The sequence below is a fragment of the Asticcacaulis sp. P4_H10 genome, from assembly GCF_056400965.1.
Map to the genome: position 1 here is coordinate 570,549 of NZ_JBFUKH010000001.1, position 57,671 is coordinate 628,219.

45 protein-coding genes (2 of these 45 cut by a window edge) are annotated in these 57,671 nt (G+C 62.3%); 27 read left to right on the forward strand and 18 right to left on the reverse strand.

What is annotated here, in order from left to right:
• On the forward strand, positions 1-1,040 hold the 3' portion of the coding sequence (locus AC1DON_RS02580) for a helix-turn-helix domain-containing protein (protein WP_476933159.1). Its footprint begins 373 nt before the window's first position; only the last 1,040 of its 1,413 coding nucleotides appear in the window; the start codon falls outside the window, past its left edge; it ends in the stop codon at positions 1,038-1,040.
• Here AC1DON_RS02580 and AC1DON_RS02585 read toward each other — a convergent pair.
• Positions 1,037-2,419, reverse strand: a complete 1,383-nt coding sequence (locus AC1DON_RS02585; RefSeq protein WP_476933160.1) for an aminotransferase-like domain-containing protein — start codon at positions 2,417-2,419, stop codon at positions 1,037-1,039. The two genes, AC1DON_RS02580 and AC1DON_RS02585, sit on opposite strands and share 4 nt — an antisense overlap.
• Positions 2,420-2,531: 112 nt before the next feature.
• On the opposite strand from AC1DON_RS02585, the gene AC1DON_RS02590 reads away from it, so the two are divergent.
• Complete coding sequence (locus AC1DON_RS02590; protein ID WP_476933161.1) at positions 2,532-3,434, forward strand: DMT family transporter; 903 nt, start codon at positions 2,532-2,534, stop codon at positions 3,432-3,434.
• Here the strand turns inward: AC1DON_RS02590 and AC1DON_RS02595 are convergent.
• Positions 3,406-3,756 carry a hypothetical protein gene (locus AC1DON_RS02595; protein WP_476933162.1) on the reverse strand — a complete coding sequence of 117 codons (351 nt, stop codon included), beginning with the start codon at positions 3,754-3,756 and terminating at the stop codon, positions 3,406-3,408. The genes AC1DON_RS02590 and AC1DON_RS02595 overlap by 29 nt on opposite strands.
• Complete coding sequence (locus AC1DON_RS02600) at positions 3,702-3,992, reverse strand: hypothetical protein (RefSeq protein ID WP_476933163.1); 291 nt, start codon at positions 3,990-3,992, stop codon at positions 3,702-3,704. Before AC1DON_RS02600 ends, AC1DON_RS02595 begins: the two co-directional genes overlap by 55 nt.
• Positions 3,993-4,163: 171 nt before the next feature.
• Here AC1DON_RS02600 and AC1DON_RS02605 point away from each other — a divergent pair, with 171 nt between their 5' ends.
• The 5 genes from AC1DON_RS02605 (at position 4,164) to AC1DON_RS02625 (ending at position 10,770) form a co-directional block, all read left to right on the forward strand.
• Positions 4,164-4,502: a hypothetical protein gene (locus AC1DON_RS02605; RefSeq protein ID WP_476933164.1), complete on the forward strand. Its 339-nt coding sequence runs from the start codon at positions 4,164-4,166 to the stop codon at positions 4,500-4,502.
• A gap of 309 nt (positions 4,503-4,811) precedes the next feature.
• Complete coding sequence (locus AC1DON_RS02610; RefSeq protein ID WP_476933165.1) at positions 4,812-7,922, forward strand: TonB-dependent receptor; 3,111 nt, start codon at positions 4,812-4,814, stop codon at positions 7,920-7,922.
• Positions 7,923-8,171: 249 nt separating this feature from the next.
• On the forward strand, positions 8,172-8,936 hold the full coding sequence (locus AC1DON_RS02615; protein WP_476933166.1) for a FadR/GntR family transcriptional regulator: 765 nt from the start codon (positions 8,172-8,174) through the stop codon (positions 8,934-8,936).
• 143 nt (positions 8,937-9,079) lie between these two features.
• Complete coding sequence (locus tag AC1DON_RS02620) at positions 9,080-10,012, forward strand: ABC transporter ATP-binding protein (protein ID WP_476933167.1); 933 nt, start codon at positions 9,080-9,082, stop codon at positions 10,010-10,012.
• The gene (locus AC1DON_RS02625; protein WP_476933168.1) at positions 10,009-10,770 is read left to right on the forward strand and encodes an ABC transporter permease; all 762 of its coding nucleotides are present in this window, start codon (positions 10,009-10,011) and stop codon (positions 10,768-10,770) included. Before AC1DON_RS02620 ends, AC1DON_RS02625 begins: the two co-directional genes overlap by 4 nt.
• A 37-nt stretch (positions 10,771-10,807) precedes the next feature.
• On the opposite strand, the gene AC1DON_RS02630 is transcribed toward AC1DON_RS02625, so the two are convergent.
• Positions 10,808-11,449: a response regulator gene (locus tag AC1DON_RS02630; protein ID WP_476933169.1), complete on the reverse strand. Its 642-nt coding sequence runs from the start codon at positions 11,447-11,449 to the stop codon at positions 10,808-10,810.
• Positions 11,446-12,663, reverse strand: coding sequence for a TadE/TadG family type IV pilus assembly protein (locus AC1DON_RS02635; protein ID WP_476933170.1), 1,218 nt, complete (start codon positions 12,661-12,663; stop codon positions 11,446-11,448). The genes AC1DON_RS02630 and AC1DON_RS02635 overlap by 4 nt, the downstream gene beginning before the upstream one ends.
• Before the next feature lie 152 nt (positions 12,664-12,815).
• On the opposite strand from AC1DON_RS02635, the gene AC1DON_RS02640 reads away from it, so the two are divergent.
• Both AC1DON_RS02640 and AC1DON_RS02645 read left to right on the forward strand, forming a co-directional pair.
• A complete protein-coding gene (locus AC1DON_RS02640; RefSeq protein WP_476933171.1) occupies positions 12,816-16,346 on the forward strand; it encodes an EAL domain-containing protein in 3,531 nt (1,176 codons plus the stop codon).
• A gap of 103 nt (positions 16,347-16,449) precedes the next feature.
• Positions 16,450-17,712 carry a flavin monoamine oxidase family protein gene (locus tag AC1DON_RS02645; RefSeq protein WP_476933172.1) on the forward strand — a complete coding sequence of 421 codons (1,263 nt, stop codon included), beginning with the start codon at positions 16,450-16,452 and terminating at the stop codon, positions 17,710-17,712.
• 8 nt (positions 17,713-17,720) lie between these two features.
• Here the strand turns inward: AC1DON_RS02645 and AC1DON_RS02650 are convergent, their stop codons facing one another.
• From AC1DON_RS02650 to AC1DON_RS02660, 3 genes are all read right to left on the reverse strand, one after another.
• The gene (locus AC1DON_RS02650) at positions 17,721-18,143 is read right to left on the reverse strand and encodes a GlcG/HbpS family heme-binding protein (RefSeq protein ID WP_476933173.1); all 423 of its coding nucleotides are present in this window, start codon (positions 18,141-18,143) and stop codon (positions 17,721-17,723) included.
• Positions 18,144-18,265: 122 nt separating this feature from the next.
• A complete protein-coding gene (locus AC1DON_RS02655) occupies positions 18,266-18,796 on the reverse strand; it encodes an inorganic diphosphatase (protein WP_476933174.1) in 531 nt (176 codons plus the stop codon).
• The gene (locus AC1DON_RS02660; protein ID WP_476933175.1) at positions 18,796-19,038 is read right to left on the reverse strand and encodes a hypothetical protein; all 243 of its coding nucleotides are present in this window, start codon (positions 19,036-19,038) and stop codon (positions 18,796-18,798) included. The genes AC1DON_RS02655 and AC1DON_RS02660 overlap by 1 nt, the downstream gene beginning before the upstream one ends.
• A gap of 225 nt (positions 19,039-19,263) precedes the next feature.
• On the opposite strand from AC1DON_RS02660, the gene AC1DON_RS02665 reads away from it, so the two are divergent.
• The 3 genes from AC1DON_RS02665 to AC1DON_RS02675 are packed head-to-tail and all read left to right on the forward strand — an operon-like array spanning position 19,264 to position 21,556.
• Positions 19,264-19,515 (forward strand): FeoA family protein, encoded by a 252-nt coding sequence (locus tag AC1DON_RS02665; protein ID WP_476933176.1) that lies wholly within the window; start codon positions 19,264-19,266, stop codon positions 19,513-19,515.
• A complete protein-coding gene (gene feoB, locus AC1DON_RS02670) occupies positions 19,515-21,347 on the forward strand; it encodes a ferrous iron transporter B (RefSeq protein ID WP_476933177.1) in 1,833 nt (610 codons plus the stop codon). Before AC1DON_RS02665 ends, feoB begins: the two co-directional genes overlap by 1 nt.
• Positions 21,335-21,556 (forward strand): DUF6587 family protein, encoded by a 222-nt coding sequence (locus AC1DON_RS02675; protein WP_476933178.1) that lies wholly within the window; start codon positions 21,335-21,337, stop codon positions 21,554-21,556. The genes feoB and AC1DON_RS02675 overlap by 13 nt, the downstream gene beginning before the upstream one ends.
• Here the strand turns inward: AC1DON_RS02675 and AC1DON_RS02680 are convergent.
• The gene (locus AC1DON_RS02680; RefSeq protein WP_476933179.1) at positions 21,543-22,178 is read right to left on the reverse strand and encodes an SDR family oxidoreductase; all 636 of its coding nucleotides are present in this window, start codon (positions 22,176-22,178) and stop codon (positions 21,543-21,545) included. The two genes, AC1DON_RS02675 and AC1DON_RS02680, sit on opposite strands and share 14 nt — an antisense overlap.
• Before the next feature lie 416 nt (positions 22,179-22,594).
• On the opposite strand from AC1DON_RS02680, the gene AC1DON_RS02685 reads away from it, so the two are divergent.
• The 4 genes from AC1DON_RS02685 to AC1DON_RS02700 are packed head-to-tail and all read left to right on the forward strand — an operon-like array spanning position 22,595 to position 29,175.
• Positions 22,595-26,065 (forward strand): response regulator, encoded by a 3,471-nt coding sequence (locus AC1DON_RS02685; RefSeq protein WP_476933180.1) that lies wholly within the window; start codon positions 22,595-22,597, stop codon positions 26,063-26,065.
• A gap of 16 nt (positions 26,066-26,081) precedes the next feature.
• A complete protein-coding gene (locus tag AC1DON_RS02690; protein ID WP_476933181.1) occupies positions 26,082-26,930 on the forward strand; it encodes a CheR family methyltransferase in 849 nt (282 codons plus the stop codon).
• Positions 26,927-27,547 carry a chemotaxis protein CheB gene (locus AC1DON_RS02695; protein ID WP_476933182.1) on the forward strand — a complete coding sequence of 207 codons (621 nt, stop codon included), beginning with the start codon at positions 26,927-26,929 and terminating at the stop codon, positions 27,545-27,547. Before AC1DON_RS02690 ends, AC1DON_RS02695 begins: the two co-directional genes overlap by 4 nt.
• Entirely contained in the window at positions 27,544-29,175 is a 1,632-nt protein-coding gene (locus AC1DON_RS02700) for a response regulator (protein ID WP_476933183.1), read from the forward strand. Before AC1DON_RS02695 ends, AC1DON_RS02700 begins: the two co-directional genes overlap by 4 nt.
• A gap of 205 nt (positions 29,176-29,380) precedes the next feature.
• Here the strand turns inward: AC1DON_RS02700 and AC1DON_RS02705 are convergent, their stop codons facing one another.
• The 6 genes from AC1DON_RS02705 to AC1DON_RS02730 form a co-directional block, all read right to left on the reverse strand.
• Positions 29,381-30,172, reverse strand: a complete 792-nt coding sequence (locus AC1DON_RS02705) for a DUF72 domain-containing protein (protein WP_476933184.1) — start codon at positions 30,170-30,172, stop codon at positions 29,381-29,383.
• 53 nt (positions 30,173-30,225) lie between these two features.
• Positions 30,226-31,896 carry a thiamine pyrophosphate-binding protein gene (locus AC1DON_RS02710; protein ID WP_476933185.1) on the reverse strand — a complete coding sequence of 557 codons (1,671 nt, stop codon included), beginning with the start codon at positions 31,894-31,896 and terminating at the stop codon, positions 30,226-30,228.
• A complete protein-coding gene (locus AC1DON_RS02715; RefSeq protein WP_476933186.1) occupies positions 31,878-33,032 on the reverse strand; it encodes a CaiB/BaiF CoA transferase family protein in 1,155 nt (384 codons plus the stop codon). Before AC1DON_RS02715 ends, AC1DON_RS02710 begins: the two co-directional genes overlap by 19 nt.
• A gap of 115 nt (positions 33,033-33,147) precedes the next feature.
• Positions 33,148-34,317, reverse strand: coding sequence for an acyl-CoA dehydrogenase (locus tag AC1DON_RS02720; RefSeq protein ID WP_476933187.1), 1,170 nt, complete (start codon positions 34,315-34,317; stop codon positions 33,148-33,150).
• Positions 34,310-35,845 (reverse strand): L-piperidine-6-carboxylate dehydrogenase, encoded by a 1,536-nt coding sequence (amaB, locus tag AC1DON_RS02725; RefSeq protein ID WP_476933188.1) that lies wholly within the window; start codon positions 35,843-35,845, stop codon positions 34,310-34,312. Before amaB ends, AC1DON_RS02720 begins: the two co-directional genes overlap by 8 nt.
• A gap of 11 nt (positions 35,846-35,856) precedes the next feature.
• Positions 35,857-37,104 (reverse strand): NAD(P)/FAD-dependent oxidoreductase, encoded by a 1,248-nt coding sequence (locus AC1DON_RS02730; RefSeq protein WP_476933189.1) that lies wholly within the window; start codon positions 37,102-37,104, stop codon positions 35,857-35,859.
• 128 nt (positions 37,105-37,232) lie between these two features.
• Between AC1DON_RS02730 and AC1DON_RS02735 the strand changes: the two genes are divergently transcribed.
• The 4 genes from AC1DON_RS02735 to AC1DON_RS02750 all read left to right on the forward strand — a co-directional run bounded on the left by AC1DON_RS02735 (position 37,233) and on the right by AC1DON_RS02750 (position 43,079).
• The gene (locus AC1DON_RS02735) at positions 37,233-38,132 is read left to right on the forward strand and encodes a LysR family transcriptional regulator (protein ID WP_476933190.1); all 900 of its coding nucleotides are present in this window, start codon (positions 37,233-37,235) and stop codon (positions 38,130-38,132) included.
• Between the two features lie 17 nt (positions 38,133-38,149).
• Entirely contained in the window at positions 38,150-39,058 is a 909-nt protein-coding gene (gene lhpI, locus AC1DON_RS02740; protein WP_476933191.1) for a bifunctional Delta(1)-pyrroline-2-carboxylate/Delta(1)-piperideine-2-carboxylate reductase, read from the forward strand.
• A gap of 400 nt (positions 39,059-39,458) precedes the next feature.
• Positions 39,459-41,594: an exonuclease domain-containing protein gene (locus tag AC1DON_RS02745; protein ID WP_476933192.1), complete on the forward strand. Its 2,136-nt coding sequence runs from the start codon at positions 39,459-39,461 to the stop codon at positions 41,592-41,594.
• A 324-nt stretch (positions 41,595-41,918) separates the two neighbouring features.
• Complete coding sequence (locus tag AC1DON_RS02750; protein WP_476933193.1) at positions 41,919-43,079, forward strand: thiolase domain-containing protein; 1,161 nt, start codon at positions 41,919-41,921, stop codon at positions 43,077-43,079.
• 49 nt (positions 43,080-43,128) lie between these two features.
• Here the strand turns inward: AC1DON_RS02750 and AC1DON_RS02755 are convergent, their stop codons facing one another.
• Both AC1DON_RS02755 and AC1DON_RS02760 read right to left on the reverse strand, forming a co-directional pair.
• A complete protein-coding gene (locus AC1DON_RS02755) occupies positions 43,129-47,406 on the reverse strand; it encodes a translocation/assembly module TamB domain-containing protein (protein ID WP_476933194.1) in 4,278 nt (1,425 codons plus the stop codon).
• Entirely contained in the window at positions 47,406-49,604 is a 2,199-nt protein-coding gene (locus AC1DON_RS02760; protein WP_476933195.1) for an autotransporter assembly complex protein TamA, read from the reverse strand. The genes AC1DON_RS02755 and AC1DON_RS02760 overlap by 1 nt, the downstream gene beginning before the upstream one ends.
• Positions 49,605-49,886: 282 nt before the next feature.
• Here AC1DON_RS02760 and ada point away from each other — a divergent pair, with 282 nt between their 5' ends.
• The 3 genes from ada to alkB are packed head-to-tail and all read left to right on the forward strand — an operon-like array spanning position 49,887 to position 52,271.
• A complete protein-coding gene (gene ada / locus AC1DON_RS02765) occupies positions 49,887-50,957 on the forward strand; it encodes a bifunctional DNA-binding transcriptional regulator/O6-methylguanine-DNA methyltransferase Ada (protein ID WP_476933196.1) in 1,071 nt (356 codons plus the stop codon).
• Positions 50,954-51,646, forward strand: a complete 693-nt coding sequence (locus tag AC1DON_RS02770; RefSeq protein WP_476933197.1) for a 2OG-Fe(II) oxygenase — start codon at positions 50,954-50,956, stop codon at positions 51,644-51,646. Before ada ends, AC1DON_RS02770 begins: the two co-directional genes overlap by 4 nt.
• The gene (gene alkB, locus AC1DON_RS02775; protein ID WP_476933198.1) at positions 51,636-52,271 is read left to right on the forward strand and encodes a DNA oxidative demethylase AlkB; all 636 of its coding nucleotides are present in this window, start codon (positions 51,636-51,638) and stop codon (positions 52,269-52,271) included. The genes AC1DON_RS02770 and alkB overlap by 11 nt, the downstream gene beginning before the upstream one ends.
• A 23-nt stretch (positions 52,272-52,294) precedes the next feature.
• Here alkB and AC1DON_RS02780 read toward each other — a convergent pair whose 3' ends face one another.
• The gene (locus AC1DON_RS02780) at positions 52,295-52,768 is read right to left on the reverse strand and encodes a response regulator (protein ID WP_476933199.1); all 474 of its coding nucleotides are present in this window, start codon (positions 52,766-52,768) and stop codon (positions 52,295-52,297) included.
• Between the two features lie 246 nt (positions 52,769-53,014).
• On the opposite strand from AC1DON_RS02780, the gene AC1DON_RS02785 reads away from it, so the two are divergent.
• The 4 genes from AC1DON_RS02785 to AC1DON_RS02800 form a co-directional block, all read left to right on the forward strand.
• Positions 53,015-54,568: a sensor histidine kinase gene (locus AC1DON_RS02785; RefSeq protein WP_476933200.1), complete on the forward strand. Its 1,554-nt coding sequence runs from the start codon at positions 53,015-53,017 to the stop codon at positions 54,566-54,568.
• A 75-nt stretch (positions 54,569-54,643) separates the two neighbouring features.
• Complete coding sequence (locus tag AC1DON_RS02790; RefSeq protein WP_476933201.1) at positions 54,644-55,096, forward strand: response regulator; 453 nt, start codon at positions 54,644-54,646, stop codon at positions 55,094-55,096.
• Between the two features lie 141 nt (positions 55,097-55,237).
• On the forward strand, positions 55,238-55,681 hold the full coding sequence (locus AC1DON_RS02795; RefSeq protein ID WP_476933202.1) for an SRPBCC family protein: 444 nt from the start codon (positions 55,238-55,240) through the stop codon (positions 55,679-55,681).
• 152 nt (positions 55,682-55,833) lie between these two features.
• Positions 55,834-57,671 carry the 5' portion of a dipeptidyl-peptidase 5 gene (locus AC1DON_RS02800; RefSeq protein WP_476933203.1) on the forward strand. Its footprint extends 241 nt past the window's final position, so the window shows 1,838 of its 2,079 coding nt (coding positions 1-1,838); its start codon is at positions 55,834-55,836; its stop codon lies off the right edge, out of view.

The following is a 57,671-nucleotide window of genomic DNA, read 5'->3' on the forward strand; positions in this document are numbered from 1 at the left end:
AACGCGACGCCATCGAAGCGCGTCCGCCCGAAGACGATCTCGACCAGTCGCCGGCGGACTGGGTGCGCGACCAGATCCAGGCGCACCACAACTTCTTCCCGGAGCTGGATGAACTCGGCGAAAAGCTGTTCGAGGCTCTGGGCGGCGATCCGCATACGTTGGAACAGGCCGCAACGCGACGTCTGGAAACGCAATACGGCATAAGCATACGACTGATGCCGGCGCAGGTCATGATGATGTATCAGCGGCGCTACGATCCGCACCGGCGCAGGCTGATGATTTCCGAGACGCTGGGTGCGTCATCACGGCGCTTTGCCGTGCTCTATCAACTGGCGTGGTCGGAGCACGTCGCCGACATCAAGGCGATTGCTGAGCGCGTAAGGGCGCCCGACCTGGCTTCGGAGCGGCTCTACAAGATCGCCCTGATCAACTATCTGGCGGCAGCGACCCTGATGCCCTACGCCCGGTTCGTGGAGACGGCCGAGCAGAACGCCTACGACATGGAGCTTTTGCGCGCGCCCTATCGCGTCTCTTACGAGCAGGCGGCGCAGCGGCTGACCACCCTGTCGCGGCCGGGCAGCCGCGGCGTGCCGTTCTTTTTGATGCGCATCGACAGCGCCGGGAATGTGTCGAAGCGCTTCTCGGCCGGAAATTTCCCGTTTTCCCGATATGGCGGCGCGTGTCCGCGCTGGAACATCCATCAGGCCTTCCAATCTCCGGGACGCATTATGCCGCAAGTGATTGAGACCCCGGGCGGGCAAAGATATTTCACGTTTTCCAGAACTCTGGATCGTGGTCTGCGGCCCTATGCCGATGGCGCGTGGTCGGAACAGGCCGTGGGGCTGGGGTGCGAACTAAAGCACGCAGGGCGGCTGATCTATGCGCGCGGCCTGGACCTCGCCAATCCCAATGCGGTCGAGACCGGGCCGATGTGCCGGCTGTGCGAGCGCCCCAATTGCCGGGAACGCGCCGCACCGCCGGCTGTCAAGGCGCTCCAGGTCGACGAATGGATCAAGGGGATAACGGCGTTTCCGTTCTAGCGTCGGGCCGTAAGCTCTCTTTTCAGGAAGGCATAGAGTCGCTCGTCCTGCGACTGCGCGATATTGAAGCGCAGGAATCGCGGCGCGTTCTGGCTGACGGAAAAGGCGTTGCCGGGCGCCAGCACGATGCGTTCGGTCAGCGCCTTTTGCGCCAGATGCGAAGCGTCCATGCCTTCCGGCAGTTCGCACCACAGGAACATGCCCGCCTGCGGCCGAAACCAGACCTTGACGCCGAGCGTCTCCAGCCGCTCGGCCGTCTGGCCGCGCACGACCGCGAGCTTTTGCCGCACGGTGTCGAGGTGACGGCGGAAATGGCCGTCGCTCAGGACCTGGCAGACCAGTTCGGCGGCAAAGGTCTGGGTTGAGAAGAGGGTGGCGATCTTGAGGTCGGTCAGGGGTTCGATCCAGTCGGCGCGGGCGGCGATATAGCCAAGGCGGATCGAGGCCGAAAGTGCCTTGGAGAAGCCGCCGACATAGACGACGCGCTCAAAGCCGTCGAAGGCCGACAGGCGCGCGCCGGACTCAAGTTCGAAATCACTGTAGATATCGTCTTCGATAATGGTCAGGTCATGCGCCTCGGCCAGGCGCAGCAGGCGGTGGGCATTGAGCGGCGACAGGGTGGCGCCGGTCGGATTGTGCATGGCGGTGTTGGTCAGGTAGAGGCGCGGAAGGTGCGTCTCCAGCGCCGTCGTCAGCGCGGCCATGTCCGGCCCGGTCGGCGTGTAGGGGACGCCGATAACCCTGACGTGGTGGGCGCGCAGCTTGGCCAGGAAGTTGAAATAGCAGGGGTCGTCGACCAGCACTGTGTCGCCGGGCTTGAGTAAAAAACGGCATAGAAGCTCGATCGCCTGGGTGGCGGAATCCATCAGGATGATCTGCGCAGGCGAGGCTTCGATATCGCGCTCGATCAGCCGCCGCGAGAGCAATTGACGCAGGCGGGAATGCCCTGACGGCGTCGAATAGTCGAACAGGTCGGCATTCGGGTTGCGTGCCAATGACCTCAAGGCGCGGCGGATTTCGTCGTCGGGCATCCACGACGGCGGCAGCCAGCCGCAGCCGGGTTTGAGATAGTCGCGCGTCTCCAGCGACTGACGGGACACCCACAAAGGATCGACGGCGCGGTCGAGGCTGGGTCCGATCTCGGCCAGCGACAGGGGAGCATGGGCCGAGGAGACGAAATAACCCGAACCGCGTCTGGACGTAATGACGCCTTCGGCGGTCAGCCGGTCGTAGGCTTCGACGACGGTCGATTTCGACACGTCCTGCGCCTCGGCGGTGGCGCGGATCGACGGCAGGCGTGCCCCGGCCGACAATTGCCGGCGCGCAATCTGGTCACGGATGCGCGCCATGATCTGCTGGGTCAGGGTTTGATCGGGCATGTGAGTGTTCAACTGTTCTGCCTTTTGTACCGGTACAGTTCAATATGATTTTACTGGAATGTATCTGTCGATGCCAGAGGCTTCCTGCGATTAGGCGTGCAGGAGGTATCCCATGTCCGTCACGTCATCCGCACACCCATCCGTCACTCAGTCTTCCGTCCGCACACAGGCCTGGGTCAGCGCCGCCATCGCCGTGCTGATCTTTGGCGGTTCGTTGCCGGCCACCAAGCTGGCCGTGCTCGACATGTCGCCGTTTTTCCTGACGGCAGCGCGGGCGGTGATCGCAGCAGTACTGGGCGCGGCGTGCCTGTGGACGATGCGTGCGCCGCTGCCGAAAAAGACAGACATTGTGCCGCTGATGGTCGTGGCTGGTGGAGGCGTAATCGGCTTTCCACTCCTGACTGCCGTTGCGCTGCAAAGCATCCCTTCGGTCCATTCTATCGTCTTCACCGGCCTGCTGCCGCTGGTTACGGTAGTCTTCGCCACACAGCTGGGTGAAAAGCGCCCGAGGCGTCTGTTCTGGCTGTTCTCAGGACTCGGCGCCGCCTGCATCGTCGTCTATGCGATCGGCCATGGCTTTGCTGTCTCGCCCATGGGTGATCTGCTGATGCTCCTGGCGATCATCGTCTGTGGCTGGGGCTATGCCGAAGGGGCGCGCGTCGGTCGGAGGCTGGGCGGCTGGCAGGTCATCTGCTGGGCGTTGCTGATCGCCTTGCCGGTGACCCTGCCGCTGCTGCGGCTGACCTGGCCGGAAAATGTTGCCGCCATCTCGCTTCCAGCCTGGCTTGGCCTTGGCTATGTCGGCATCTTCTCGATGCTGATCGGCTTTTTCTTTTGGTATCGTGGCCTATCCCTGGGGGGAGTCGCCGCTGTCGGGCAGCTGCAGTTGCTTCAACCCTTCCTGGGGCTGGTTCTGGCGGCGTGGCTGCTGAAAGAGCAGGTCGGATTGCCCGTCCTGATCGTCATGGCCGCCATTGTTGGCTGCGTTATCGGTGCGCGGCGTTTCGCGACCTGAGGCGGCCGGCAGCGGCGTTTAACAGGGCGACCGAATAGAGCCGGTGCATGCCGATCAGCTGATTGAAGCCGGAGCCAAGATCGACGGAGCCGTCTGGCCGGATACGCGCCGGCACGACGGCGCTGCCGAAGTAGAGCCGCGTCGCGCAGTCCAGCGGCGTGCGCATCAGCCAAGAACTGGTCTTTGACTGATAGTCGCGCATGACGACCTGGTCTGCTGTGCGCGACTCAACCGTCCAGGCGGCGAACCGCTTTTGCTCACCTTTCGCTAGGGCAAGCGCCTGCGCATCGCTTGACGGCTTCGCGACCAGCGTGGCCAGCACCAGGCGTTCAGCTTGAACAGCCAGGTCGTGTAAAAGGCGTCTATATAGTCGGCCAGACTAACCGCACCCGGCAGGTCGATGTGAAAACAGTCTGTATAGGCGCGGCGGTCGCGATAGGCGTGCAGGAGAGACGTGGCAGGCAATGCGTTGTCGGCAATCACGGGCATGGCGCGGTCTTTCAGCCGGTGGCGATAGGTTACGGCTCGCACGAATCCAGCCGGCGGGTAAGCGGACATGATGTCGCGCTGTGCCGGATTCCAGAGTGCAGGCAAGACCTGACGGCCCCGCCCGCTGCTTTGGTCAGGACAATTCTGGCTTATCGTTTTTTAGCCGGTTCGCGACCCTCGCGCGCAGACGACTTACAGCGGCTGCGATATGTTCACGCCTGAACCGGAAGGACGAGGCACATGAAGCGGCGAAGCAAGGCGGGCATGGCGTCCTGGAGCCAGTTGGCATGGCTGACCGGTGAGATGCTGCTGGCTTCGGCCAGCGTCATCCAGCACAGGACAGGGCGTATGGCGAGAGCGGGATACCCCTTGTCCGCTAAGGATCAGAAAGAATTTACCCGCATGGTCCAGGAAAAGATCGATGCCGGTCGCGAGGCTGCCAGCGCCCTGGCACTCGCCAGCCTTGATCCGGCCTTTATGAGAACCAATGCCTCGGCGCTCAGTGTAGGCGAGGCGATGATCAAGCCTTTTCACAAGCGGGCAAAAGTCAATGCCCACAGGTTGAAGGCGAAATTATAGGGCCTTCGGCAACAGTCCGATATTGGTCAGACAATTAAAGCCCAGTTAGGACGCATATTCGCTAGCTTGATAGACGGCTTTAGCGCAAAATTTGCCGTTTCGCCCCTTAAAGGTCCTACAATTAGAGCCTCACCTGTGGCTATTTGCCAACAGAGGTAAAGCAATGTTCGGCATTATTGGTCTAACCTTATTGACACTATAACGCTGACCAATTACCCCTTTTGCATGTGACCGCTACCACGGCGCGACAAGCAGCCAGGCCACAGCAGAACAAGTGCAAGCAATGCACAGCATCGGGAGAGAAACATCATGTCGTTAGTGCGCGGGACGTCCCGTCATACCCTTAAGCTTGCCCTGATGGGCGCGACCGTTCTGGCGGGCGCCTTCGGCGTCGCCAACGCTCAGGAAACAGCATCCGCTGGCCAGGACACCGACGTCGTCGTTGTCACCGGCTATCGCGGATCGCTGCAAAGCTCGACGACCGCCAAGCAGCGTGCGGTCGGCTTCCAGGACGCGATTTTTGCCGAAGACATCGGCAAGTTTCCTGACAATAACATCGCTGAATCCTTCAACCGCATTCCGGGCGTCAATATTTCGCGCGAAATCACCGGCGACGGCGTCAACATCGCCATCCGCGGCCTTGGCACCAACTTCACACGCGTCCTGCTGAACGGCGCCGCCGTAGCCGTTGCCTCGACCGGCTCGACGGATTCGCAGAACACCAACCGCGAAGTCGATCTTGACCTGTTCCCGACCGAACTGTTCACGCAGCTGACCGTCGACAAGAGCCCGCAGGCCAGCATGGTTGAAGGCGGCGCCGCCGGCACCGTCAACATGCGCCAGGCGCGTCCGTTCGACCGCAAGGGCAACCGCCTCTACGCCACGGTCACGGGCGTCAAGAACTCCGAAGCCGATGACTATGGCTACAAGGCTTCGGTTCTCGGCAGCGCGGTGTTCGACAGTTTCGGCATCCTGGGTGGCGTCTCGCTGTCCAAGACCCGGATCGCCGCCTCGGGCTTTGAAACCATCGGCTGGACCAATGCCAACCTCAGCGCCACCCAACGCACGACCGGCACGCGCAACGGCACCGGCGGCGGCAACTGGACGATTCCGGGCACCGTGCCTGCCAATGCCGGTAACGGCCTGACGACGGGCGCGACCATAGACCAGGCCTTTCTGCTGGCGCAGAATCCGGGCCTGACAATTGATCAGATCGATAACGCCATCATCCCGCGCCTTGGCCGCCCGATGAACGAGTACGGCGATCGCGATCGCGTCAGCGGTATCTTCGGCATGGAATGGCGCCCAAGTGATGGCTTCCGCGCCTATCTCGACACCATGTATGCCCATAAGAAGACGGACGTCGAGCGTACCGACATGAACTGGGTCGGCCGTAACGGCGCCGCCATCCCATTGAATATGAAGGTCGACCGTAGTGACTGCGCCAATGGCTGCGTGGTTACCGAAGGCACCTTCGCCAACGCGCAGTTCTTCCTCGAATACCGACCCTATACCGAAGAGACGGATTTCCGATCGGTCAATCCGGGCTTCGAATGGGACCTCACCGACCGCCTCAAGCTGTCGGCCAGCGCCAACTGGACCAAGTCCGAATTCCATCGCGAATCGCCGACCTTCCTGGTCATCACGCCGGGCTCGTCGGGCCTGACGGTGAAGTATACCAATGACGGCGGCATTCCGGTCATGTCATCGAATGTTGACCTGAACAATCCGGCCAGCTTCGTCTGGAACGGCGGCCGCGTGAATATCCAGGACGAAAAGCGCATTACCGAAACCAAGGGGGCGCGGGCAGACCTGAAGTGGGGCGACAGCGCATTCAACATCCAGTTCGGCGCCTCCTATGACGACACGATGCGCAGCATCAATGCCTACGACAACAGCCAGGCGTGGCAGAACGCGGTGTGCGGCAACAATCCGAACGTCTTCCTGCCGGGACCGAACACCCAGCCGGCCTGTAAGGGCGAAGTCATCACCAACACCGCCGCAGCTATCGCAGCCGGCTATCCGGCCTATGCCGGCCTGGGCACCGGCTATTCGTCGGGTACGCCCGCGCTTGCCTATGGCGGCTCGCTGGTTCCACAATCCGCCCTGGCCAGCTATCTGTCGGCCGGCCCGTATGGCTACATCACGGTCGACTGGGACAAGTTCAAGACGGCGTCGCAATACGACAAGTTCCACGACTCGGCGCCCGAAGCCGGCAGCGCCAATACCGGCGCCAGCGGTGGCCTGGTGCAGGAAAAGGTTCAGGGTGCCTATATCCAGGTCAACGGCGATCGCGACATCTTCGGTTCGCACCGCCTGCGCTATAATTTCGGCATCCGCGCGATTACGACCGAACAGACGATCGGCGGCCGTGTCTCGATCCCCGATCCGCGCAACTCGCAGGATCCGGACGGCGCGGGGCCCCTGCCGAACGCCTGCCCAGGTACCGGCAACGTACGCGACGGCGCCTGCTACCCGAACCTCGTGACCTTCGCGACGACGACCACGATCTACAAGAACTACCTGCCGTCGGCCAGTTTCGCGCTGAACATCACCGACAAGCTGATCGGCCGTCTGTCATCGTCGACGACCATGACGCGAGCGAACCCGAACACCATGTTGCCGGGCCTGAATTTCTCCTCGCCGTCGGCGGATACGGGCAGTGTTGGCAATGGCGGCCTGAAGCCGTTCATCTCTGACAACCTGGACGTCGGCTTCGAATACTACACCGGCCGCGAAGGCTATTTCGGCGTGACGGCGTTCAACAAGAAGATCACCGGTTTCACGACCAACGGCAATTCGACTGTGCCTTTCTCGGCGCTGGCGGCCTATGGCGTGACCTATGATACGCTGAGCCCAACCCAGCAGACCGCCATTACTTCGCGTGGCGGGCCGGCAGCTGCGACGGTTGTCCTGACCCAACAGGTCAATGCGACCGGTCTTTTGACGGTCAACGGCACCGAGTTCAACTGGGTGCAGCCGCTGGGTCAATGGTTCGAAGCGCTGGATGGCTTCGGCTTCAGCACCAACTACACCCACATCAAGCAGACGGGCACGGGCGCTGCGCCGGCCATCGCGATCGGCGTGCCGGAAAACACCTATAACTTCACGGCATTCTACGAAGCCAATGGCCTGATGGTCCGCCTGTCGGGCAACCACGTCGATGGCACGCAGTCGTCGGGCACCAACCAGAACGGCATCACGGCTGCGGCCTTCTATTCCGAAGCCCGCGACCAGCTGGACCTGTCGTCGAGCCTGGAGCTGTCAAAGTTCAATGTGCCGGGCAACCTTCAACTGACGCTGGATGTTATCAACCTGACCGATGCGGAACTGCGGACGAACTTCCAGTTCAGCAACGCTGCCTTTACGGTCTACAAGCCGGGGACGACCGTCATGGTTGGTCTGCGCGGCCAGTTCTAGGTCTTGCCTATCTCAATCCGGTCGCGGCGACGCGGCCGGACAGGAGGGGCCCGCCAAACCGGGGAGGGCCCCTCCATCTCCTGCCTGCAAGCCGGGCGATGACTTCACTGCCTGTTTTGACTTCCACGCGGCGGCATCGTCACTGGCAATGCCGCCGTTCTTTTCCCTCAGGACGGGCAGGTTTTTTTAGGGTTGAAACCCTTTTCGGGAAAGGTCATACAATCTGTGTCCATTCACGACGCGTCGCAGATGTCCGAAACCAAAAAGCTTTATCGCCAGATCGCTGATTCTATTGCCGCCGAAATTGAGTCGGGGCGATACACGCCCGGCGACCGGCTGCCGACGGAACGTGACCTGGCGGTGCATTTCGGCGTCAGTCGCCCGACTTTGCGTGAAGCCCTGATTGCGCTCGAAATCCTCGGCTATATCGAAGCCAAGCACGGTCACGGCATCCTGGTCACCGAGCGCCATGCCCCGGCCATGCCAATCACCGACAGCGAAATCGGCGCCTTCGAGTTAATCGAGGCGCGGCGCCTGTTCGAAGGTGAAGTCGCAGCTATGGCGGCAACTCAGGCCAATAATGAGCAGGTCGAGGCGTTGGACAAGCTGCTGAAGGCCATGGCCGACAAGGATCCGGTCATCGCCGAAAAGGCCGACCGTGAGTTCCACCTGATGCTGGCGCACATTACCGGCAACGGGGCTCTTATCGCTACGGTCGAAAACCTGTGGGACTGGCGCTATCGCTCGCCCTTGGCACGCAATATCCTGTCGCGGGCGGCCGATCTCGGCATGGCGGCGCGGATCGGAGAGCACACCGCGATTGTTGACGCGCTGCGCAACCACTCGCCCGCCGCGGCGCGCCAGGCGATGCACGACCATATGGACCGGGTGATCGAGCACCTGCTCAATGCAACCGAGGACTTTGCGGTCGAAACCGCCAAAAAGGCCTCGACCGAACGCCGCAAGGCCCTGGCCAAGAAGTTCCAGGCGCTGGCGATTTCGCTGGAAGCGTAAGAGCCGGCTCGGTTGGGGCCATCGCTGTCGTCCTCCAAAAACTGAGTCGCTCACAGCTTTATTCTGCTGACATTATCCGTCGCGACTCGCGTTATGCCCAAGGCGCACCTATCTGACCACAGGCGGGCGCAAGAAGGGCAAACATGGATAGCATCATCTCGATCAAAGGTCTGCGAAAGACCTATAAGGGCGGTCACCAGGCGCTGAAAGGCGTCGATCTCGATATCCGGCGCGGCGAAATTTTCGCGCTTCTTGGGCCCAATGGCGCCGGCAAGACGACACTGATCGGCGCGGTTTGCGGGCTGGTGCGCATTACCGAAGGCACGGTCATCGCCGACGGCCACGACGTCGTGAAGGACTTCCGCAAGGCGCGCGAAAAGATCGGCCTGGTCCCTCAGGAACTGGCGACCGACATGTTCGTGAAGGTGTGGGACACGGTCGAGTTCTCGCGCGGCCTGTTCAACAAGACGCCCAATAAAAAGCACCTTGAGCAGGTGCTGCGCGACCTGTCGCTGTGGGACAAGAAGGATAACAAGATCGCCACCCTGTCGGGCGGTATGAAGCGCCGCGTGCTGATCGCCAAGGCCCTGGCGCACGAGCCTGACATCCTGTTCCTCGATGAACCGACTGCGGGCGTCGATGTCGAGCTGCGGCGCGACATGTGGGAAATGGTCCGCAAACTGCGCGAGCGCGGCGTGACCATCATCCTGACAACCCACTATATCGAAGAGGCCGAGGAAATGGCCGACCGGATCGGGGTCATCGACAAGGGCCAGATCATCCTGGTCGAGGAAAAGCGCGCCCTGATGAAGAAGCTGGGCCAGACCGAGATGAAGATCGAACTGAAGGCGCCACTCGACGGCATGCCACCGGAACTGAGCGGATGGCCGGTCACCCTGTCCGAGGACGGCCTGGTGCTGACCCTGACGCTGAAAGGCGAAGACAGCGAAGAGGACACTTCGGCGGCCGATTTCATCAAGAAGCTGGCGGCTGAAAACATAGACTTCAAGTCGATCGATATGCACCGCTCCTCGCTCGAGGACATCTTCGTCAGCCTGGTAGGGAAAACGCAATGAACTGGCATGCTATCCGCGAAATCTATGCGTTCGAACTGGGCCGGTCGATCCGCACCCTGTTCCAGAGCCTGGCGGCGCCGGTCATTTCGACCTCGCTTTATTTCATCGTCTTCGGCTCGGCGATCGGCGGCCGCATGGCGGAAATCGATGGCGTGGCCTATGGCGCCTTCATCGTGCCAGGCCTGATCATGCTGACCGTCCTGACCGAAAGCACGTCGAATGCCTCCTTCGGCATCTATCTGCCGAGGTTTACCGGGACGATTTACGAAGTCCTGTCCGCGCCGATATCCGTGACGGAAATCCTGATCGGCTATGTCGGGGCTGCGGCGACCAAGTCGGTTGTCCTCGGTTGTGTTATCATGGCGACGGCGCGGCTGTTCGTGCCCTATGAGATCGTTCATCCGGTGTGGACGGCGATGTTCCTGATCCTGACCTCGGTGACCTTCTGCCTGTTCGGCTTTATCCTTGGGGTCTGGGCGGACGGCTTCGAAAAGCTGCAGGTCGTGCCAATGCTGATCCTGTCGCCGCTGGCCTTCCTGGGTGGCACCTTCTACTCGATCAAGATGCTGGCCGAACCCTGGCAGACTGTGGCCCTGTTCAATCCGATCGCCTACCTGGTCAACGGCTTCCGCTGGGCCTTCTACGGTACCGCGGACATATCGGTGTGGGTAAGCTTAGGCATGACCTTCGTTTTCATGGCGGTGTGCCTGGTGATCATCACCTGGATATTCCGTACGGGATATCGGTTGAGGACGTGATTCCCGCTCCCCGCTCGCGAGGAGAAGAAAAAGGAACCTAACCCTCGGCCAGCAGCTTCGCCGCCTGGCTGATATTGTCCTGAAGCGTGCGCAGGCCCGAGGCGTGGTCGCGGATTTCCGTGGCCGCGGAACGCACGCCCGGCTCATGAGAACTGCACAGCGTGCCGGCGCGTTCATAGATGGCGTTGGCCGGCCGCGTCAGATTGGTGCTGCACAGCTTGAGCAATTCTGCCGAGGCGGCATTCATGCCCTGAAGCTCATAGAGCTGGCGGCGGAGACCGGCCTCGTCGCGGGCATTGCGCAGCACATAGGCCAGCTGGTGCGACAGGACGCGCCAGTTGAGCGGCTTCACCACGAAAGATGTTGCGCCCAATGCATAGGCGCGGTCGACGGCCGCCATGTCTTCGCGGCCCGTGGCGACGACGATCGGCAGGTGACGCAGCCCGTCGCTCGCGCGCACCCGTTCGATCAGCTCGAAACCATCCATGTTCGGCATTTCAAGGTCGATCAGGGCGATGTCGATCCCGCCCTGCTGCAGGCGCGCAAGCGCGACCACGCCGTCCTCAGCGACCTCGACCTCGACGTCCGGTGTAGCGAGATGGACGGTGGCGAACTCGCGCAGGATGGGGTCGTCATCGGCCACCAGCAGGCGGGCCGCTTCAAAGCTTACAAAACTCATTCTTTTAACACAGTGCCGTTTGATGGGCCGACGCCGGCCGGAACGGGGACGCCCGATCCGACATAGCGGTTGTTGATGACCAGGGTGGGGCCGTTCTTGAGCTGGATGTCGCGCGCCACGATGACGCTCCAGTCGGAGTCCTGCGCGACACTGCCCTTGGCGGTGACTTCCAGGGTGGCGCTGGGCATGTAGATGGTGCCAAGCAACTGGCCTGCATTGCCGGACGCGATCTTGAAGGTGTTGTGGTTCTGCCGCGTCGTCGCGATCAGGAAGCCGGCGAACGGGCCGGATTTGCGCGCCGTCAGGCGGACAGTGGCCTTGTCCGCGAAATTGAAGATGTTGAGCGGGCCGAAGATCAGCGCGACATCGTCCCCCGTCAGGACTGAGTCCTGGGTCATGATCACCCCGCCCATGAAGTAGTGATCACCAGGCAGGAGGCGCAGGCGCGCCTTGCCGGCAACCAGGACCGGCAGGCAATGTACGCCGGCGGGCAGGCTGGAATCGTTAAGCAGGGGCGTGAGGCCGACACTCAGGCCGAGATTCAGATTGCACAGGGTCTTTGGGTCGAGGTTCATGCCGTCGAACGGGTCAGGAATAACCATGGCGCCTGAATTGCCTTGCGGGTAGGTCGTCCCGGTGACCGTGCCGGCCGCCTGGACGCGTTCGGCGGTAATCGATGAGGATTTGCCGACCGTGATGTTTTCGTTGGCGTGGATCAGGCAGCCGGGTGCGCGGATCTGCGAATTGTTCGTCACCTGAATGCCGCCGCCGGACGTTTGCAGCACGCACAAGGGTGTCTTTTGCAGGGCTTCAGCCGTGGCGGTCGCCTTGATGGTCTTGTCGCCGATGCCGGTGATCGCCGCCAGCGACTTGTGGTCGGCGGTGCCGTTCACTGTGACGGTGCCGTCGGCCTCATTGACAACGACCTGAAAATGAAAGACGCCGGGATCGGGCGCTGCGGCGACGTTTCTTCGCGCTGTGACCGTCGCGGTGGTCGTGACTTCGCCGACAGCGTCGTAGCTGGCGATCGCCAGCTTGCCTGCACCGGCCAGGGCGCCGGTGTCGACGGCCTCCTGAAGCAGAGACCGCGTGTTTGAAATCATAAAGAATTCAAGGGCGCCCATGACGGCCATGACGATGGGCACGGCGGTGAGGGCGAAGGTCATGGCAACATTGCCGCGCCGGTCTGCACCGTGCGCGGAGACAATTTTCAACAGACGCCTTGCCCATATAAACACCCGGAGAGCCTACCGGAAAAGGCTTAAAATCCAGCTTAGGGATATCGTAAACGCCGGTAAGGGAATTATGGTTAACGAGATGGTAACGGCCTTCGGCTACCCGTAGGACGGGTGGGCCGGACGAGTAGATGCAGAAGACACCGAAATCAAAGCCGGCGAAGGCGAGGCCAGGCAGGACAGGGCACAAGAGTTCGATCCGCAGGCGGCTGATGTGGCTCAGCCTGGGGTCGGTGCTGCTGTCGACCCTGCCGGTCGCCGGCCTGTTCGTCGCGCACGAAGCGTCGCGCCAGGCCCAGGCGCGCTGGACGGTCATGACCTCCGCCGCCGAAGTGCTGGCGTCGAGCGCGGTCGAAGCCGTCGAGACCCACGACCAGCCGCACGCCTTCGCCGCCATCCGCGCTGTGTCGCGCACGCCGGGCATCATCTATGGCCGTGTCGAAGACAGCAATCGCGCCGTCCTGGCGGAGACCGGCACGGGCGCGCGCCTGCGCAACGACGTCAAGCTCAATGCCGATTTCGCCAGCCCTGGTATCCTGCCGCTGCTGATGACGCGCAGCATCGAGGTCGAGGCGCCCGTGCGTTCGGGGAACCGCACGATCGGACGCGTCGTTGTTGTCCATACGGCTGAGGGCATGGCCGGCTCACTCCTCCAGGCCCTGGCCGGGATGCTGGCGATCGCGGCCCTGACGCTGCTGGTGGCGCTGATGGTCACGCGCCGGCTGCAGGCCGCCATGACCCGGCCGCTGCGCGAGCTGTCGGAGTCGATGGCGGCGATTTCGCAGGGCGATTTCAGCCGGCGCGTTGCCGTCGCCGGGCAGGACGAACTTGGCGGACTGGTCGAAGGCTATAACGCCATGCTCGACGCCATCCGCGAGCGCGACGAACAGATCGCCGGACAGATGCGTGGGCTGGAGGCGGAAGTCGCCGCGCGCACAAGTGACTATGTCGCCGCCCGCGACGAAGCCGTGGCCGCCAATGCTGCCAAATCCGACTTCCTGGCGACGATGAGCCATGAAATCCGCACGCCGATGAACGGTGTCATGGTGATGGCCGAAATGCTGGCCGGTGAAAGCCTGCCGGCCAAGGCGCGGCGCTATGCCGCCACCATCGTCAAATCGGGCAAGGGGCTTCTGGCTGTCATCAACGACATTCTCGATTTTTCCAAGATCGAGGCCGGCAAGCTCGAGATCGAAACAGCCGACGTCGATATCGTCGATACGGTCGATGAGACCCTGGCCCTGTTCAGCGCCGCTGCGCGCGACAAGGGGCTGGAGCTGGTGGCGGCCGTCAGCCCCGATGCGCCGCGCATGGTGCGAGGGGACGCCGTGCGGCTGGGCCAGGTGGTGTCGAACCTGGTATCCAATGCCCTGAAATTCACCGAAAGCGGTCACGTCCGCGTTCGCGTCGAGGCCGACCCTAAGCCGGATTTCCTGCGCGTGGTCGTCGAAGATACCGGTATTGGCATCGCCAGGGACAAGATCGGCAAGCTGTTTTCCGCCTTCACCCAGGAAGACCAGACAACGACGCGCCGGTTTGGCGGCACAGGGCTGGGCCTGTCGATCGCCAAACGCCTGGCGGAAGCCATGGGTGGCCGTATCGCCGTGACGAGCGAGCAGGGCGTCGGCACCGAGTTTCACGTCCGTCTGCCGGTTGCGGGCACGGAGACTGCGGCGCCGCCTCAGGTTGATGGGGCGCTGCCGGTTCAGGTCCTCGTAGCCGCTCCGATCGAGCGCAATGCGCTGGTGCTGCGGCTGTCGGCCGCCGGCGCCGATGTTGCTGGCACCGAACCAAGGTTGACCATTGCCGACCGCGCCTGCCGTGATCATGTCACCTGCGCGCCCGAAACGCTCGTCCTGCTGGCGGATGCGGGCGACAACGAAGCTGAGGACTGGGTCCTGGACGGGCGCGCCGCCTGTGTCCTGGCCCGGCCGCTGCGCCACCGCGATTTCGACCGCCTGATCGCCGCCGTGCGCGATGGCCGCCCGTTGGTGGCGCACGAGCCGGCGCCGGACGCCGAGGTGATCGACGTCGTCTATCCGCGCGCCCGGGTGCTGGTGGTCGATGACGGCGAGGTTAACCGCGAAGTCGCCTGTGAGGCCCTGTCGCGCTTCGGCATTACCGCGCACACCGCCGCCGATGGCCAGGAAGCGCTCGATATCCTGGACAGTGAGGCCTACGACCTGGTGCTGATGGACGGCTCTATGCCTGTCCTCGACGGTTTCGAAGCGACGCGGCAACTGCGCGCGCGCGGCCAGGAAGTGCCTGTCGTGGCGCTGACGGCGCATGTGGTGGGCGCTGCCGCCGAAGCGTGGCGCGAGGCCGGCATGGATGGCGTCCTGCATAAGCCGTTTACGCTCGAGGCGCTGGGCAGTGTCCTGCACGACTGGCTGGCCGCCAAGGCGCGCCACGTCGATGAGGTTGCGACCGTCGAGGTTCAGGTTCCAGTCGTCGTCGAAGCCGCGCCGGTGCCCGCCCAGGCCAGTATCGATATGTCCTTGTTCGATGCAGATACGCTGAAGCCGATCCTGGCGGGCCTGAAGAATGGCCGCAGCGATTTCGTCACCCGTGTCGTCGGTCTCTACCGCAGTCACGCCCCCGAAGCCGTTGGCCGCATGGCGGCGGCGTGCCGCAGCCGCGACGCCGCCGAAATGACGTCGGCCGCCCATGCACTGAAATCGATGAGCCTGAACTTGGGCGCCAAGGCCGTCGCCACCGTTGCCGGTGAGATCGAAAAGGCCGCGCGCGACGAAGGACGCGTCGTGCCGGCCGACGTCATCGAAGGCATTGCGGCCCTGGCTGATCGGACGATTGTCGAGTTGGGACGCATCGTCGATACGCCGGCGGCCGTTCCGACCGCAGCCGGTCAGGTCGATCCGGATGTGGCGTTGATGGCTGAGCTGGAGGCCGACATCGATGCCGGCCGTCTCGAGATGCTGTATCAGCCGATTTACGACCGCCACGGCCAGAAGGTGATCTCGGCCGAGGCGCTGGTGCGCTGGGCGCGCAACGGCAAGCCGGTCGGACCAGCGGTCTTCATTCCGTTGGCGGAGCGGACCGGGCTGATCACGAAGATCGGCGCCTTTGCCCGCCGCCGCGTACTGCAACAAGCGGCCGCCTGGGGGCTGCCGGTCGCGATCAATGTCTCACCGATCGAACTCGACCGGCCGGGCTTCCTCGACGGCGTTCGCGCGCTGCTGAAGGAGACGGGCTATGATGCCAAGTGCATGATTCTGGAGGTCACCGAGACGGCGTTCCTTGGCGAGCCGTCGCGCACGCGTTTGCTGTTCGAAGAACTGCGCAGCCTCGGTATCCGGCTGGCTCTGGATGATTTCGGCGTGGGTTATTCGTCGCTGACGGCGCTGCATCGTTTCCCGTTCGACAAGATCAAGATCGACCGCGAATTCGTCACCGCACTCGACGGCGAGTCGCGTAGCGCGCTCGAAGCCCTGGCCATCGTCCAGGCGGTTACGGGCATTGGCCGCGCCTTCGGCATGCAGGTGATCGCCGAAGGGATTGAGACTGTCACTCAGCACCAGCACCTGAAGGCGGCGGGGATCCACGGCATGCAGGGCTATCTGTTCAGCCGGCCGGTAACGGCGGCCGACTTCACGGCGCTGATCGGCGGCGTTGAGGCCGCGCCGCAACGTGATGTTGCCTGACCCAACATAATGCCGTGATATCCGGGGCGCAGGGCGTAAACCATATTGCGCCTTTATCGCCTGACGCGCGAAATTCTCCGAAAAATTACGGAGGAGGCGAGCGATGGAAGACGTCATTATCGTTGGCGCCGGCATGGCCGGTCTCGCAGCGGCGATCGAACTGAAACGCAGCAACGTATCTTTTCGCATCCTCGAAGCCGGGGACGGCGTCGGTGGCCGGGCGCGCACGCGAATCCTGCGATCCGGCGTGGCGGCGGACCTCGGCGCGCACTGGCTGCACGGCGACAGCAATCCGCTGACCCAGGAGCTGCAGCGTTTCAGTGTGACGGCGCGGCCCGACGCGGGCGATGTCCTCTGGCTTTATCGCGATGGCGAAGCGCAGCAGGAAGATATGGAGGCCTGGCTGGACGCGGCGATCCGCGGCGATCTGGCCAACGCAATCATGGCCGGGGACCATCCCGACGTTCCCCTGCCGGAACTGGGCGTAGATGACGCCGCGCGCGACATGCTCGCGACCTTCAGCCTGCTGTGGAACGGGGTTCCACCGCCGATCTATCCATCGGCGCGCGAGTTCCTGACCGATGAGAACACGCCGGGCGGCGTCCACGTCGAAGGCGGGATGTGCACCCTGACCTCGGCCCTGCTGGCCGAAGCCGGCGCCGATCGTGTGCATCTGCGCACCTCGGTTTGCCGCATAACGGAGACAGCCGATGGCGTCAGTATTCAGTCGATGGACGGATCGGTGTGGACGGCGCGCCGAGTGATCTTCACCGGATCGCTGGGCGTCCTCCAGGGGCGGTTGGTGACCTTCACGCCCGATCTGTCGCGCGGCTTCCACGAACAGATCGCCGGCCTCGTCATGGGGCACATCAACAAGATTATCATTGAGGTCGATCCTGAATTCATGGCCGTCAACGGTGTGCCGGTGGACATGGCGCTGGAACTGCTCGACGGCGAGGCGCCGCACTTCTGTCACGTCCATAGCGCCGGCCAGCCGGTGATCCAGATCTATGCCGGCGGGCAGCAGGCTGAGGCGATCGAGTCCCTGGCGGCCGACCAGGCCCTGGCCTATGCGCGCGACATACTTGCGCCGGTCGAAGTATTGAAGGGGTTCGAAGCGCATGTCATGTCGCCGCCGATCGTTACGCGCTGGGTGGCCAACCCCTATACGCGCGGCGCCTATTCGTGCTGCCTGCCAGGAGCGCGCCGATCGGGACCGCTGACCGAGGGCTTGGTGACCTTCTGCGGCGAGGCCTTCGACGAGCGCTTTCCGGCGTCGTTGCCAGGGGCCTGGCGTTCGGGCAAGGCGGCGGCCGAGATCGTTATCGCGGAATTGGCGAAGCTGGCCGTGCCTGAAACAGCCTGATCGCGTCGCTAGCTCTTCAGGCTTTTCAGGATCGCGGCGATGGCGATCTCGGCGATCTCCAGGTCTTCTTCCCCCTTCAATCCGCTGATCGCGACGCTGCCGACGCACTTGCCATCGACGACGACAGGCGCGCCGCCATCCCAGCCGACATAGCGCGATGAGCCATGATAGCTCATCAAGGCGTTGTCCGAAAACGTATCACGGCCGGTATCGCCGGACTTCCGGCGTACGCGTGAAGAGGTAAAGACCTTGTCTGCGGCAATGACGGCCGAGGGCAGGGAGGCGCCGTTCATGCGCCACAGCGCAATGACTTCGCCGTGCCGGTCGCCAACGGCGATCGAGCCGGCCTTACCGCGGTTGCGCAGTTCGCCGATAGCCGTATCGATGGCGATCCTGGCTTCTTCTTCGCCGAGTTCGATATAAGTCTGCATGGCGTGTCTCCTCCTGGCTGCCGTAGGACAGCCCGTCCGTGCCGTCAAGGTCAATGGGGAATCATGTCATCTGACGCTTATGAGGGGCATAGCCCGAAAGGAGATGTCTACCCGCCCGAAGGCTATGCGTTCAGCCTGACCTCATTTTGGCGGATCATTCGGATCGCCTCGTCAGGTCCCGCCCGGCCGAGGTTCCTGAACTCACGGCCTTCCATCAGGTTGTAGGACAGGAAGAAGTGCTCGATCTCGGCCAGCTTCTGAGTCGACAGGTCCTTGTAATGGCGCAACTCCGGCGGATTGTGCGGCGTCTCGAGTACGCCCAGCAGCCGGTCGTTACGAAACGTCCTGCCGTCGTCGGTTTGCTCGGCCTGCAGGACCCCGATGACACGTACCGGCACGACCGCGCCGATGTGCAGCGGCTCATCCATTATGACAAGGATGTCGAGCTCGTCGCCGTCTTCGCCGCGCGTCTGCGGGACAAAGCCGAAATTGTAGGGAAAATAGGCGCCAAGTGGCAAAAGCTTGCTGAGGCGGAAAAGACCACTTTCCGGCTCGTGCTTGTACTTGCCATTGCTGCCCTTGGGCGTATCGATGACCGCATTGACCAGGCCGGTCTTCGAGTCGATGGCCTCAAGGGCGTGATAGAAGTCCATCAATGCTTGTCGCGGTAAACGATGCGATGTGGCCGGTGATAGGTCACGCGTGTCATGGCGCTGCCGACCGCGTAACCAATGAGCAGGGCCAGGGCGAAACTGGCCAACGGCATGGTCTGGACGTTTTCCTGCAACCGGTGCGCAGTGTCCGTCAACTGATCCTTGACGGATTCGTAGGGCGGAATGGCCTTGGCGGTCGTGCGCGGTTCCAGATCGATGCGGTGTGGCGTCAGTACGTCCATGAGCGGCTCCCTCCTGTTGGATTTCAAAATATGAGCCTAGCGCACGCCAAGTAAGGATGAAGCGGAGCGCACATGAGTCCGCTGCAAAAAACCAATAAGCAGGGTGCGGCAAACCCTCCCTTGACCCCACAGGGTGAAACGCTTAGATGATAATCATTCGCAGCTTTTTGGCGCAAGATTTTGCCCGGCAGTGGTGCGATGCCGGACGAACCAGAAACGTTTCAAATGACCCTGAGTGAACTGCCCGCCTTTACCGCCGCTACCGTCGTGGAGGTGCGCGATGTCGCTGACGGCGACGTCATCGGCCGGCGCCTGCGCGAACTGGGGTTTGTGCGCGGAGAGCCGGTCAGGATCGTCGGCAAGGGCTTCCTGGGGAGTGATCCGTTGCTGATCCAGATCGGCTTTACGCGCTTTGCGCTGCGCCGCGCCGAGGCCGCCAGAATTCTGGTGGAATCGGTTCATGTGGAGACGGTCTGATGGACAGCCTGACGATCGCCCTGGTCGGGAACCCCAATTGCGGCAAGACCGCCCTTTTCAACCAGCTGACCGGCGCGCGCCAGAAAGTTGCCAACTACGCCGGTGTGACGGTCGAGCGCAAGGAAGGCGTCTTCACCGCGCCTTCAGGTCGCAAGGTCAAGGTGCTGGACCTGCCGGGTACCTACAGCCTCGACGCCATGGGCGCCGACGAAATCATCACGCGCGATGTCTGTCTGGGTAATCGCGAAGAGGAGATGCCCGACCTGATCGTCTGCGTCGCCGACGCGACCAATCTGCGCCTGCATCTGCGCTTCGTCCTTGAGGTCAAGGCGCTGGGCCGTCCCATGGTCGTGGCGCTCAACATGATGGACGCCGCTGCCCAACGCGGCATCCAGATCGATGTCGCCACCCTGTCGCGCGAACTGGGGTTGACCATCATCGGCACCGTGGCGACCAAGATCAACGGCGCATCCGACCTTGTCGCCTATCTCGACCGCAATGCCGCCGACCACATTGCACCCGAAACCGTGCCGGACGATCTGCACGCCGAAGTCCGCCGCCTGCTTGATGTCGCGGTCGTCATGCCGACGCGCACGTCGAAGGTCGATGATGCACTGGATCGCTTCTTTCTCAACCCGATATTTGGCCTGCCGCTGCTGGTCGTGCTGATGTTCGTCATCTTCCAGGCGGTCTTTGCCGGGGCGGCGCCGTTGCAGGGCGGTATCGAAGCCGGTTTCGGCTATCTGGCCGGGCTGGCCGGCGAGCACATGCCGGACAGCCTGCTCAAGAGCTTCATCGTCGATGCCGTCATCAACGGCATGGGCGCCGTGCTGGTCTTCCTGCCGCAGATACTGATCCTGTTCTTCTTCATCCTGGTCCTGGAAGAGTCGGGCTATTTGCCGCGCGCAGCATTTATGCTGGATAAGCTGATGTCGGGAGCAGGGCTGACCGGGCGTTCCTTTATCCCCTTGCTGTCCAGCCACGCCTGCGCCATCCCAGGTATCATGGCGACGCGCAGCATTCCGGATGTGCGCGAACGGCTGACGACGATCATGATCGCGCCCTTGATGACCTGCTCGGCGCGTCTGCCGGTCTACACATTGTTGATCCCCGCCTTCATTCCGGAACAGACGGTTGGTGGTTTCCTGAGCCTGAACGGCCTGATCCTATTTGGCATGTACGTTGTTGGCATTCTTAGCGGTCTTATTGTGTCGTGGGTCATGACCCTCACCCGCCGCAAGATCGAATATCCGCTGATGATGGAACTGCCGTCCTATCGCCTCCCGGGAGCGCGCAACCTGGCGCTGGGCCTGCTGGAACGCGCCCGTATCTTCATCCGTCGTATCACCGGCACCATCTTTGCCGCCAACACCATATTGTGGGTGCTGACGACCTTCCCGGGCAAGCCGGAAGGCGCGGAAGGAGCTGCAGTCGATTATTCCTTCGCCGGCATAGTCGGCCACGCCATGCAGCCCTTGTTCGCGCCAATCGGTTTCAATTGGCAGATCTGTGTAGCCTTGATCCCCGGGCTTACCGCGCGCGAAGTCGCCGTATCATCGCTGGCGACCGTTTATTCCGTTAGTGCGGCGGACGAGGGGGAAACGGCGGCGCAATTGACGACGTTAATCAGCAGCCAATGGGCGGTCGCCACCGGTCTGTCGCTCATGGCCTGGTACGTCTTTGCCCCGCAGTGTATGTCAACATTGGCTGTCATCCGGCGCGAAACCAATTCATGGAAGATGGTCGGCCTGACAGCAGGGTACTTATTCGTGCTGGCCTATGTCGCGTCCCTCATCACCTATCAGGTCGCGAGGCAGATATGGCCTATCTAATCCTGCAATACATGGTTCTGGCGACTGCTGTCTTGTTCAGCCTGTGGCACGTGCTGAACAAGCTCAGCCCCAAGACCCTTCAGGTCCTGCGGACGCGGGTGACCGGGCGTGCGCCTGAGGAAGCGCCGAAGGGCTGTGGCACCGGATGCGATACCTGCCGGATGTGCGCCACCATTACGGCGCTGACCAAGGATATTAGTCCGCGCTGACGAAATCGCGCGCGTCGATGAGTTGGCCGTTCATCCCGGCCGACTCGATGCTGGCCAGGAAAACGAAGCTTGAGGCCATGTCGTCCGCGGTCATCGCTAAATGAGCGCGCGTTTCCTGATTGGCGGCGGACAGGTGCAGCAGGGGAAGGGGGGCTACGGCATTGACGCGCACGCTGTGCTTGGCGGCGACCTGGGCCAGGGATCGCGTAAAGGCTGGCACGGTGTCGTCGTACGCCGTGTTGATGATCGCGCCGCCGGCATCCATGACCCTTAAGGCATTGCGTGTCAGGTAGAGGGTCGCGAACGCCAGGGGCGGCATGCCGCCGACCGTCGTGCTGTCGCGTTCGGGCGGGTTGTTGACGAGTATATCCAGACCGTCGAAGGCCGTGAGGGCCTCATCGAGGGCGCGGTCGCAGGTATCCAGTTCGCGCATGTCGCCATTGATGGTCACGCAAATTCGGCCCAATTGCTGGATCGACTGGCGCAGGGCATCGGGAATGCCCGCCGAGGACAGCAGCGCCACGTGCGCGCCTTCGCGGGCAAAACGCAGGGCAATCGCCTGCCCCAGCGGGCTTTCGACGCCGGTAATCAATACGCGTTTGCCGGCAAGCTTCCGTGGCACGGACGTATGATCCAGATCCGCGGGCACGGACCTGGCCTGCTTGGCCAGATTGTACATTAGGCATTCTCCACCGATGCCGTCTTTTGCGGCTTTTTCACCCGTGATTAACGTCAAAAGACGATAAAAATGCGATGTGGATTCCAGCGTTTCCGGGCCACGACTTCGTGAAGCTTGATTGATCCCGGCGGCGGTTTGTCCTTGCAATTGCAGGGAATTTCGTCTCTTTCGATAACCGGGCGATCGGGTTTTCGCGTGACGGGTGTAGAGTGGGTGTGCGGGGCACACTTTTGTTCGCGTTGCTTACGACATTCTTATGGAAAAATTGGCGCTTCTTATTGGATGCTTGCGGGCGGGGCCTTAGCTTGGATCTTTGGGGCTGCGCCGGACATGGGGACCGGCGTCCCTAGGGAACAGACATGCAGTCACCTTCGTTTCTGGCGAGCTTCGGGCGTCAGGCAAAAGCCGACGTCGTCACCTCACTCAGCCTGGCCATCGTGGCGGCTTTTTTCGTGGCCAGCGGCATTATCTCATACATGAATGTCGAGACTGTGCGAAAGGATAACCGAGAGGTTATGCGGACGCACAGCATACTGCTGGGCGCCAGCGACGTCTTCTCGCTCCTGAAGGACGCGGAAACCGGCCAGCGCGGCTACGTGCTGACCGGGCGTGACGCTTATCTTGAACCCTACAACGCCGCGCGCGCCGAACTCGAGAATGAGTTGAAAGCGCTTGAAAACCTGACGCAGGACGATGCCGTTCAGGCAGCCCGGCTGGCTGGCATCCGGTTGCGCGTGAATTCGAAACTGGCCGAACTGGCGCAGACCATCGAGGTCCGCCGTACGCAAGGCTTCGAGGCGGCGCAGGCGCTCATACTGACAGATCGTGGCAAGGCGGATATGGACATCGTCCGCTCCTCGATCAGCGCCATGCAGGCCGAGGAAGGCCAGAAACGCGCGCAGAAAATTGCCGAGATGAACGCCGCCTACGTGACGTCTGTGGCTTCGATCGGCATAGCGGCGCTTCTGGGCGTCATCCTGACCGGCATTATCGCCGGCCTGATCGGGCGGACCAGTGCCGCGCGCCGGCGCGAGGAATGGCTCCAATCCGGCCAGGTGGGACTGTCGAGCGCCATGCTGGGCGAGCAGAATATGGAACAGCTGGGTCACAACATCCTGACCTACCTGACCGGCTATACCAGCAGCGACGTCGCGGCCTTTTATGTCAAGGAAGGGGGGCTTTTCCGCCGCGCGGCAACCTATGGCGTGCCGTCCGACGCCGATACGCCCGATGCCTTCCGGAGTGGCGAAGGCCTGTTGGGTGAAGCCGCTGCGTCGGCGCGGCCTATTGTCTTGAAGGACTTGCCCGATGCCCATATCAAGGCGGGTTCGGCGCTGGGCCAATGGCGGCCGCGCCAGGTCGTCATCATGCCGGCCGTGTCCGAAGGCAGTGTCGACGCCGTCGTCGAACTCGGCTTCCTGCAGTCGCTTCCCGACACCACCCAGCCCCTGCTGCAGCGGGCCTCGGAATTCATCAGTATTGCGGTGCGCTCAGCGCGCTACCGCCAGCACCTGCAGAGCCTGCTGGAAGAGACCCAGCGCCAGTCCGAGGAACTGCAAAGCCAGTCCGAGGAGTTGCGCGTCAACAACGAGGAACTGGAAGAACAGAGCCGCGCACTGAAGGAGTCGCACATCCGACTGGAGCAGCAGCAGGCCGAGCTGGAGCAGACCAATAACCAGCTCGAAGAACAGGCCCAGGCGCTGGAGGTACAGAGGGACGAAATCGGCCGTGCCCGCGATACCGTGGAGGCCAAGGCCCGGGAGCTGGAGCAGGCGAGCCGCTACAAGTCCGACTTCCTGGCCAATATGTCGCACGAACTGCGTACGCCGCTCAATTCGTCGCTGATCCTGGCAAAGCTGCTGTCCGACAACACCGAAGGCAACCTGACCGAAGAGCAGGTCAAGTTCGCCAGGACGATCCAGTCGTCCGGCAATGACCTGCTGTCGCTGATCAATGACATCCTCGACCTGTCCAAGATCGAGGCGGGCCAGATGGACATCCGGCCAGAGCCGGTATCGCTGGTGCGGCTGACGAATGACCTGCGCCGGACCTTCGATCATGTTGCCGGCCAGAAGGGGCTGGAATTCCGCACGGTGATCGCCGATGGCCTGCCTGAGGTTGTCGATACCGACCGCCTGCGCCTGGAACAGGTTCTGAAGAACCTGCTGTCGAACGCTTTCAAGTTCACCGAGGATGGCTCGGTCGAGCTGAATATCAGCCAGACCAAGGACGGCCGGGTGCGCTTTGCCGTCGTCGACACCGGCATCGGCATTTCGCCGGAACAGCAGCAGGCCGTATTCGACGCTTTCCGCCAGGCGGATTCGACCATCAGCCGCAAGTATGGCGGCACGGGCCTCGGCCTGTCGATTTCCCGTGAGCTGTCACGCCTGCTGGGTGGCGTTCTGTCGCTGGAAAGCACGCCGGGCGAGGGCTCAACCTTCGCCATCACCCTGCCGTTCGTCTATGATCCGGCCAGCATCGCGCCGGCCTTGCGCGGCCAGCCTGCGCCGGTCGTCCAGGACACAGCACCGCGCGCCGCCCGCAACCTGCCGGCAAAGAAGGCGGAAACGGCCGACGCGCCGGCCACGCCGCTTCGCCGTTTGCCCGACGACCGCGGCAAGCTGGATGGCAGCACCCGCACCATCCTGGTTGTTGAGGACGATGAGGCGTTCGCGCACATTCTTTATGACCTGGCCCACGAGCTTGATTTCAAATGCCTGCTGTCATCGACCGCCGAAGACGCGCTGGTCACGGCACGCGAATATACGCCGTCGGCCATCGTGCTCGATGTCGGTTTGCCAGACCATTCCGGCCTGTCGGTCCTCGATCGCCTGAAGCACGACGCGCGCACCCGCCACATCCCCGTCCACGTCGTGTCGGCCAGCGACTACATGCACGCGGCCCTGTCGCTCGGCGCCATCGGCTACATGCTGAAGCCGGTCAAGCGCGAGGAACTGATCGAAGCGTTCAAAAACTTCGAGACCCATCTGGACGCCAAGATGCGCCGGGTCCTGATCGTCGAGGACGACGATACGCAGCGCGACGCCGTGCGCCGTCTGCTGGCCTCGCAAGACGTCGAATGTCACGCCGTCGGCACAGCCGCAGAGTGCCTGGAAGAGCTGAAGTCGCAGACCTATGACTGCATGGTGCTCGACCTGTCGCTGCCCGACGCGTCGGGCTATTCGCTGCTGGAGACGCTCAGCCAGGAAGAGGCCTATTCGTTTCCGCCGGTCATTGTCTATACGGGCCACGACCTGTCGGCCGACGAGGAAGAGCGGTTGCGCCGCTACTCGCGCTCGATCATCATCAAGGGCGCCAAGTCGCCCGAACGCCTACTCGATGAGGTCAGCCTGTTCCTGCATCAGGTGGTGTCGGAACTGTCGCCCGAGCAGCAGACCCTGCTGCGCAAGGCGCGTAACCGCGACAGCATCCTCGAGGGCCGTCGCATCCTGGTTGTCGAGGACGATGTGCGCAATGTCTATGCCGTCACCAACATCTTCGAGCCGCTGGGCGCGCAAATCCAGATCGCCCGCAACGGCAAGGAAGCCCTGAAGGCGCTGGATGCCGCACTGGCCGCCGGCAATGAGGGCGCCAATGGCGTCGATCTGGTCCTGATGGACGTCATGATGCCCGAAATGGATGGGCTGACCGCGACGCGCGAAATCCGCAAGCGCGCCGAATGGAAGAAGCTGCCGGTCATCATGCTGACGGCCAAGGCGATGAAGGACGACCAGGAAAAGTGCCTCGACGCCGGCGCCAACGACTATATGGCCAAGCCTCTGGATGTTGAAAAGCTGGTCTCGCTCGTCCGCGTCTGGATGCCGCGATGAAAGTCCAGGTCATGCGATGAACGCACCCGCGCACCTATCTGCCGCCAAGACAGAGGACATCGAAATCCGTCTTCTGCTCGAGGCCATCTTCCAGAAGTATCATTACGACTTCCGGGGATACGCCATGGCGTCGGTCAAGCGCCGCCTCTTCCAAGCACGCGAGCATTTCAACTGCCGGTCCTTTTCGGTGCTGCAGGATCAGGTGCTGCACGATGCTTCGCTGTTGCCGGCGCTGCTGGGCTACCTGACGGTGCAGGTGTCGGAGATGTTTCGTGATCCCCTGTATTTCCGGGCGATACGTGAAAAGGTCATACCGCACCTCAGGACCTACCCGTCGCTGAAGGTTTGGATCGCTGGCTGTTCGACGGGTGAGGAGCTTTATTCCTTCGCCATCCTGTTCCGCGAGGAAGGCCTGCTGGAACGGACCATGTTCTATGCGACCGACATCAATCCCGACGCGCTCAAGAAGGCAGAAATGGGTGTCTATGATCTCGACCGCATCAAGCTGTTTACCGAGAACCATCGGCTGTCTGGCGGCAAGTCGTCGCTGTCGGACTACTATACCGCAGCCTATGGCGCGGCGTCGTTCGACAAGTCCTTGCGCAAGAATGCCGTCTTTTCCGATCACAGCCTGGCGACCGACGCGGTCTTCGCCGAAACCCAGCTGGTGTCATGCCGCAACGTGTTGATCTATTTCAACAAGGATCTGCAGGACCGCGCGATTGGCCTGTTTTCGCAATCGTTGGCACGAAAAGGGTTCCTGGGGCTGGGCGCCAAGGAAACGCTGCGTTTTTCAGCCCACGCCGACGGATTTACCGAATTCGCGCGTGATGAACGCATCTATCAGAAACGGGACCGGTCATGAAGACGTCCGCCCCGAAAGCCGTTGCGCTACCTGTTACGCCCGTCGAAGCCATCGTCATCGGCGTATCGGCCGGCGGCCTGAAAGCTTTGTCGGCCATCCTGCCGGGCCTGCCAGGTGACTATCCACTGCCGATCATGATCTGCATCCATTTGCCGCCCGGAAAGAAAAGCATTGTTGCCGAACTGTTCGATGACAAATGCGCGCTCAGCGTCCGCGAGGCGGAGGACAAGGAGCCGATTCAGTCCGGCACTGTCTATTTCGCGCCGCCCGATTATCATCTCATGGTCGAACCGGACCGCCGCCTGTCGCTATCGAGTGAGGAGCCTGTCCTGTTTTCACGCCCGAGTATCAATGTTCTTTTCGAAACCGCGGCTGACGCCTATGGCGCGGGTTTGCTGGGTATCGTCCTGACCGGCGCCAATAACGATGGCGCGCAGGGGCTCAGCGCCATCATGCTGGCTGGTGGCGCAGCGGTTATCGAAGACCCGGCCGACGCCTACCAGGCCGCCATGCCGCAGGCTGCGATCGAGGCCTGCCCGGGGGCGCTGGTCTTAAGTCTGAGCGACATGGCGGCCTATCTTCTGCGGCTGGGACAGACCATGAGGGGCAGCGCATGACGGCTCCCGACACGGTTAAATTCCTGTTAGTCGACGACAAGTCCGAAAACCTTCTGTCGCTGGAAGCCGTCCTGCGCCGCGAAGGCCTGGAGATGATCAAGGCGCAGTCCGGTGTCGAGGCGCTGGAAATGCTGCTTAAGCACGACGTCGCGTTGGCCCTGCTCGACGTCATGATGCCCGAAATGGACGGCTTCGAACTGGCCGAAACCATGCGCGGCAATGAGCGTACGCGCCGCATCCCGATTATCTTCCTGACGGCCGGGTCGGCCGATCGTAGCCGCCGCTTCCGCGGTTATGAGGCGGGTGCTGTCGACTATCTTGAAAAGCCGCTGGAGCCCGATATCCTGCGCTCCAAATGCGACGTCTTTTTCGAACTGTACCGCCAGCGCCAGCAGATCTCGCGCCAGCGCGACAATCTGGCGGCGTCGGCCGAAGAGAACCGCAGGCTGCTGAAGGAAAGCCAGCAATATGCCCGCGCCTTGCAGGACGCCGATCAGCGCAAGGACGAGTTCCTGGCGACGCTGGCGCACGAACTGCGCAACCCGCTGGCGCCGATCAGCAACTCGGTGACCATCCTGGCTTCGGACCGCTCGCCCAAGCACGTCCGCGAACAGGCGTTGGGGATGATGGAACGCCAGGTCAAGCAGATGGTCCGTCTGGTTGACGACCTGATGGACGTGGCGCGCATCACGCGTGGCAAGATCGTGCTCAAGCCCGAGCGGCTGGACGTGCGCGATATCCTCAATGCGGCGGCAGAGATATCGCAGCCACTGGTCGATCAGTTCGATCACACCCTGATCACCGAGATGCCGAAGTCACCGGTCTGGCTGGAGGCCGACTTGACGCGCCTGGCGCAGGTCTTTTCCAACCTGCTCAACAATGCCGCCAAGTACAGCGAGCCCGGCCGCGAAATCCGCTTGAGTGCCGAGGCGGACAGTGATTTCGTCACGGTGCGCATCAAGGATCAGGGGCTCGGCATGACGCCTGAGACGATCGCACGCATTTTCGACATGTTTGCCCAGGCCGACGGCTCGCTGGAACGCGCGCATGGTGGGCTTGGTGTCGGCCTGACCCTGGTCAAGGCCCTGGTCGAGATGCATGGCGGCACCATATCGGCATCGAGCGCTGGCCTGAATGCCGGCAGCGAGTTCGCCGTCCGCCTGCCGTTGGCCGAAGGGAATGACGCCGTGTCTACCGATGAAGTGGCTGTACAGGCCGCCGAAGCGCCGCCGGGGGGTGGCTTGCGCATTCTGATCGTTGAGGACAATGAGGCCCTTGCGCAAACCACCGGCTGGATGATCGAGATGATCGGCCACGACTACAAGCTGGCCCACAACGGTCCGGACGCAATCGACCTGTCAAAGACCTATCGCCCCCACGTGGTCATGATGGATATCGGCCTGCCCGGAATGAATGGCTACGACCTGTGCGCCTTGATGAAAAAGGAGCCGGATTTGAAAGGCACGGTCTTCATCGCCCAGACGGGCTGGGGCCAGGACGAACACCGCCAGCGCGCCAAGGATGCTGGCTTCGATCATCATCTGGTCAAGCCGGTCTATCTGGAACTGCTGCGCGAGACGCTTGGTAAGATCGAAAAGGACCTCGAAGCTTTGAAGGTGAAGGCCTAGGGGCCCAGATTCCGGTGTGTGGCAGGGCCTAACTTTAGTCTCCTCTCCCCATGCAAAGGGGAGAGGAAAGGCGCGTAGCGCCAAGGTGAGGGGTAAACTTTCCAGCAGATACGCGCGCTGAAAGGACAGTAACCCCTCATCCGGTCGAGCAAGCTCGACCACCTTCTCCCCTCAGGTGGGGAGAAGGGAAGTGATGGGCTGTTCCTTACTTTAAGCGCTCGATCAACGCCATCGCAGCCGCTGGGTTCTTCACCTTGTCGCCGCTGATCACATAGACATAAACGTCCTTCGGTCCCGCCTTGTGGCCGCCGCGAGTGACGGCCGCCATGTCTTCGGGGACGTGTCCGGCCGCCAGCTTCTTGATCCGCGCCGTCCAATCATCCAGCGCTTTTTCCGAATAGCCTAGCTCATGCGCTTCGCTCGAACCCTGCAGGCGCAGATAGGCGAAGTCGGATGTGATGTCGGCGATCTGCGGGAACTCACAATCGGCAGCCGTGATCTGGCCGACATTATAACGACGGCACAGGTCGATGAAGGCCGGATCGCGGAAGCTGTCGTGACGGACCTCGACGGCGTGTTTCAACGCCACGCCATCGGCCTCGGCCGGCAGCAGCTTCAGGAAGTTTTCAAAGTCCTCGGCGTCGAACTTCTTGGTCGCCATAAATTGCCAGTTGATGGGGCCCAGCTTCGACTTCAGCTCTGAAATGCCGCTGGCGCAGAAGCGCTCGACCGAGTCTTTCGACTGCGACAGGTCCTTGCGGTTCGTCGCGTAGCGCGTGCCCTTGAGCGTGAAGACAAAGCCATCGGGCGTTTCATCGTGCCACTTGCGGAAGGACTCAGGCTTCTGCGCACCGTAATAGGTGCCGTTGACCTCGATCGAGGTCACCTTGGACGAGGCGTATTCCAGTTCCTTCTTCTGCGACAGCTTGTCGGGATAGAAGGGACCGCGCCAGGGCTCATAGGTCCAGCCGCCGATACCCACATAGATCTTGCTCATGTCGCGTCTCCGTTTGATCCGTTTTATCGGCGTGATCCTGACGCGGCAAGGTGTCAGTTTCCGGCAGCGACCTGAGCGAGCGTCTTGGCAGGGGTGATGGCCTGCGGGTCGAGGAAGCAGTGCAGGATGGCGGGCTTGCCGGACGCACGGGCGCGTTCAAACGCCGGCATGAATTCCGCCGTCGTACGCACGGTTTCGCCGTGTCCGCCGAAGGCTTCGGCATAGGCCTTGAAGTCGGGGTTCTTCAGATCTGTGCCGACGGCGCGGTGGGGATAGTCGCGTTCCTGGTGCATGCGGATCGTGCCGTACATGCCGTTATCGATGACGAGGACGATGACCGAAATGTCGTACTGGGCGGCCGTGGCGAACTCATTGCCGTGCATCAGGAAGCAGCCGTCGCCGGCAAAGACGATGACCGTCTGATCCGGTCGGGCGCGCTTGGCCATGATGCCGGCGGGCAGGCTGTAGCCAACGCTGCCGCAGGTCGGCGCCAGTTGCGTGCGCGGCTTTGAGTGGCGCCAGTGGCGGTGCAGCCAGATCGCGTAGTTGCCGGCGCCATTACAGACGATGGTGTCATCGGGCAGGGCGGCGTGCAGCGCCTTGACGGCTTCGCCATATTGGAAGTCACCGGGAATACGTGCCGGTTGCCCCGTCCAGGTCAGGTAGTCCATGTGGGCGTTTTCAGTCTCGGTTGCCCAAGGCAGGTCGAGTGGTGCCTTGAGATAGGACAGCGACTTGGCGAATTCATCGGGCGCGCAGACGATGCCAAGCGCCGGCTGGTAGACCTTGCCGATCTCGCCGGCGTCCGGGAAGATGTGAATGAGGGGCTGCTTAGGCTGCGGGATATCGATCAGCGTGTAGGAGGCGGACGGCACTTCGGCCATGCGCGCGCCAAGCAGGATGAGCAGGTCAGCATCCTTGACGCGCTGCGACAGCTTCGGGTTCTGGCCGAAACCTAGATCACCGGCGTAAGAGGCATGCAGCGCCGGGAAGAGAGCGGTCCGGCGGAATTCTGTGGCGACTGGAACTCTAAATCGGGCCGTAAAGTCGGCGATCGCTGCGCAACCTTCGTCGCTCCAGCACGATCCGCCGAGAATCACCAGCGGGCGTTTGGCTTTTTGTAGATACGCCTCGAATTGCTCGAGCTGGGTGATCGACAGCTCTGGTTTTACGGGTGTGATAACGGCGCTATCGGTGACTTCGGCGATGTCAGTCAACACGTCTTCGGGCAGTGAGATCACGACCGGGCCAGGGCGGCCTTGCGTGGCGACCGCGAAGGCGCGGGCCAGAACCTCGGGGATGCGGCGGACGTCATTGATCTCGACGACCCATTTCGCGGTGCTGCCGAAAACGGCTTCGTAGTCCATTTCCTGGAAGGCGCCGCGGCCGCGCATGGCGCGCTCGACCTGGCCGATGAACAGGATCATCGGTGTCGAATCGTGCTGGGCGATGTGGACGCCATGGGCTGCATTCATAGCGCCGGGGCCGCGCGTGACGAAACAGATGCCCGGTTTTCCGGTCAGCTTGCCGTAGGATTCGGCCATGATGGCCGCGCCGCCTTCGTGACGGCAGATCAGGACGTCGATATCGGCATCGTGCATCGCATCGAGCGCCGCCAGATAGCTTTCGCCGGGGACGCAAGTGACGCGATCGACGCCTTGAATCAACAGTTGATCTACGAGAATTTTGCCGCCGTTTCGCGCCGTCATAAGGTCGATTTCCATGCAGATGACCCCGAACCGAGGTGGGGGGAGGGGGAATCCGCAGCCATGCGGACGCCATTGATAACGACGGGCGAGGCGATGCCCGATACAGGCGAACCATCGGCCGCCTTTAGGTCCAGCCGCATGCCGCGATGGACGATCTGCGGATCGTTGAAGACGTCCTCGATGCGATTGATCGGTCCGGCAGGGACGCCGGCAGTCTCAAGCGTGGCCAGGAGTTGCGCCCGGCTGAAGGTTTTCAGCGCTGGTTGAAGTTCTGCCTGAAGTGTCTCGCGATTGGCAACGCGGCTCTTGTTGGATTGGTAGAGGTCATCGCCCAAAAGCTGATTCGCACCAATGGCTTCGCACAGTTTTCTGAACTGGCCATCATTGCCCACAGCGATGATGACATGGCCGTCCGCCAACTCGAACACTTGGTAGGGCGCGATATTGGGATGGGCGTTGCCAAGGCGTGTGGGCGATACACCGGACGCCAGATAGTTCATGCCCTGGTTGGCCAGAATAGCGGTGGCTGAATCGAGCAGCGACATGTCGATGCAGCTGCCTTCGCCGGTCAGGTCTCGGCCTCGTACGGCCGCCAGAATGGCCGTGGCGGTATACAGGCCGGTGAAAATGTCGACGACGGCGACGCCAACCTTCTGCGGTTCGGCCTTTGGATCGCCCGTAATGTCCATCAAACCGCTCATGCCCTGGATGATGTAGTCGTATCCGGCGCGCGCGGCGTAGGGACCGTCCTGGCCGAAGCCCGTAATGGACGCGTATATCAATCGTTGATTTATTCGCTTGAGCGACGAATAATCGAGGCCATATTTCGCCAGACCGCCGACTTTGAAGTTCTCGATGACGACATCGGCCTCGGTGGCGAGGGCATGAATCGCCGCTTGGCCGTCTTCGGACTCAAGGTCGATGGCGACCGACGACTTGCCGCGGTTGCAGCTATGGAAGTAGGCAGCGCCCCACGCATTTCCGTCGGCGTCTGTGATGAAGGGCGGGCCCCATTGGCGGGTGTCGTCGCCGACGCCGGGGCGCTCAACCTTGATGACTTCGGCGCCGAGGTCGGCCAGTAGCTGGCCGCACCATGGACCGGCCAGGATGCGCGCGAGTTCGAGGACCTTGAGACCGGCGAGGGGCTTCATAACGGCGACTCCGGGAAGAAAGGAAGAGCCCCCACCACCACGCGCATGAATGCGCGCGGTCCCCCTCCCCAGCAAGCTGGGGAGGTATAGAAAGTGTCGCCGGGCCCATCAAACATCAGTAAAACGCCTGAAGGCCGGTTTGGGCGCGTCCCAAGATCAGGGCGTGGACGTCGTGCGTACCTTCGTAGGTATTCACGGTCTCGAGATTCTGGGCGTGGCGCATGACGTGGAACTCTTCATGGATGCCGTTGCCGCCGTGCATGTCGCGGGCGTGGCGGGCGATGTCGAGCGCCTTGCCACAGTTGTTGCGCTTGATCAGGCTGATCATCTCAGGCTGCATCTGACCGGCGTCGAAGAGTTGCCCGACGCGCAAAGCCGCCTGGAGACCGAGGGTGATTTCGGTCTGCATATCGGCCAGCTTCTTCTGGAAGAGCTGGGTCTGGGCCAGCGGCCGGCCGAACTGCTGACGGTCGAGGCCATATTGCCGGGCGCGGTGCCAGCAGTCTTCGGCAGCACCCATCGCGCCCCAGGCAATGCCATAGCGCGCGCGATTGAGGCAACCAAACGGCCCCTTAAGGCCAGATACTTCCGGCAGCAATGCGTCTTCGCCGACCTCGACACCGTCCATAACGATCTCACCGGTGATCGAGGCGCGCAAGGACAGCTTGCCGTGGATCTTCGGCGCCGACAGGCCCTTTGCGCCCTTATCGAGCACAAAGCCGCGAATGACGTCGTCGAGCTTGGCCCAGACAACAAAGACGTCGGCGATGGGGGAGTTGGATATCCACATCTTGGTGCCGGTCAGGCGGTAACCGCCATCAATCTTTTCGGCTTTCGAACGCATCGCGCCGGGATCGGAGCCGGCATCCGGCTCGGTCAGGCCGAAACAACCAACCCATTCCCCGCTGGCGAGCTTCGGCAGGTATTTCTGCTTCTGTGCCTCGGTGCCGTAGGCGTAGATCGGGTACATGACCAGCGAGGATTGCACGCTCATCATCGAGCGATAGCCGGAATCGACGCGCTCGACTTCGCGCGCCACCAGGCCGTAGGCGACATAGGACGCGCCGGCGCCGCCATATTGCTCCGGCAAGGTCGCGCCCAACAGGCCAATCGCTCCCATCTCATTGAAGATGGCGCGGTCGGTATATTCGTCCGAATAGGCCTTGAGCACGCGCGGCATCAGATCGCTTTGGGCGTAGTCGCGCGCGGCGTCGCGGATGGCGCGTTCGTCTTCGCTCAGTTGTTCATCGAGCAGAAACGGGTCGTCCCATTGAAACTTAGACATCGAACTTCACGCCCTGGGCCAGCGGCAGGGTGCTGCCGTAATTGATGGTGTTGGTGGCGCGGCGCATATAGGCGCGCCAGCTGTCCGAGCCCGATTCGCGGCCGCCGCCGGTTTCCTTTTCGCCGCCGAAGGCGCCGCCGATTTCTGCGCCCGAGGTGCCGATATTGACGTTGGCGATGCCGCAGTCGGAGCCCGCCGCGGACATAAACAGTTCGGCTTCGCGGATGTCGTTGGTGAAGATCGACGACGACAGACCGGCGCCGACATCGTTCTGCCAGGCGATGGCCTGATCAAGCGTGCTGTAACGCATGACATAGAGGATAGGCGCGAAGGTTTCACGCAGCATTGGACCCGCGTGCTCGCTCATTTCGACGATCGCCGGGCGGACATAATAGCTGCTGTCGCCGGCCACCGTGACGCGCTCACCGCCGGTGACCTTTCCGCCGGCCGCCTTGGCTTCAGCGAGGGCCTTTTCGAAACCGTCAAAAGCGGCCTTGTCGATCAGCGGGCCGACCAGGGTGCCGTCTTCCATCGGGTTGCCGATCTTGACCGAGCCGTAGGCCGATTTCAGGCGGGCCAGGAAGGCGTCGTAAATGCTGTCGTGCAGGAACAGGCGGCGCAGCGTCGTGCAGCGCTGACCGGCGGTACCCATGGCGGCAAAGGCGACGCCGCGCAGCGTCAGGTCGAGATCGGCCGTCGGGCCGACGATGGCAGCGTTGTTGCCGCCCAGTTCCAGGATTGAGCGGGCAAAGCGTGCGGCCAGCTTGGGGCCGACAGCGCGGCCCATGGCGGTCGAGCCGGTGGCGGAAATGAGCGCGACCTTATGGTGATCGACCAAGGCTTCGCCGATATCGCGGCCGCCGATGATCAGGGCGGACAGGCCGTCCGGCGCGTCGTAGCCTTCATTGACGTAGCGCTTCAGCGCACGCTCAAAAATGGCATGGGTGGCGATGCCGGTCAGCGGCGACTTTTCCGACGGCTTCCAGACGATGGCATTGCCGCAGACCAGCGCCAGGGCAGCATTCCACGCCCAGACCGCGACGGGGAAGTTGAAGGCCGAGATGATGCCGCAGACGCCCAGCGGATGCCAGGTTTCCATCATGCGGTGCTGGCTGCGTTCGGTGGCGATGGTCAGGCCGTAGATCTGACGGCTCAAACCTACGGCGAAATCGCAGATGTCGATCATTTCCTGGACTTCGCCCAGACCTTCGGACGTCACCTTGCCGACTTCCAGCGAGACCAGCTTGCCGAGATCGGCCTTGTGGGCGCGCAGCTCTTCACCGAACAGGCGGACCAGTTCGCCGCGCTTCGGAGCTGGAATGGTGCGCCAGGCGAGAAACGCTTCGTGAGCCTTTTCGATGGCGGCGCGTGCGTCGGCAGCGGAGGTTTCCGGCGTCGCGGCAATCTGATCGCCATTGATCGGCGAATGGACGCTCAGCGTGCCGCCGGTATAGGCGGAGGTCTCGACGCCCAGCGACTTCAGCAGTTGCGCGACCTGTTCGGCGGTCTTGGTGGTTTCGGTGATCATGTGCTTTGTCCTCAGAAACGTGAATCGGTCAAGTGCACGGCCTGTGCGCCAACCTCGTAGAAAACTTCTTTCAGCGCCCGCATTTTCGCTTCATGGGGCGTGGTGACGGGCAGGGGCAGGCTGTCCTCGCCCTTTTCGCCGGCGATCAGCTCGGCCAGTGTGCGGCCCATGACCGTGCCCGGTGCGATGCCGCGGCCATTATAACCGCTGATGCCGATGACCTTGTCGGCGAACTTGTGGAAACGCGGCAGATTGTCATCGGTCATGCCGATCTGGCCGTACCATTCGGCCTCAAACTTCACCTTGCCGAGTTGCGGGAAGAGGCGGTGCAAGGCGCGCAAGGCCCAGTCGCGATGGATGCCGTGACCGGCGCCTTTAAGCGCACCGACGCTGCCGAAAACCAGGCGGCCACGCGCGTCCATGCGGAAGGACGAAAGGACTTCTTTCGTGTCCCAGGCACCTTCGCCGCCGGGCAGGATGGTGGCGCGAATGTCGTCAGGCAACGGCTCGGTCGCCAGGTTGAAGTAGGGCAGGTGGACCTGTTCGCGGCGGATGATTTCCCACGGGCCTTGCGTGTAGGCGTCGGTCGCCATGACCACCCAAGGCGCGGTCACCGAACCCCCGTCCGTCACGACGCGCCAGCCAGCCGGCGCAGTTTCGACGCCGAGTACCGGCGATTGCGTGTGGATGACGGTGCCTTCTTTGAGCGCCGCCCCAGCCAGACCGCGAACATAGGCCAAAGGCTGGATGGTGCCGGCGCGCAGGTCGAGCAGGGCCCCGGAATAGGCGTTTGTGCCGACGCGTTGCGCCGTTTCCTGCGCGTCGAGCAGCCGGACCGGCGCGTGACGGGCCTGCCATTGTGCTTCGCGCGCCTTCAGTTCTTCGAGGCCGGCGGTGCCGACCGCACAATGTAAAGTACCTTCGGTGCGCAGTTCGCACGTGATGTTGTAGGCTTTGACGATATTAAAGACGGCCGCGGGCGCATCGCCCAACAGCTTGAGCAGGCGGTCGCCATGGACAGCGCCCAGAACGTTCGGCAATTCGTCGGGCATGACCCACATGCCCGCATTGACCAGGCCGACATTGCGTCCGGCACCGCCAAAGCCGACCGGGCCGGCTTCGAGCACAACGGCCTTTATGCCGCGCTTGGCCAGATGCAGGGCGGTCGACAGGCCGGTATAGCCGCCACCTACAATGGCGACATCGGCGCGCACATCACCGCTCAAAGGCGCCGTGGCGGGCGCCTCAGGCGCGGTCATGGCCCATAGTCCGTGTGTGGTGGCAGGCGTCGGCATTTATTCCAAATCGGTATGTTCAAACGCATAATACGCGCTATATTGGCCACTTCCAGCGCTGTTTGCGCATCATGTCATTCCGAAATGGAATAATGTTAGGTCCGCGCCGTTTCCTGCCCAGCCTGTCGCACCTGCAAGCCTTCGAGGCTGCGGCGCGCACCGGCTCGGTCACGATGGCGGCGCGCGAACTGAACCTGACCCAGAGCGCCGTCAGCCGCCAGATCAAGGCCCTGGAGGAGCAGCTGGAGGTCGAGCTGTTCCATCGCGAGCGCCAGACCATCCGGTTGACACCCGGCGGAGAGACCTATGCCCGCGAGGTCCGCGATGCGCTGCGCAAAATCGGCACGGCGTCGATGAACCTGCGCGCTAATCCGCACGGCGGGACGCTGAACCTGGCTATCCTGCCGACTTTTGGCACGCGCTGGCTGGCGCCGCGCCTGCCGGACTTCCTGTCTAAAAATCCTGGCATCACGCTCAATCTGACGACACGCCTGACCGTGTTCGACTTCGCGCTGGAACCGATGGATGCGGCCATCCATATCGGCTCAGGCCAATGGCGCGGGGCCGAAACGGCCTTGCTGCGCCATGAGATTGTCGTGCCAGCTTGCAGTCCGGAACTGGCGGCACAGTATGATTTCAACGAGGCCGCCGACCTGCGCCGCGCGCCGCTGCTGCACATCACCACCCGGCCGGACGCGTGGGAGCGCTGGCTGCGCCAACACAATGTGCCGGATGAGCACGTTCATGGCATGCTGTTCGATCAGTTCGCGACCCTGGCCCAAGTGGCGCGGTCTGGCCTGGGCGTAGCGCTCTTGCCAGTATTTCTGATCGAAGACGAACTGCACACCGGGCAGTTGGTGCGCGCGCTTCCCGACGGCGAAATGCAGAGCGCCGAGTCCTACTATCTCGCCTGGCCGCATGAACGCGCTGCCCACCCGCCGCTTGTGGCGTTTCGCGACTGGCTGCTGGCGCAAACCGCCGCGGACAGATGAAATTCTAAGGAGAAAATATGCGCGTCTATTCATCGGTCGATGTCATCGAAGCCCTGCCATACAGCCGTCTGGTCGAGGACCTGCCGCGCCTGCTGACACGCGCGGTTGAAGCGCCGCAGCGTCATGTCCATACCATGCAGCAGGCGGGTGAGCCTGATGCATCGCTGCTATTGATGCCCGCCTGGAACGCCAGCCTCGGCGGCATCAAGCTGGTCAATGTCACGCCCGGCAATGCGGCGCGGTCGCTGCCGGCGGTGACGGCTAGCTATCTGGTTTTCGACGCTGTGACGGGTGAGCACAATGCGCTGCTCGACGGCGGCGAACTGACAGCGCGGCGCACGGCGGCGGTCGCAGCTCTGGCCGCCGATCGTTTGGCGATAAAGTCTGCGCATAGGTTGCTGCTGATCGGCTCGGGGCGGATCGCGACGGAACTGGCCTTTGCCTATCGCGCCGTTCGCGATATCCGCCATGTTGAGGTTTACAGCCCCACGCGCGGCAATGCTGAACGCTTAGTGCATCACCTGCGCGCCCATGGTTTCGACGCCGAGATCTGCGGCGATCTCGAAGCGGGCGTAAGGGCGGCGGACATCATCGCCTGTGCGACGCTGAGCACTGAACCGCTCGTGCTTGGAGACTGGCTGAAGGCGGGGCAGCATGTGGCCTTGATCGGTGGCTACACGCCGGCCATGCGCGAAGCCGATGACACTTGCATGAAAAACGCCGTCTGGATCGATGGGCCGGGCGCTTTAAATGAAGCGGGCGACCTGATCGGCCCGGGCCTAACGCTCAAGGCGGTGCGAGGGACCTTGCGCGACCTGTGCGAAGTCGCCGCAATTACTGACCGGGACGAGATCGTGACCGTGTTCAAAAGCGTCGGCGATGCGTCTCAGGACCTGGCAGCGGCGACCCTGGCACTTGGGATGTGAACCACGGACAGGCACTGAAAGCGCGCCAAGGCGCGCGACACGGAAAAAGGGCACGGAATTCGAGTCTGAACGGCTAAGGCTAGGCATGATGATGCGCCCTCAAGATCGCTCCACAGATTACGCAGATTGGCACAGATTATCCGTGCGAATGGATGGTGCGGTGCACCTTAGCAACGCGAAAACTCGACGCAATGCGTCGTCATTTTCTCGAGGTAACTGCGCACATTAGCCGAATGAACATGAATTCCGTGCCTTTCGTGTTGCCTCGCAAAGCGAGGCTTTCAGTGCCTATCCGTGGTTCCATATCAGCTCACCAACGCGTGACATGGGGGTAAAATCTGCTGTGATCCGACCGCCCGGGATTGCAATCTGAGGCTGGAACGAATATAGAACGAATGGCATGAGCCGTAGTTTTCCCATCCTTCCGCCGACCTATTATCGGGATCATTTCCTTGAAATGACGGGCTTTGTCGCGTCGGTCTATGGCGAGATGCTGGGCGAGGCCGAGCGCGATTTCATAGACGCCTTCATGGCGTTGAGCATCCCGGCGCAGTGCCTCTATATCCGCATGAGCAACCGCAAAAAGGCGGTCTTCAGCCCGCGCGATCTCGACTATAGCGAAATCGACGATGTTGCCGATGGCTTGGCGGAGCTGCTGGAAACCGGCTTTGCCCGCCGGTTGGAAGCGTGCGATTTCCGCGGATGTCTCGATACCTTGGGCAAGGCCGACGTGATCGACATCGGCCGACGGCACGGCCTCAAGATCAAGAGCAACTGGTCGAAACCCGACTTGGTCAAGCACATCTATTCCGAGCTGGGGTTTGACGATTTTGCCGCCGATTATGATGTCTCTGAACGCATGGTGCCAGGGCACAAGGAGACGCTGGGTTTCTTGCTCTATCTCTATTTCGGCAAGCTGAACGACAACCTGCTGAGCTTTACGCTGCGCGATCTCGGCGTAGTGTCGGTCAAGGCGCAAGACAGCTATCAGGCGCGATTCCACAGCCTGGAAGAGGCGCGGGCGGGCTTTGTCTACACGACGGCTTTGCGACGCCTGAAGTCGGGCGATGCCGATCCGCGTCAGGTCGCCGCCCACATCGACAGCTTCCCGCTCGCTGATAACGACTTCGTCCTGCGTCTGCGTGACCAGTTGCTGTTTCAACTGGGTCAGGTGTTTGAGAAGGCGAAGGATATCGATACGGCCGTGGCGCTTTACGAACGCTCGACCCATTTTGACAGCCGCGAGCGGGTTGTGCGGCTGCTCTATGCCGGCGGGCACGCCGAGCGCGTGCGGGCTATGCTGGAGACGATGCTGGCGGCGCCATCGCACGATGAGGAATATATCTTCGCCGATGACTTTTTCCGCCGCAAGTTCGGCCAGTCGCGCACCGGCGTCTTTACCGGACTGCTGCGATCGGCCGAAACCATCGAGGTCGATGAGCTCTATCGCGGCTATGCCGAAGAGGCGGCGATCGGGCATTTTACCGAACAGGGCTGGGCGGCGCATCTCACCGAAAATGGCCTGTGGCCGGCGCTGTTCGGCCTGATCTTCTGGGACGAGCTGTTCGAGGGGCCGGGCGCCTTGTCGAGCGGCTTTGACCTGGTGCCGCAGTCGCTGAAAGACCGCACCTTCCACCACACCCACGCCGACACCATCGCGCTCAAACTGAAGGCGGTCGAGGAAGGGCGGGCACTCGACATCGTGCGCGAAACGACTATGAACCACGCCGGCGACGACAACGGCATCGTCTGGTGGCACGATAGTCTGGGCCTGCTGATGACGCAGTTGCTGATGGCCGCGCCACCGCAGGCCGTGCGCGGCGTGCTGGAGCGTTTGACAAAGGACTTTTACGCCCTGCGCGATGGCTTCCCCGACCTGATGCTGACGCGCGACGGACAGATTCGTTTTATCGAGATCAAGGCCGAGGGCGATCAGGTCCGCCGTAACCAGCTGGCACGGCTGAACCTGTTGAAGTCGCTGGGCTTCGAAGCCGATATTTGCAAAGTCAAATACCGCGTCGATCCGAACCAGACCTACGTCGTAGTCGATGTTGAAACGACCGGTGGTCGCCCACCTAATGACCGTGTCACTGAGGTTGGCGCGGTCAAGATTCGCGGCGGCGAGGTGGTTGGTGAATGGCAGTCGCTCATCAATCCGCAGCGCCACATCCCGTCCTTTATCACCGAATTGACGGGGATTTCGAACAGCATGGTTGCCGATGCGCCGCTGTTTGCTGAAGTCGCCGAAGACTTCGCGGCATTCCTGGATGGCGCCATCTTCGTCGCGCACAATGTCAATTTTGACTACGGCTTTATCAGCAGTGAATTTGCCCGCGCCGGTATCCGTTTCCGATTCCCAAAACTGTGCACTTGCGCCTCGATGCGCAAACACTATCCGGGCCATGAGTCCTACGGACTGGCGAACCTGTGCCGGCAGTACAATATCCGGCTCGACAACCATCACCGCGCCATGGCCGATGCGCGCGCTGCGGCGGACCTGTTGTTGCTGGTCAATGAGAAGCGATTGGCGGCCTAGTCCCAGGGCTTGGTGTTTCGCGGGCACAGAAAAGGCCCCGCCTCGGGGGAAGACGGGGCCCTGTCTGCTAGGAAACAGAAACGCGCACATCCCGCCGGGAATGGGGACTACGCGAAGACTGACGGGCATCCCTGCCGCAGTCACGAATCTTGTAACCGATTACAAAGCAACATTCAAGCAAAATGTCATCGTTGGACAATTTGTCGGATGGCCTGCGGATGACGGTCAATCTTATCAGTGACTTGGCGAAACGGATATTGACGCGGTTTCAATTGATACTAATCTGCCAAAAAATGGGCTAAAATGCCAAACAGGAGGACCGCTATGACATCGGCAATCGTTGGCTGGGGCCACACGCCGTTCGGCAAGCTGGACGGACAGTTGCTCGAAGACCTGATCCAGGCCGCTGCACATGAAGCACTGGCGGATGCCGGTCTGACGGGGGCGGATATCGACGCGGTATGGCTCGGCAACTTCAATGCCGGCATGGTGCCGGACGGGTTCGCATCATCGATGATCCTCGGTGCCGACGAAGGTCTGCGCTGGAAGCCTGCGACGCGTGTCGAAAACGCCTGCGCCTCGGGATCTGCCGCGCTCTACGCCGCCATGGACGCCATTGCTTCCGGGAGGGTGCGGACCGCTTTGGTCGTTGGCGCCGAGAAGATGACGGCCGTCGACGGCGCGGCTGTGACGCGGGCTTTGGGCGCGGCCAGCTATCAGAAAGAAGAGGCGGGATCGTCGTTCCCAATGATCTTCGCCGAGTTCGCCAAGGCCTATGCCGACAAGTGGGGCGATCCGGTCGAGGCCATGGCGCATATCGCCGCCAAGAACCATGCAGCCGCCGTGCACAATCCATTGGCGCAGTTGCGCAAAGCGCTTGAGCTCGACTTTTGCCTGCACGAATCGGACAAGAACCCGATCATCGCAGCACCGCTGAAAAAGACCGACTGTTCACTGGTGTCGGATGGTGCCGCGGCCATCGTGCTGGTGCGCGCCGATATGGCCGGTGATTTCCGTCGTGCCGTCGGCTTCCGCGCCGCGCAGCAGGTTAATGACCTTCTGCCTCTGTCGCAGAAGGATCTGACGGCTTTTGAGGGGCCAAGACGCGCTTTTGAGACGGCCTACCGGCAGGCCGGCGTCGGCGTCGATGATATCTCCTTCGCCGAGGTCCACGACTGCTTCACCATCGCTGAACTGCTGTCGGTCGAAGCCATGGGCCTGGCCACACCAGGTAAGGGCCGCGAACTGGTGATCGATGGTGGCACGGGCCGCAATGGTAAGCTGCCGATCAATATGTCGGGCGGATTGAAGGCCAAGGGCCATCCGGTCGGCGCGACGGGTGTCTCCATGCACGTCATCGCTGCCAGGCAATTGACTGGCGAGGCTGCCGACATGCAACTGTCTGATCCGAACCTCGGCATGGTCTTCAATATGGGCGGTGGCGCGGTCGCGTCCTACGTCTCGATTTTAGAGCGAATTGGTTAGTTTGACGCACTTTTAACCCCAGAACCGCGTCGCACTTTTGGGAAAGCGCTTAATAGTTCTTCGAATACTTCACGCTGACGGCCGTGCCGGTATTGCCGGCCTGCGACAGAATGCTGAGCGCGCGCGTCAGGGCGATTTCGATCTGCGTCGCCGCAAAGCCCTTGGTGTCGGTGACGACCTCGACATAGACGCTGTTGGTCAGGTACTTGCCGGCTGCCAGTGAGGTGCCGCGCCCGGTAGCGGCATCGGCGCCGATAATGCGCAGCCGATCGACACCCGTCGCAGAGCGGATCGCGCCCAGCGGATTGAGACCGTTTCCGCCACCGCGCAGATTGTTGACCGCTGACGCCAGCTGCAGGGCTTCGGTTGCCGAGAGGTCGGTGACGCTTTGGCCGAACAGCAGACGCGACAGGATTTCGTCCTGGGGCAGGGCAGGCGTCGAGCTAAAGGCGACATCGGGCCGCGTCGCGGTACCGGTGACCTTGATGACGCCGGTGACGTCTTCGACCACGGCAGTGGCGGTGAGGTCGATTTCGGGATTGGTCAATGCACCGCCGTCGAACCGGATCGTTCCGTTGCCGATATTAAAATCGCGGCCGCCAAAGGAATAGATGCCGCGGACATTGTTGACCTCGCCTTCGACACGCGGATCGCGGGTGGTGCCGACGACGTGCAGGTTCATGCGCCATTCCGACTCAAGGCCCATGCCCGAAATGAAGACCTGGTTGTCGGCCCGGACGCGGACGTCGAGCTTCCAGCGCGACAACTGGTCGAAGTTCGACGGCGGCGCGGCAGGCGCGGGACGATAGCCTTTGCGGCGAACGCCCGACAGCTCGTTGATCTCGGCGGCGCCTTGGGGGATGAAGACGTAGCGGACTTCCGGCAGGCGCAGGTCGCCCTTGATGAGCGGCCCATCTGTTGCATTATTCGTGAAGTCGAGCGTGCCCGACACGGTCGAATCGACATTGTCCGAACGCGCCAGCCGGGCATTCCTCAGCTCGACATGAACCTGGAGCGGGAATTTATCGTTGGCGGCCAGCGATACCCAGCCATTGCCTGACACCGTACCATTGCCGGCACGGCCGCTGAAGGTCGTCAGCTCCAGCTTGTCGTTGCTGAAGCGGCCATCGAGCGCCATGGCGGTGATACGCGTGCCGAAGGTCTCATTATCGTAGGTCAGGCTGTTGGCCTTGATGACGCCGTTGAGGCGTGGATCGTTGAGCCGGCCGGAGAAGTCCGCGGCGACGGCGACCGGGCCGCTCAACTGCTGACGCGCCTGGCCGGTCAGGGAGAAGAGAACCTCGGCCGGGCCATTATAGCGGATGCCGCCGGAAATACCGGCTGTCGTGATCTGGCGCATCCACCCTTCACCGGAAGCGGAGGGGGACAGGTTCATCTGGATGCGGCCGACGACCGCGCCGCCGCGCCGGACCAGAGCGCGCAGGAAATTGTCCGCTGGCGCAAGGCTTGGGTTGAGGCTGGCATCGACCACGAGATCGACGGGCGTCGAGACCGTATAGACGCTGGCGCGAGAGAAGTTGTTGATCTTGAGATTGGCGCGTGCCGTCGGGTAGGCATTGCCAGTCTGGACGAAATCGACCGCGCCGGTCGCGGAACCCGTAAGCCCTGCATCCGGCATGAAGGCATTGACGGCCGACAGGTTCAACTGCTTCAACCGCGCCTGCAGGCGATAGCCACCATTGAAATGGCCGGAAATATCCATCCTTCCGTCTTCGGTGACCAGAGTCGTTGGATCGAGGCTCCAGCCGTCGCCATTGCGGCGGATGCGCGCGGGGTTGGCCAGACGGAAGTCGATATTATTGGCCTTGCCCTTGGCAGCGATGGTGTAGAGGTTGGGCCGGATTTCACCATTCAGCGCGATCTCGAATGGCACCTCCTTCTGGCCCTTGGCGACGGCCTGGATCGTGCCGGTCTGGCCGCGCAGGATCACCTTGGCGCGGCCCGTGGACAGTACGGCCGTGCCATAGGTCATCTCGCCGAGCTGGACATCGGCATCGACGGCGATTTCCTTGCGCAATACGGCATTGGCAGTGATGATGGCGCGCCCGACCTGGATGCCGGTCTGGCCCGGCACAACGACATTATTGCCGATGGCCTGGATGGCGGCGCCCTGATCGCCATTGGCGCTGTAAAGCGCGGCGGTGCCATTGAGGCCGGATCCGTTGAGCGCCAGTGTCCCCGTGAATGGCCCGGCCTGACTCTGGACAATACGGCCCTGCATGCTGACGCCGGCAAAGTGGCCGCTGCGGATATCGACCGTCAAAGGGCCGTTTTTCATGATGATCAGCGTATCGGCGTCGAACGGACCATAGGCGCTGTCGCCGTTGGCCTTGACGGCATAGCCCTGCTCGGTGGCGTTAAGCGTAGCAATGACGTTCTGGATCTGCATGCCGAGGCCGGGACTTGCCGCCTTGACCACGGCCTGGGGCGCGTCGATTGTGCCGGTGACCGCCGCTTCCAGCGGACCATACTGTGTCGACTGGGCACGGGCGTTGAACTTCAGCCGGCCGTCGGGTCCAAACGTGCCGCTAAGCGCCAGCAGGCGGAAGGCAGGCGCGTTGCCGGTGACGTTGCGCAGAACGACCTGGCCATTCGGCTGCAAGGCGTAACCGCCGTTCAGGCGCGCATTGCCTCCCAGCGCCTTGGCAATCGAGGTGTTCTCCCACTTGGTCGACTGGCCGGTAAAGGTGCCGGTGACGCTCAGGCCCGCTGCATTGCGGACGATGCGGGCCTGGGTATCGACATTGACGGTGCCGAGGTTTTCGACACGATAGTTCTTGAGGCCCGCCTTCAAATCGCTCTGGAAAGTGCCGGCGGACAGGTCGGCGCGCAGCGATCCGCGGGCCGACAAGCGATCGCTTTTTAGCGCCAGATTGTCGCTGGCTGCCTGGCCATCGACGATATCGACCTCGCCGTCGAGGCGCAGATTGGTCAGCAATGGATCGACCTCGGGGCTGATGCCGCTGAGGCTCGCCAAGCGGACATTGAGCGGGACGGTCACCTTGCCGTGGCGATCGATGCGGCTCTTGCCCTCGGCGTGCAGGTTGGTCAGGTAGATTTTGCCCAAACCAAAGCGGGTGACATCGACATCGTAATCAATACGCGGTGTTCCGAAAGCGCCTTCCAGCGTCAGGTCGGCGCGCAGGTCCTGACCGGTAAAGCTGCGATCTAGCCGTTCGGGCCGAAGCAGGCGGACCTGGACTTCGAGCCGGCCGAAACGGCTGGCTTCGAGATTGAGCAAACCCGCCGCCTTGACGGTCGCGACTTCGGAAGTAAGGGCCAGATCCATGTCCAGATTGCGCTTACGCAGGGTCGAATCGAGATCGACGCGGACATTCGGCTGGAGGATGGCAGCGGATTCCCCGCTGAGGAACAGATCCGGCCGCGTCATGCCTGAGACAGCGAAACGGCCGTTGCGCGCGGTCAGATCGAGATTGGCCAGTGCGGCTTCGCCGTAGCGCGCCAGCAGCTTACCCCGCCAGTCTTTCCACTCGCCCTTGCCGGCGATATTGGCGCGCAGGGGCTGCGTCAGTCCGGCGAGGCTGGCAATGACGCCGTCTTCGGGGGCATTGAGGTGGGCGGTCAGGTCCAGCCGGTTCGCCTTGGGCATCGCGTCGAGGATGACTTCGATGCGGTCGTTGCGGTTGCTTTGCCCAGTGGCCGTCATCTGGGCGCGGCCGTCGTTCAGGTGCGCTGCGCCGGACAGCGAGGCGACGCGCGCAGCAGTCCCCGCGACGCCGGGATAGAGCATGATCCGGTCGACCTTAAGGCTGTCGATATCGATGTCGAGATCAGGCAGCAAAGGTTCATTGGGCTTGGGCGGTGTCGTCGACGGGCGCAGTTCCGGACGGCGCAGGACTTCGACCAGTGGGCTCGACACGTCGTCGATATCGACGTGGCGGTTGAGATAGGCCAGCGGGTGCCAGTCAATGGCGATGCGCGGCGATCGGGCGAACGTGCCGCGGCCATCGCGCAATTCGACATCGCGCAGGGTCATGTCACCGTAGAGCGAACCGTCTATGGCGCCGATGCGCACGCCCAGTCCGCTCTCAAGCGTAAATTTATTGACGAAACCGAGCAGCAGGCGCTTGCCGGCGCCGGTATTGACGCTGAGACCCAGCGCGATGACCAGCAGCAGGGCGCCGGCGACGATCGACACGCAGTAGAGGCCGACGCGCGCCCAGCGCAGATCGTGCCAGCGCATGCGGTGATTGATCTCTGTCCACCAGCCGCGCAGGCGCGCGACCATACGGCCAGGCAGGCCAGGCTTGGCAGGCGTTTCAGGCGGCTTTGGATCCGTATCCATCAGAAGGCCTGGCCGATGCCGACATAAAGGGCAAACTGCGGCTCGTCGCTGCGGCGGTCGATTGGCGTGGCGACGTCGATGCGGATCGGGCCGAAGTTGGAATAGAGGCGGGCGCCGACGCCAACGCCAACGCGCATGTCGGAGAAGTCCGGGAATTGCGCATCATAGACCTGGCCAACATCGACAAAGGGTACGACGCCCCAGTCGCCCCAGCGGTAGCGGACCTCGGCCGAGGCTTCGAACAGGCTGCGGCCGCCGGTCGGATCACCTGTGGCATCCAGCGGCCCCAGGCCCTGGTAGGCGAAACCGCGCACCGAACCGCCGCCGCCGGCGTAGAGCCTGCGTGACGGGGCGATGTTCGCGGTGGTGCCGCCAGTCAGGGCGCCGACCCGTGCCCGGGTGGCCAACACGAACCTGGCGCCGAACGCCTTGTAATAGCTGGCGTCGAGGACGGTGCGGAAGGTCGAGGATGCCGTGCCCGACAATGAGAATTGTGGTCCACCCTGGATGGCCAACCGGTAACCCTTGGTCGGGTTGAGCAGATCGTCGCTCTGGTCGAAACCGAGTCGCGCCGGAATGTTGGCCAGGTAATAGGTCTCGAAAGCCGACAGGGTCGTATTGGCGATGGTCGCCTTTTCGCGTGAGGCCAGCAACTCAGCGCCGATCGACCAGGTCCATTCCTTTTGCCAGATCGGAGTCGAGACGCGCGCCAATGAGCCGGTGAACCCGGTCGTATAGGCCTGGTAGGCATCGTATATCTGGTGGCCGGCGCTGACCGCCAGCGCCAGGGTCAGGTCGCGCCGCTTGAAGTTGGAGCGGCGATAGGTCAGATCCAGGCCCTGTTCCTGAGTGCCGAGGACACCATGGGCGATCAGGGCGCCTTCGGGTGGGAAGAAGTTACGGTGCGTCCAGGTGCCTTCGGCGGTTGCGCCCTGGCCGGTGGCGAAACCGATCTCGGCCGACAGGGTGCGTGGCGGGCCGGCATTCTGGTGGACGACGAGATCGACCGTCTCGACGCCTTCGCCGTCGACCACGCCGGTTGGCGTGCTCTCGACCGAGACGGTGCGGAACAGGCTGGTCGAGACCAGGGCTTGGCGCAGGTCGTCGACCATGCGGCTGTCGTAGAGTTCGCCCTGATCGAAGCGCGTCAGCACGGCGATGTGCCTGGCGTCGAAAGCCAGATCGCCGTCGGTCGTCACCTTGCCGAAGCGCGAGCGGTTACCCGTATCGACTTTCAATGTGTAGTCGCCGACATGGGTTTGCGGATCGAGCACGATGTCGCGCGCGCCAACCTTGGCGAAGGGATAACTGTTGCGCGGCAGGACGACACCCACATTGGCCTCGGCTGCCAGCACGGAATTGGCCGAGATGACGTCGCCGCTTTGCAACGGCAGGGCGTCGCGGATGAGCGTTTCCGGTACGGTCGGTTGCGCATCGATCGCGATGTTGCCGAGCTTGTACGGCGTGCCGGGCAGGGCGGTCAGGGTGGCGACCACGGGCTGGCCATCGGTGGCCGGCGCGGTGATGGTCGTGGTGACCTTGCCGTCATAATAGCCGGCTGATTTCATCAGCCGGACAGCCAGGGCCTGATCCTCATTGGCGCGGGCGCGAACCATGGCGGCATTGGCCGCCTTGCCCTTGCCGTTTTCGAGCGCGCTCAGGTCCTTGAAGCGGTCCTTCTCACCGATCGCCTTCAAGCCGCTGACCTGGGTGGAGTAGGTGATGCTGGGCGGGGTCTCGGGGGCTTCGGCGATCTTAACCGGCTGGACATCGTAGCCGTCGAGCGGCGCCAGGCCTTCAGCCAGCTCGGTGTCTTCCGGCGTGTCAACGGGCGTCAGTTGCTGCCCTGAATCGGCCTGGATCGTCCCTTCCGGCGGCGCTTCGCCGGCATCGAGCGCGGGAAGGGCAGCGTCGAAGTCGGCGTCGCTGACTATGGGCGTATCCAGTGCAGCCGGTGGCGGAATCGGCTGCTCGGTTTCGGGCGGAGACGGCAGGGTCACGGTCGCCACGCCCGGAGGCGGTGGCGTTACCGGTGCTTCCGGCTCAGACGGCTTATCGTCCGTCTTTTTATCGTCCTTGTCCTTTGTCAGGGCGGGCGGCAAGGGCAGGGGCACCGTCACGGCCGGCGGCTGGGCAGGTGGTGTAGTAACACCCGGCGCCGGTTGCGTGCTCTGCGGTACGTCCTGGGCTACGGCCATGCCCGACAAGGCAATGGGCGCGATCAGCCAGCAGGTCAGTATCCCGGACCCGGCAGACAGGCGCGATCTGACCCTTGGCTTAGAAATGTGTATCGCCCTCTCACTGGCGTTCGCATGAACGCATAGACTTAAGGAGGTTAAGAGACTGCAAAAAATCCATATGAATCGGCGGTTTGCCGTGCGGCAATATTCCGAATTCGACCGCAAGGAGCGGAGCGCAAGCACGTCGCGCCAAGCGTAGATTGTGATCACTAAGGGATGTCAGATCAAGGAGAATATCCTATGTTAGAGACCATGACCGCCGTAACGCCCGACGCACGCATGCAGACTGTCCGTGATCGCGATGCGACCGCCGATGGCCGCTTTGTCTATGCCGTTGTCACGACAGGCGTTTTCTGCCGTCCGTCGTGCGGCGCGCGCACGCCCAAGCCGGAAAATGTTCGCTTCTATGCCGGACCTGAGGAAGCACGGGCGGGCGGTTTCCGCCCCTGCCTGCGCTGCAAGCCGGAACAGCCGCTGGGTAACGCCCAGGCCGAGATGATTGCCGGCGCCTGCCGCCATATCGAAACGGCCGAAAGCGAGCCGACGCTGGAACAACTGGCGGGGCGGGCGGGCCTCAGCCCGTTCCATTTCCACCGTGTCTTCAAAGCCGTGACGGGGCTTACGCCCAAGGCCTACGCCAAGGGCCACCGCGCCCGCCGCGTGCGTGAGGAATTGGCGGGCGAGGGGCGGGTGACAGATGCACTCTATGATGCCGGCTTCAATTCGAATGGCCGCTTTTATGAAGCGTCCAATGCGATCCTTGGCATGACACCGACGCGCTTCAAAAACGGCGGCGACGGCGCCGAGGTACGATTTGCCGTGGCAGAGACAAGCCTTGGCGCCATGCTGGTCGCGGAGAGCGACAAGGGCATCTGCGCCGTGGCGCTGGGCGATGACGCGGATATGCTGGTGCGCGAACTTCAGGACCGTTTTCCAAAGGCGCGGCTGATCGGCGGCGATGAAGGATTTGAGCGCCGTATCGCTGAGATCGTGAGTTTGATTGACCACCCGGAAAAGGCGCCAGAGAAGAGCCTTAACCTGCCGCTCGATATTCGTGGCACGGCCTTCCAGCAGAAGGTGTGGGCGGCGCTGCGGCGCATCCCGGCCGGCCAGACGCTGAGCTACGCTGAACTGGCCGAACGCATCGGCGATCCAAAAGCGGTACGTGCCGTCGCCGGCGCCTGCGCGGCGAACACCCTGGCGCTGCTGGTGCCGTGCCATCGCATTGTCCGCACCGACGGCGGGCTTAGCGGCTATCGTTGGGGCGCCGAGCGCAAGCGCATCCTCCTGCAACGCGAGGCCGGCCGATGAGTCTTGAAGACTGCGACTGGCTGGCGGTGGAGGCGGAGTTGAACGCGCAGGGTTGCGCCGTCCTGCCTGGGCTGATCGATCCGGACCAGTGCCACGACCTGAACAACACCTATGTCACCGGCGCGTTTCGCAGCCACATCCATATGGCGCGGCACGGCTTTGGCAGCGGCGACTACAAGTACTTTGCCTATCCGTTGCCGCCTCTTGTGGCGGAACTGCGGGCGGGGCTCTATCCGCCGCTGGCTGGGATTGCCGGGCGGTGGAATGCGCGGATGGGGATCGATGTCCGCTATCCCTTAAGCCACGCTGATTACCTGTCGCAATGCCATGCCGCCGGACAGCAACGGCCGACGCCGCTGATGCTCAACTACGGCCCGGGGGACTATAACTGCCTGCACCAGGACCTCTATGGCGACCTCGTCTTTCCGCTCCAGGTCGCCATCCTGCTGTCGCAGCCGGAAGAGGACTTCACCGGCGGCCAGTTCGTCCTGACCGAACAACGGCCGCGCATGCAGTCGCGCGCCGAGGTCGTGCCGCTGCAGCAGGGCGACGCCGTCGTCTTTGCCGTCCATCACCGGCCGGTGCGTGGGGCGAACGGCGATTATCGCGTCAATATGCGCCACGGTGTCAGCCGCATCCGGTCGGGTACGCGCCGGACGCTCGGGATTATCTTCCACGATGCCGCCTGAGCAACTGCCCCTGTTCACCGAGCCTGTGCCGGACGGGGTGGCGATCTTGCGCGGCGTCGCCCTGCCGCAGGCGGCGGCGATCCTGGCGGCGGTGGAACGGATTAGTGAACAGGCGCCGTTCCGCACAATGCAGGTGCCGGGCGGCGGCACCATGTCCGTCGCCATGACCAATTGCGGCACCGCCGGTTGGGTGACCGACCTCAACGGCTATCGCTATTCGACAATAGATCCGCTGACGGGGCAGGCATGGCCGAAGATGCCGGAGATCATCCGTGAGCTGGCTGTACGGACAGCCGATGTCGCCGGCTTTCCTGGTTTCTCGCCTGATGCCTGTCTGATCAATCGCTATGAACCCGGCGCGCGCATGGGCCTGCATCAGGACCGCGACGAAGCCGATCGGTCAGCCCCCATCGTCTCGGTGTCGCTGGGGCTGCCCGCGACCTTCCTGTTCGGCGGTCTCAAGCGCAATGACCCGCAGACACGGATCGCGCTGCATCATGGCGATGTCATCGTGTGGGGCGGACCGGCGCGCATGAACCATCACGGTATTTCGCCGCTGAAGGATGGCGTGCACCTTGAGCTGGGCCGCCAGAGACTCAACCTGACGATTCGCAGAGCGCTTTAGTCTTAATTGCGTTTGGGAAAGCGTCAGTTCAAAAATGCGGCCTTACCGTCCGGCGGCAACTGCATCAGACCAAACCAGTACTGCTCGATCTTGTTGACGATCTCGTCATAGGTATCGGTCGTCACCGGCTTGGTGATATAGCCGTTGGCGTGGCGATCATAGCAGATCGCGACATCCGAATCGGCACTCGAGCTGGACAGGATGATGACCGGGATCTGGCGCAGCTCGGGATCGGACTTCACCTCTTTCAGGAAATCCTTGCCATGCATATGCGGCAGGTTGAGGTCGAGCAGGATGATGTCGGGGCGCGGGGCGGTTTCATGCTCGCCCTGGCGGCGCAGGATGTTCAGGCCGGCTTCGCCGGTTTCGGCGATCGTGATTTCGTTGGCCAGGGTCGCGCGTTTGAAGGCCCGGCGGGTCAGGACGGCATCGCCGCGGTTGTCCTCGATCAGAAGAACCTGAGCCGCTCGCGATCTCTCGTTGACCTTCGTCATCATTACCCCGTCCTTCAGGACTGCCGCCACGTGGACGGTTCTGTTGTCATTCGGTATTTTTTCCTGATTTTACCCTGGCCCGCAAGTCCTTAATTCCCAACGAAGACGGGCGGAGATCACATGAAATTCATCTTCTACGCAGTGACGAAAAATGCATCATCTGGTACCTGAGGTTGTCTGGCGTGTGCGATAGTGGCAAATGCATTTTCATGGTAGGCATGCCGACTCGTCGGACCCGGGGATAGACCAATGACGGCCGCTCACGACATGGCGCATCACACCAGCTTCATGCCGCATGGCTACTGCTTCCTGTGGCAGCCGGACATATTGTGGCTGCACGTCATTTCCGACTCGATGATCGCGCTGGCCTATTTCTGCATCCCGTTCGCGCTGATCTATTTCGTGCGCAGGCGACCGGACCTGCCGTTCCCTCTGGTTTTTCTGCTGTTCGGGGCTTTTATCCTGCTGTGCGGGACGACTCACGTCATCAGCATCTGGACGTTGTGGCATCCGTCCTACTACACCGAAGGCGTGGTCAAGGCCTTGACGGCGCTGGCGTCTCTGGGGACACTGGTCATGACCATCCGTCTGTTGCCCAACATACTGGCCATACCGAGCCCGGACCAGTTGCGTGAGACGAATGCACAGTTGCAAGCCGCCAACACCAAACTGGAAAAATTGTACGCCGAAAGCCAGGAGCGTGGCCGCGTGCGGCTGCAGGCGATCGTCGACAATGTGCTCGATGGCATCATCACCATCAATGAGCGGGGGCAGGTTGAAAGTTATAACAGGGCCTGCGAAACGATCTTCGGCTATGCCGCCGACGAGGTCATCGGTCAGAACGTCAAGATGCTGATGCCCGAACCCTATCACAGCGGGCACGATGGTTATTTGTCGCACTACATGGGTACAGGCGAGGCACGCATCATCGGTACGGCGGGGCGCGAGGCGCAAGGGCGGCGCAAGGACGGTTCGGTTTTTCCGCTCGATCTGTCGATCAGCGCCTTTACGGTCGATGGTGTCCGGCATTTCTCCGGTATCGTGCGCGACATCACCAAGGCCAAACAGGCCGAAGAGGCGCGCGAACGTCTGCTGGCCCGGCTGACCGAGTCGAACACTGAACTGGAACGTTTCGCCTATGTCGCTTCGCACGACATGCAGGAACCCCTGCGCATGGTGCTGAACTTCAGCCAGATCATCGCCAAGGACTATGAGGACAGTCTCGATGAGGACGGCAAGGAATACCTCAAGATCGTCGGCGACAGTGCCCTGCGCATGCGCGAAATGGTTCACGACCTGCTGGAATACGCCCGGCTGGGCCGCGAAGGCGCGACCACGGTCGATGTCGACATGGCGGCCGAACTCGAGCACGTCAAAACCAATCTCGGCCAGCTCATCGCCGATACCGGGGCAATCGTGACTTCGGATCCGCTGCCCTTCATCCAGGGCAATGCCGTCCAGATCATGCGCCTGCTGCAGAACCTGATCAGCAATGCCATCAAATACCAGGCGCCCGGCAATACGCCGGTCATCCATGTCGGCGTGATTGCCGAACCTGGGCGCTGGCATTTCGTCATCCGCGATAACGGCCTGGGTATCGAGCCGGCCTTTATCGAGCAGGTCTTCGAGCCCTTCCGCCGCCTGCATACCTGGGAAGCGATCAAGGGAACGGGACTGGGCCTGGCGGTATGCAAGAAGATCGTCGAAAGCCATGGTGGCCGCATTTGGGCCGCCTCCGTCAAGGCCGGAGGCAGCGAGTTCCACATTGCACTTCCGCGCCCGACTGGATCGGAGTCTGCCTGAGTTTTGTTTTATCGCGATATTTAGCCGAAAATCGCTTACACTCTTTCTGCATATCGCGCCCTGGAGAGAGTCCACATGTCCAATATACTGATGGGGCGCAACCGCCCGGCGGAAATCCTGCTCGTCGAGGACAATCGCGGTGACGTGCTTTTGACGCGCAAGGCCTTTCAGTCAGCGCGGATCGAAAACCACCTGTCGGTGGCCGGAAGCGGCGAAGCGGCGCTCGAGGTCCTGCGTGACGAAGGGCAGGTCTTGCCGGACCTGATCCTGCTCGACCTCAACCTGCCGCGCATGAATGGCCGCGAGGTCTTGAATGCAATCAAGGACGATGCGCGCCTGCGGCATATTCCGGTAATCATCCTGTCGAGTTCCGCCGCCGAGCAGGATATCGCCCGCAGCTATGCGCTGCACGCCAGCGCCTATATCGTCAAGCCATTGGATCTCGACAGTTTCCGCACCGCCATATCGACCATCGAACAGTTCTTCTTTTTCCTCGTCGAATTGCCGGAGCATGCGCCGGTCGAATAGGCCGCCGCGGTTGACACTGTTTTTGCTTACCGCCTTTTATCGGGTCATGCCGGTGTGGCGTGGCCTTTGCCTGTCGCATTATTGTCTTGATGCCGGAGACGGTGAGGCATAGATTCACCGAATCTCAGGAGCTTTGTCTGGATGCCCATTGTCGTCGAACACGACATAGACCTGCCTCAGTCACCCCAGGAAGTTTTCGCTTTTCTGGACGATTTCAAGCGCGTACCGACGTGGTTGAAACGCTGTGAAGGCGTGGCCAAGCTGGGGCAGGGGCCAAACAAGGTCGGGGACAAGTTGCGCTATGCCTATTTCGAAGGCGGCAAGCACCGGATCATGGACGGGGTAATCTCGACCTACCAGCCCGACCGCCAACTAAGCTATCGTTATTACGACAAGATGATGCAGGCCTTCATCGACTTCCATCTTGAGCCGCAAGGTGCCGGTACGCGCCTGACCCACCGCGTCGAACTGGTGCCGAACTCCTTGCTGTGCAAGCTGCTCCTGCCGCTGTTCAAGGCCAAGCTGCCGAAGCAAACCAAGGAAGCGATGGCCGATCTGAAAGCCATTCTGGCGCAGCAAGCCTGAATATAGTTGTCCCTCCCCACAAGGGCGGCGGAATAGGTTGGTACGGCCTCCGCGACGGCCGGAATTTTCGCAAATTTGTAACACCCTGCCTCGACAAGCAAGCCAAAGGGCGCTTTAACAGTCGCATTGGTAACTAATTCGCAGGCCGCCGCATGCTTTCCCGAAACCTGAAATCCGTTCTTGCCGCCACACTTATTGGCTCGGCGTCTCTGCTGGCCCTGTCTGCAAGTGCGCAGACGGCCGCCCCCTTCACTTACAAGGACCTGGTGTCACTCGACCGGATCAGCGGGCTGAACGTCGATAGCACAGGCCTCTACGCCGTGTTCCAGGTGCGCGCCACCGATCTCGACAAGAACAAGGGCGTGAGCGCCATCTGGCTAAAGGACCTGTCCAAGCCCGCGACGGCCGAAATCAAGCTGGCTGCGTCCGAAGGCGGTGCAGTGTCGCCGAAGTTCAGTGCTGACAGCAAGACAATCTACTTCCTGTCGTCGCGTTCGGGCTCGACGCAGGTGTGGAAGACCGACCTGATGGGCGCCACGGCGACCCAGGTCACCAGGCTGCCGCTCGATGTCGGCTCCTACCTGCTGTCGCCGGACGGCAAGGGCATCGTCGTCTCGCTCGCCGTCTTCCCGGAGTGCAAGGGAAATGAGATCGACTGTACGGTCAGGACGAGCGCGGACAAAAAGGCGCAGAAGTCGACCGGCGTCATCTACGACAAGCTGTTCGTTCGTCACTGGGACGAATGGGCCGATGGCACGCGCAACCACCTCTTCTATGTCGGCTTCGATGGCGCAGCTCCCGTCTCGCTGACCGATGGTTACGACGGTGATGTGCCGTCAAAGCCCTTCGGCGATGAGGGCGAATACACGATCTCGGCCGATGCCAGGACCGTCTACTTCGCCGCGCGCGAAGCCGGCAAGACCGAACCATGGTCGACCAATTTCGACGTCTATTCGGCGCCGATGAGCGGGGGGGCGCTGACCAACCTGACCGACGGCAACGAAGCCTGGGATGCGATGCCGCGCTTGTCGCCCGACGGCAAAACCCTGGCTTACAAGGCGATGAAGCGTCCGGCCAATGAAGCCGATCGTTTCGATATCTTCCTGCGCGACCTGAAGACCGGCGCCGTGACGCCTCTGGCCGCCAACTGGGACCATACGGTCGATGAAATGACCTGGTCGAAGGATGGCAAGAGCCTGCTCGTCACCTCCGACGACATCGGCACCCACAAGCTGTTCCGCATAGACGTCAAGACCGGCAAGGTGATGGCTTTGTCAAAAGATGGCCATATCGACGGTTTCGCCGAGACTCCGCAAGGCATCGCCTTCCTCAAGAGCGGCTTGTCCGGCCCGTCGCAGCTCTACCTCGCCAATTCCAAAGCCATGTTCATTGACATGGGCGCGCGCAGCCTGACCGGAATCAATCCGGTGCTGAAAGAGCGCACCCTGGGTCAGTACGAGCAATTCAGCTTCAAGGGCTGGAATGACGAGACCGTCTACGGCTACGTCCTGAAGCCCGCCAATTATGAGGAGGGAAAGACTTATCCGGTCGCCTTTATCGTCCACGGCGGTCCGCAGTCGTCGTTCAGCGATGCCTGGTCCTATCGATGGAATCCGCAGGCCTTTGCCGGTGAAGGTTTCGCCGTGGTGTTCATCGATTTCCACGGCTCGCCGGGATACGGCCAGGCCTTTACCGACTCGATCTCGCAGCACTGGGGCGACCGGCCGCTCGAAGACCTGCAAAAGGGTTGGGCGCACGTGCTGGCCAATTACAAGTTCCTCGACGGCGATCGCGCCTGTGCGCTGGGCGCCTCCTACGGCGGCTATATGGTCAACTGGATCGCCGGCAACTGGAAGGAACCCTGGAAGTGCCTGGTCAATCATGACGGCATTTTCGACACTCGCACCATGGCTGAGGAAACCGAGGAACTGTGGTTCTCGGAGACCGAAAACGGCGGCGTGCCCTATGGCAATTCAGCCAGGATGGACAC

Excerpts from the sequence above, each read along its gene's own strand:
- ada (WP_476933196.1), top strand. The coding sequence starts at position 49,887 with ATGTTAGAGACCATGACCGCCGTAACGCCCGACGCACGCATGCAGACT.
- alkB (WP_476933198.1), top strand. The coding sequence starts at position 51,636 with ATGCCGCCTGAGCAACTGCCCCTGTTCACCGAGCCTGTGCCGGACGGG.
- AC1DON_RS02790 (WP_476933201.1), top strand. The coding sequence starts at position 54,644 with ATGTCCAATATACTGATGGGGCGCAACCGCCCGGCGGAAATCCTGCTC.
- AC1DON_RS02590 (WP_476933161.1), top strand. The coding sequence starts at position 2,532 with ATGTCCGTCACGTCATCCGCACACCCATCCGTCACTCAGTCTTCCGTC.
- AC1DON_RS02780 (WP_476933199.1), bottom strand. The coding sequence starts at position 52,768 with ATGATGACGAAGGTCAACGAGAGATCGCGAGCGGCTCAGGTTCTTCTG.
- AC1DON_RS02715 (WP_476933186.1), bottom strand. The coding sequence starts at position 33,032 with ATGAAGCCCCTCGCCGGTCTCAAGGTCCTCGAACTCGCGCGCATCCTG.
- amaB (WP_476933188.1), bottom strand. The coding sequence starts at position 35,845 with ATGATCACCGAAACCACCAAGACCGCCGAACAGGTCGCGCAACTGCTG.
- AC1DON_RS02745 (WP_476933192.1), top strand. The coding sequence starts at position 39,459 with ATGAGCCGTAGTTTTCCCATCCTTCCGCCGACCTATTATCGGGATCAT.
- AC1DON_RS02760 (WP_476933195.1), bottom strand. The coding sequence starts at position 49,604 with ATGGCCGTAGCCCAGGACGTACCGCAGAGCACGCAACCGGCGCCGGGT.
- AC1DON_RS02605 (WP_476933164.1), top strand. The coding sequence starts at position 4,164 with ATGAAGCGGCGAAGCAAGGCGGGCATGGCGTCCTGGAGCCAGTTGGCA.
- AC1DON_RS02720 (WP_476933187.1), bottom strand. The coding sequence starts at position 34,317 with ATGTCTAAGTTTCAATGGGACGACCCGTTTCTGCTCGATGAACAACTG.
- AC1DON_RS02675 (WP_476933178.1), top strand. The coding sequence starts at position 21,335 with ATGGCCTATCTAATCCTGCAATACATGGTTCTGGCGACTGCTGTCTTG.
- AC1DON_RS02645 (WP_476933172.1), top strand. The coding sequence starts at position 16,450 with ATGGAAGACGTCATTATCGTTGGCGCCGGCATGGCCGGTCTCGCAGCG.
- AC1DON_RS02655 (WP_476933174.1), bottom strand. The coding sequence starts at position 18,796 with ATGGACTTCTATCACGCCCTTGAGGCCATCGACTCGAAGACCGGCCTG.
- lhpI (WP_476933191.1), top strand. The coding sequence starts at position 38,150 with ATGCGCGTCTATTCATCGGTCGATGTCATCGAAGCCCTGCCATACAGC.
- AC1DON_RS02735 (WP_476933190.1), top strand. The coding sequence starts at position 37,233 with ATGTTAGGTCCGCGCCGTTTCCTGCCCAGCCTGTCGCACCTGCAAGCC.
- AC1DON_RS02620 (WP_476933167.1), top strand. The coding sequence starts at position 9,080 with ATGGATAGCATCATCTCGATCAAAGGTCTGCGAAAGACCTATAAGGGC.
- feoB (WP_476933177.1), top strand. The coding sequence starts at position 19,515 with ATGGACAGCCTGACGATCGCCCTGGTCGGGAACCCCAATTGCGGCAAG.
- AC1DON_RS02585 (WP_476933160.1), bottom strand. The coding sequence starts at position 2,419 with ATGCCCGATCAAACCCTGACCCAGCAGATCATGGCGCGCATCCGTGAC.
- AC1DON_RS02705 (WP_476933184.1), bottom strand. The coding sequence starts at position 30,172 with ATGAGCAAGATCTATGTGGGTATCGGCGGCTGGACCTATGAGCCCTGG.
- AC1DON_RS02710 (WP_476933185.1), bottom strand. The coding sequence starts at position 31,896 with ATGGAAATCGACCTTATGACGGCGCGAAACGGCGGCAAAATTCTCGTA.
- AC1DON_RS02610 (WP_476933165.1), top strand. The coding sequence starts at position 4,812 with ATGTCGTTAGTGCGCGGGACGTCCCGTCATACCCTTAAGCTTGCCCTG.
- AC1DON_RS02700 (WP_476933183.1), top strand. The coding sequence starts at position 27,544 with ATGACGGCTCCCGACACGGTTAAATTCCTGTTAGTCGACGACAAGTCC.
- AC1DON_RS02785 (WP_476933200.1), top strand. The coding sequence starts at position 53,015 with ATGACGGCCGCTCACGACATGGCGCATCACACCAGCTTCATGCCGCAT.
- AC1DON_RS02615 (WP_476933166.1), top strand. The coding sequence starts at position 8,172 with ATGTCCGAAACCAAAAAGCTTTATCGCCAGATCGCTGATTCTATTGCC.
- AC1DON_RS02730 (WP_476933189.1), bottom strand. The coding sequence starts at position 37,104 with ATGACCGCGCCTGAGGCGCCCGCCACGGCGCCTTTGAGCGGTGATGTG.
- AC1DON_RS02625 (WP_476933168.1), top strand. The coding sequence starts at position 10,009 with ATGAACTGGCATGCTATCCGCGAAATCTATGCGTTCGAACTGGGCCGG.
- AC1DON_RS02630 (WP_476933169.1), bottom strand. The coding sequence starts at position 11,449 with ATGAGTTTTGTAAGCTTTGAAGCGGCCCGCCTGCTGGTGGCCGATGAC.
- AC1DON_RS02650 (WP_476933173.1), bottom strand. The coding sequence starts at position 18,143 with ATGCAGACTTATATCGAACTCGGCGAAGAAGAAGCCAGGATCGCCATC.
- AC1DON_RS02640 (WP_476933171.1), top strand. The coding sequence starts at position 12,816 with ATGCAGAAGACACCGAAATCAAAGCCGGCGAAGGCGAGGCCAGGCAGG.
- AC1DON_RS02685 (WP_476933180.1), top strand. The coding sequence starts at position 22,595 with ATGCAGTCACCTTCGTTTCTGGCGAGCTTCGGGCGTCAGGCAAAAGCC.
- AC1DON_RS02795 (WP_476933202.1), top strand. The coding sequence starts at position 55,238 with ATGCCCATTGTCGTCGAACACGACATAGACCTGCCTCAGTCACCCCAG.
- AC1DON_RS02750 (WP_476933193.1), top strand. The coding sequence starts at position 41,919 with ATGACATCGGCAATCGTTGGCTGGGGCCACACGCCGTTCGGCAAGCTG.
- AC1DON_RS02770 (WP_476933197.1), top strand. The coding sequence starts at position 50,954 with ATGAGTCTTGAAGACTGCGACTGGCTGGCGGTGGAGGCGGAGTTGAAC.
- AC1DON_RS02695 (WP_476933182.1), top strand. The coding sequence starts at position 26,927 with ATGAAGACGTCCGCCCCGAAAGCCGTTGCGCTACCTGTTACGCCCGTC.
- AC1DON_RS02600 (WP_476933163.1), bottom strand. The coding sequence starts at position 3,992 with ATGTCCGCTTACCCGCCGGCTGGATTCGTGCGAGCCGTAACCTATCGC.
- AC1DON_RS02690 (WP_476933181.1), top strand. The coding sequence starts at position 26,082 with ATGAACGCACCCGCGCACCTATCTGCCGCCAAGACAGAGGACATCGAA.
- AC1DON_RS02665 (WP_476933176.1), top strand. The coding sequence starts at position 19,264 with ATGACCCTGAGTGAACTGCCCGCCTTTACCGCCGCTACCGTCGTGGAG.
- AC1DON_RS02660 (WP_476933175.1), bottom strand. The coding sequence starts at position 19,038 with ATGGACGTACTGACGCCACACCGCATCGATCTGGAACCGCGCACGACC.
- AC1DON_RS02755 (WP_476933194.1), bottom strand. The coding sequence starts at position 47,406 with ATGGATACGGATCCAAAGCCGCCTGAAACGCCTGCCAAGCCTGGCCTG.